Raw genomic sequence first — 41,781 nt, 5'->3', positions numbered from 1 at the left:
CGCGAATGCGGGGTGTCAGACGACCTCTTCGTTGACTGACCCAGCGCATTCGCGAGCAAGCCCGCTCCCACAGTTTTGATCCGGGGCGGATCAGAGTGCAGCGCTGTAGCGGCGGACGCCGTTTTCCACCGCCGGGATTTGTGCCGCGGTACTGCCGCTGGCCTGGAACAGGACAAGGTGTTCGGCGGCGACGCGAATCCCCACCTCCGCCCCCACCTGATGGTCGGCATGGCTCGGGAAGATCGATTCCAGCTGCGCACCGGTCGGCAGTTGCAGGCGATACAGGGTCGAGGCGCCAAGGAACGTCTTGCCGACGATCCGCGCTTTCAACCCGCTGTCCGGCGCATAAACGATGTCATCCGGACGCAGCAATACATCCACCGCACCGCCCACCGGCCAGGTGTAGGCGCGGTTGCCGCGCAGTTCGCCGAGTTCGGTCTGCACCGATTCCGGGCTGCCGAGCTGGCCGCGAATGAAATAGCCCTGACCGATGAAACTGGCAACAAACGGTGTCGCCGGTTCGTGGTAGAGGTTGTAGGGCGTGTCCCACTGCTCCAGACGACCTTCCTTGAACACGCCAACGTGATCGCTGACGGCGAAGGCTTCCTCCTGGTCGTGGGTCACCAGAATCGCACTGGTGCCACGGGCCTTGAGGATGTCGCGCACTTCGTGGCTGAGCTTGCGCCGCAGTTCGCCATCGAGGTTGGAGAATGGCTCGTCGAGCAGCAGCAATTGCGGCTCCGGCGCCAGTGCCCGGGCTAGGGCAACACGCTGTTGCTGGCCACCCGATAACTCGTGGGGAAAGCGCTTGCCTAGATTCTTCAGATTGACCAGTTCCAGCAGCTCCTCGGTGACGCGCTCCTTGTTCGGGTGCTTGCGGATGCCGAAGGCAATATTGTCCGCGACGCTCAGGTGCGGGAACAGCGCGTAATCCTGGAACACCATGCCGATTCGGCGTTTCTCCGGCGCCAGGGTGAAACCGGCGCTGGAAATGGTTTCACCTCCCAGGGTGATTTCACCTTCGTGCACCGGTTCGAAACCGGCAATCGCGCGCAGGGTGGTGGTCTTGCCGCAGCCGGACGAGCCGAGCAGGCAGCCGATGTCACCGGCGTTGAGGTGCAGATTGAGGTTCTGCACCACGCGTTGATCTTGATAGCCGCAAGCGAGGTTGCGCAGGTTCAGCAGTAATTCATGGCTCATGCGTGGTGATATGCCGGTTCGACGAGGAACTCGAGCAGGGCCTTCTGTGCGTGGAGACGGTTTTCTGCCTGATCCCAAGCGACGGAGCGCGGGTCATCAAGCAGGTCGAGGCTGATTTCTTCACCGCGGTGCGCCGGCAGGCAGTGCATGAACAGCACATCTTCGGCCGCCAGATCGAGCAGGGCGCGGGTCACCTGAAACGGAGCGAACAACTTCAGGCGCTTGGCAGTTTCCTCTTCCTGACCCATCGAAGTCCAGACATCGGTGCTCACCAGATGCGCACCGCGCACGGCATCCTGCGGATCACGGACGATGGTCACGCGATCGCCGGCGCGGGCGACAAATTCCGGATTAGGCTCGTAGCCCTGCGGGCAGGCAACGCGCAACTGGAAGTCGAACTGGATCGCCGCTTCTATATAGCTGTTGCACATGTTGTTGCCGTCGCCGATCCAGGCCACGGTCTTGCCCTGGATCGAGCCACGGTGCTCAAGGAAGGTCTGCATGTCGGCCAGCAACTGGCACGGGTGCAGGTCATCGGACAGGCCGTTGATCACCGGCACGCGCGAGTTGGCGGCGAATTCGGTCAGGGTGCTGTGGGCAAAGGTACGGATCATCACCGCGTCGAGCATGCTCGACATGACGATGGCGCAGTCGCCGATCGGCTCGCCACGGCCCAGCTGGGTGTCGCGTGGCGACAGGAAGATCGCCTGGCCACCGAGCTGGATCATGCCGGCCTCGAAGGAGATCCGGGTACGGGTCGAGGATTTCTCGAAGATCATCCCCAGGACACGGTTTTTCAGAGGCTCGAACAGTACGCCGCGGTTACGCAGGTCCTTGAGCTCAACGCCTCGACGGATCACGCTGACCAGCTCTTCGGGCGTGCAATCCATCAGGGAGAGAAAGTGCCTTGCGCTCATCATTGACTACCTTTTTGCTACAGACCGCAGATGCTCAAAGCCTTGTTTAACGGAACAACGGGCGAGACCTGCGGCGTAAGCCGCACGGGGCGACGAAATAGGGGAAGGCGCGATATTGACACTAAATGTCGCGTTTTTCCAATAGGCTACGGTTTTTGCGGGATTCGGGGAGCGCGCCGCAGGTTGCGGTCACGCATTTGAAGCCGGGTTCAGGACAGCAGCGATCCTCTTTGTACACTGGCCTCGCGTGGCTTGGCAATGCGGCGTGGCGGGGATCACGTCGACCAGGTCGGTTTACGAGCGTGGCGCCATGCCATCACTTGGTCGGATGCTCAGACTGAAACATTTGCTAAAGCAAAGTGCTGGGTTATAAATAAGTTTCGAGCGACGCAGGAAGCTTCCGCATGGAATCGAAAGAAAAACTGTTAATGGAACTGTTGGGCCACACAGCTCGCTCACTGACCCATCTCACCGCGTCGGTCACTTCGATGTCTTTCGAGCTGCTGCGCAGCGAGGACGAAGTGGTCAAGACCGCCGGCCGCCACATGATCGATCGCATGGCGACTATCAGTGCCGGGCTCGACGAGCACTGGCGGTTGATCGGCGAACTCACCGGCGTACATGTGGCCCACGAGCAGATCGAAACCATTCAGGAAATCCAGCTGCAGGCGCCGCCGCAGCTGCCGTCCAATTGAGTCTGACGGGCTATCGGCTCGCCTGATAGCCGTCGATTCACAAGACGAACATCGCTGGCGTCGCTCCCGTACACGGGCCATAGTTTTGTTCCCGCAGGCATGCCCATTGCCTGCCCAGAACAAGACAGAGACTGGCCATGACCAAGACTCTCCATCACCGTGCCTGCCACCTGTGCGAAGCCATCTGCGGCCTGACCATTGAGACCACCGAAACCGATGGCAACGTCGCGATCACCTCGATCAAGGGTGACGCGCTCGACACGTTCAGTCGCGGGCACATCTGCCCCAAGGCCGTAGCCCTGCAAGACATCCAGAACGATCCCGACCGCCTGCGCCAGCCGATGCGCCGGGTCGACAGCGAATGGCTGCCGATCGAGTGGGACGAGGCCTTTGCGCTGGTGGCCGAGCGTCTGGCGGCGATTCAAGAGCGTCACGGGCAGAATGCGGTGGCGGTCTACCAGGGCAACCCGAGCGTGCACAACTATGGGCTGATGACCCACAGCAACTACTTTCTCGGCCTGCTGAAGACGCGCAATCGCTTCTCGGCGACTTCGGTCGATCAGTTGCCGCATCACCTGAGCAGTTACCTGATGTACGGCCATGGCTTGCTGCTGCCGATCCCGGACATCGATCACACCGATTTCATGCTGATCCTCGGCGGCAACCCGCTGGCATCCAACGGCAGCATCATGACCGTGCCGGATGTCGAGAAACGCCTGAAGGCGATTCAGGCGCGTGGCGGCAAAGTGGTGGTGGTCGATCCCCGGCGCAGCGAAACGGCAGCTATCGCCGATCAGCACTTGTTCGTGCGGCCTGGTGGCGACGCGGCGCTTTTGTTCGGGGTGCTCAACACCTTGTTCAGCGAAGGTCTGACCCGTGACAGCCACTTGCCGGTTGATGGCCTTGATGAAGTGCGCGCAGCCGTCGCAACCTTCACTGCCGAAGCCATGAGCCCGCTGTGTGCGGTGCCGGCCGAGCAGATCCGCCAACTGGCACGGGATTTCGCGGCGGCACCGAGCGCGGTGTGCTACGGGCGCATGGGCGTTTCAACGCAGGCGTTCGGCACCCTGTGTCATTGGCTGGTGCAGTTGATCAATCTGGTCACCGGCAACCTCGACCGGGTGGGCGGAGCGTTGTGCACAGAGCCAGCGGTGGATCTGGTGGCATCGACCTCGGGCGGGCATTTCAACAAATGGCAAAGCCGGGTCTCCGGGCGACCCGAGTACGGTGGCGAGCTGCCGGTGTCGGCGCTGGCCGAAGAGATGCTCACCGAAGGCGAAGGGCAGATTCGCGCACTGATCACCGTGGCCGGCAATCCGGTATTGTCGACTCCGAACGGCCGGCAACTGGAGCAGGCGCTCGATGGTCTGGAGTTCATGCTCAGCATCGACCTGTACATTAACGAAACCACGCGCTACGCCGATCTGATTCTGCCGTCGACCTCGGCGCTGGAGAACGATCATTACGACACTACTTTCAATCTATTCGCGGTACGCAACGTCACCCGCTTCAACCGGGCGATTCTCGCCAAGCCCGAGGGCGCATTACACGACTGGGAGATCTTTGTCGGTCTAGCCAAGGCGTTTGCCGAGAAGACCGGCAAGGAGCTGAAACCGACGATGCCGCCGGCGAAGATGATCGACATGGGGCTGCGCATGGGCCTGTATGGCGATGCGTCCGAGCAAAAGCTGTCATTGGCGACATTGTTCGATCATCCGCACGGGATTGATCTTGGGGCGTTGAAGCCTAATCTGGCTGCACGCCTCAAGACGCCGAATCAACGGGTGCAGGCTGCGCCGCCGGAAATTCTCGCCGATCTCGCACGCTTTGCGGCCTTGCAGGCGCCGGCGGCCGATGAGCTGCTGATGATCGGCCGGCGCCATGTGCGCAGCAACAATTCGTGGATGCATAACTATCATCGTCTGGTGAAGGGCAAGCCACGGCATCAATTGCTGATGCACCCGGATGACCTCGCCAGCCGTGGGCTCAACGATGGTCAGTTAGTTCGCGTCAGCTCGCGGGTAGGGCAGATCGAGGTCGAGGTGCTCGGCAGTCTGGACATGATGAAGGGCGTGGTCAGCCTGCCGCACGGTTGGGGACATGCTCGGCCGGGCGTGCAAATGGCAATCGCCAGTGGGCAGCCGGGATCGAGTGCCAACGACCTGACCGATGAATGCCAGCTCGACGAGTTGTCGGGTAACGCCGCGCTCAATGGCGTGCCGGTGACGGTGGCAGCGGCCTGAACGAGACCGTCGGGGAGACCGAGCATGGCGCTCGGGATTCCGTTACAATGCGTCACCGTGCCGACCCATGAGTCGGAAAGTTCAGCCGAGGTGCTCCATGGATATCATCGAAACGATTAAAGAGCAGATTGCCAACAACACCATTCTGCTTTACATGAAAGGCTCGCCGAATGCCCCGCAGTGTGGCTTCTCCGCGAAAGCTGCGCAGGCTGTAATGGGCTGTGGCGAGAAGTTCGCCTACGTCGACATCCTGCAGAACCCGGAAATCCGCGCCAACCTGCCAAAGTACGCCAACTGGCCGACTTTCCCGCAACTGTGGGTCGGCGGTGAGCTGGTCGGCGGTAGCGACATCATGGCTGAAATGTTCGCCAACGGTGAGCTGCAGACTCTGGTCAAGGAAGCATCGGCCAAGGCTGCTGCGGCCAAGTCCGAAGCCTGATCCGGTTTTTGTGGGAGCGAGCAAGCTCGCTCCCACAGGGATCTGCATCTGATCCGGGATTTGCCAATAAAAAGCCCCGCATCTCGAAAGAGGGCGGGGCTTTTTAGTGTCGCGAATTCAGCGGGCGCTTATTTACTCTTCGCCCATCTGCGATTGCAGATAGTTCTCAAGACCGACTTTATCGATCAGGCCCAGTTGGGTTTCCAGCCAGTCGATATGCTCTTCTTCGGATTCGAGAATGTCTTCGAGCAGTTCACGGCTGCCAAAGTCGCCAACCGATTCGCAATGGGCGATGGCGGCTTTCAGATCGGCGTGGCCGGTCTTCTCGATACGCAGGTCACATTCCAGCATCTCCTGGGTGTGCTCGCCGATGTGCAGCTTGCCCAGATCCTGCACGTTCGGCAGGCCTTCGAGGAACAGAATGCGCTTGATCAGCTTGTCCGCGTGTTTCATCTCGTCGATGGATTCGTGGTACTCGTGCTTGCCCAGCTTGTTCAGGCCCCAATCTTCATACATGCGTGCATGCAGGAAGTACTGATTGATCGCGACCAGTTCATTGGCAAGGATCTTGTTGAGATGCTGGATGACTGTAATGTCGCCTTTCATGATGGGAGTCCTGCCCTGTATTAGCTGTATATAAGGCGGAGTTTGAGCTTGGTACTTATAAGTGTCAAACCTAAGTTATTGAATAATAAATGAAATTAAATCTGAATAAGAATGTTTGTGTTCCGCGTCTAACGCCTAAGCGCTTGATTTGCGGGCATAAAAAAACCGGACATATGCCCGGTTTTTTGAAATGGGGGGTAATTATGCCGCCGTAAATTCTACAGGGTAGGGGATCGCAGCCTGAGCGGTTTGCAGCTTGGTCAGGGTTTCGCGAACCACTTCCTTGGCAAGGCACGCACATTTGCCGCATTGGCTGGCGACGCCGGTGGCCTGGCGGACTTCTTTGTAGCTGCAGCAACCTTCATAGATCGCTTCGCGGATTTGTCCGTCGGTGACGCCAGTGCAGAGACAAACATACATAAGTGAGAACCGTCGCTGGTTGTGACTCAATTGCGATGGATCTTAATGTTAACGAGAATGATTGTCAAAGTGCTTTCTGAATGGTTTTCGATCGAAAGGCCGGTCACTGACGAACGGTGATTAATGGCGAATTGCCTGGCCCCGAAAATGCTGGTCCGTTATCCGCCTTGGGCAAAAAACCGTTAAGGACAGGCGAAAAACGCAGTGTATGATGGTCGGCCCTTGCGAAGAGGGTTCGTGTCACAGGGCTGTCGCCTCAAGGTGGCAGGCTGGCCCGGGCCCTGAACTTCAAGTTATTCACCAGGAGATATCCATGAGCGTACTCGTAGGCAAACAAGCCCCAGACTTCACCGTCCCGGCCGTACTCGGCAATGGCGAGATCGTTGACAGCTTCACCCTGTCCTCGGCCATCAAAGGCAAATACGGCCTGGTGTTCTTCTACCCACTGGACTTCACCTTCGTCTGCCCGTCCGAGCTGATCGCTCTGGACAACCGCATGGCCGACTTCAAGGCGCGCAACGTGGAAGTGGTTGCCGTGTCGATCGACTCGCACTTCACCCACAACGCCTGGCGCAACACTCCGGTCAACAATGGCGGCATCGGCCAGGTGAAATACACCATGGCTGCCGACATGAAGCACGAAATCGCCAAGGCCTACGACGTTGAGTCCGAAGGCGGCGTGGCTTTCCGTGGCGCGTTCCTGATCGACGACAAGGGCGTTGTTCGCTCGCAGATCATCAACGACCTGCCGCTGGGCCGTAACATGGAAGAGCTGATCCGTCTGGTCGACGCTCTGCAATTCCACGAAGAGCACGGCGAAGTCTGCCCTGCCAACTGGAAAAAAGGCGACAAAGGCATGAACGCTTCGCCAGAAGGCGTTGCGGCTTATCTGACCGAGAACGCTGCTGCCCTGTAAGGCGCAACGTCGCGGTACAAAAAAACCGGCCCATGTGGCCGGTTTTTTTATGCGCGGGAAATACCCGACGAGGATCAGTCGTCGAAGTCTTCCCAGCCGCCCATCTGTTTCCAGCGGTTGACGATGCCGCAGAACAGCTCGGCAGTCTTCTCGGTGTCGTAACGCGCCGAATGCGCTTCACGGCCGTCGAAGTCGATGTCCGCTGCCTGACAGGCTTTGGCCAGGACGGTTTGACCGTAAGCCAGACCGGCCAGCGTCGCGGTGTCGAAGCTGGAGAACGGGTGGAACGGATTGCGCTTCATGTCCAGACGCGCAACCGCAGCATTCAGGAAGCCGAGGTCGAAGCTGCTGTTGTGGCCGACCAAAATCGCGCGCTTGCAGCCGTTGGCCTTCAGCGCCTTGCGCACGCCGCGGAAGATGTCGGTCAGCGCGGTTTCTTCGCTGACGGCCATGCGCAGCGGGTGATCGAGCTTGATCCCGGTGAACTCCAGCGCCGCCGCTTCGATGTTGGCGCCTTCGAACGGCTCAACGCGGAAGAAGTAGGTGTGGTCCGGGTAAACGAAACCCTTTTCATCCATGGTGATGGTGGTCGCGGCAATCTCCAGCAGAGCGTCGGTGGCCGAATTGAAGCCACCTGTCTCTACGTCGACGACAACCGGCAGGTAACCGCGAAAACGCGCTGCCATTGGATGACGGGAACCGCCGCCGCCACCTTGACCGTCCAGTTCGTCGTCGAAATGGTCTTCACTCACGCGTGTTCCTCCAGCAGGCGCCAGCGCAGTTTTTCACCGGCGCGCAGCGGGATAACGTTCAGCTCGCCAAACGGCAGGCTGGTCGGGGCGGTCCACTCTTCGCGAACCAGGGTGATGCGATCGGTGTTGGTCGGTAGACCATAGAAGCGCGGACCGTTGAGGCTGGCGAACGCTTCGAGCTTGTCCAACGCGTTGCGCTGTTCGAACGCTTCGGCGTACAGCTCGATGGCGGCGTACGCGGTGTAGCAGCCGGCGCAGCCGCAGGCGGCTTCCTTGGCATGCTGGGCGTGCGGCGCCGAGTCGGTGCCGAGGAAGAACTTCGCGCTGCCGCTGGTGGCGGCGTCGAGCAGGGCTTCCTGATGGGTATTACGCTTGAGGATCGGAAGGCAATAGAAGTGCGGCCGAATCCCGCCCACCAGCATGTGGTTGCGGTTGTACAGCAGGTGATGCGCGGTGATGGTGGCGCCGACGTTGGCCGAAGCCTCGTTGACGAACTGCACCGCGTCGCCGGTGGTGATGTGTTCGAACACCACTTTGAGCGTCGGGAAACGCTCGACCACACGGCGCATGTGCTCATCGATGAAGATCTTTTCGCGGTCGAAGACGTCGACATCGCCACGGGTGACCTCGCCGTGGATCAGTAGCGGCATGCCGACTTCAGCCATGGCTTCCAGCGCCGGGAAGATCTTGTCGATGCTGGTCACGCCGGAATCGGAGTTGGTGGTGGCGCCGGCCGGGTACAGTTTGGCGGCGTGCACGAAACCGCTGGCCTTGGCCTCACGAATTTCTTCGGGCTGGGTGCGGTCGGTGAGGTACAGCACCATCAGCGGTTCGAAGCGACTGCCGGCCGGGCGGGCAGCGAGAATCCGCTGGCGATAGCCGTCGGCTTCAGCGGCGTTGCGCACCGGTGGTACCAGGTTGGGCATGATGATGGCGCGGCCAAAGGTGCGCGCAACATCGGCAACGGTATTGGTCAACACGGCACCATCGCGAAGATGAATGTGCCAGTCGTCGGGACGCAGCAGGGTCAGGCGGTCGGACATGAGGGGATTCCAGGCGGGTCAAACTGAGGGGAATGCTACCGGAAAAGACTCTTGCAGGCACCCGCTATCAAGTTTTGCAGGAACCTTCCGATATCCCGTAGGTATGCCGTAAACATAGTGTGAATCGGTCTTTGTGTTACAGAAGCCAATGGAGCCTCCCGTGCGCCAGCGATATTTAGCCTTGCTCAGTGTGTTTGCCAGCCTCCCCGCGATGGCGCTGACCTACCAGACGCGTCTGGAGAACATTGAGTGGACGGTCGAGGGCGACAAGTTCGAGTGCCGCCTGACCCAGCCGATCACCGATTTCGGCTCGGGCCAGTTCGTGCGCAAAGCCGGCGAGCAGGCGATATTCCGCCTCAATGCCTACAACGCCATGCTCGGCGGCGGTTCGGCGACGTTGCTTGCCGCGGCAGCGCCATGGCAGCCGGGGCGCAACGACATCAATCTGGGCAGCGTCAGGATCGGTACCGGCAACGTGCTGTTCAACAGTTCGCAATCCCAGGCCGGCGGGCTGATCAGCGGTTTGCTGGACGGTCGCAGTCCGGTGGTGCGCCGTGCGTCCGGCGATGGCCGGGTTTCGGAAGTGCGTCTGCTGCCGGTGAAGTTCAGCAAAGCGTTCAATGATTACCAGACGTGTGTGGCGAAGTTGCTGCCGCAGAATTTCGATCAGGTGAAGCAATCGCAGATCGGCTTCCCTGGCGAAGGCACCGATCTGGATGCCGCCGCCAAGGCCAGGCTGCAGGTGATGCTCGAGTTCATGAAGGCCGATCCGACGGTCAATCACATCGAACTGGATGGCTATTCCGACAACAGCGGCAACCGTCTGACCAACCGTGAGCTGTCGCGTCGTCGCGCGCTGGCGGTGGTCGACTTTTTCAAGGCCAACGGCATCGCCGAATCGCAGATCACCGTGCGTTTCCACGGCGAGCAATACCCGCTGGTGCCGAACAACAATGCGGCCAACCGGGCGAAGAATCGCCGGGTCAGCGTGAAGCTTGCACGAGTGGCGCCGACTACCGCGCCAGCACCGCAAGCCAGCACACCTGCCAACGCTGCGGCGACTTCCTGACCCGCCGGTCATCGTCGCGCTGTCGACAGATTCTGTCGCTTTGTCGTCTTAAGCTGTCGCGCCTCTGTAAATTATCGGATTTGAGCGGTAGACTCCTCGGCTTTCCGTAGAACCCCGTGGAGTGATGGCATGGCGGACGTAAACAAGGTCGTTCTGGCGTATTCCGGCGGCCTGGACACTTCGGTGATCCTCAAGTGGCTGCAGGATACTTATAACTGTGAAGTGGTGACCTTCACTGCTGACCTGGGTCAGGGCGAAGAGGTCGAGCCGGCTCGCGCCAAGGCTCAGGCCATGGGCGTCAAAGAAATCTACATCGACGACCTGCGCGAAGAATTCGTGCGTGATTTCGTGTTCCCGATGTTCCGCGCCAACACCGTTTACGAAGGCGAGTACCTGCTGGGTACTTCCATCGCACGTCCGCTGATCGCCAAACGCCTGATCGAAATCGCCAACGAAACCGGCGCCGACGCCATTTCCCATGGTGCCACCGGCAAGGGCAACGACCAGGTGCGTTTCGAACTGGGTGCCTACGCACTCAAGCCTGGCGTGAAAGTGATTGCCCCTTGGCGCGAGTGGGACCTGCTGTCGCGCGAGAAGCTGATGGACTACGCCGAGAAGCACGCGATCCCGATCGAGCGTCATGGCAAGAAGAAGTCCCCTTACTCGATGGACGCCAACCTGCTGCACATCTCCTATGAAGGCGGCGTGCTGGAAGACACCTGGACCGAGCACGAAGAAGACATGTGGCGCTGGACCGTCTCCCCGGAGAACGCTCCCGACACCCCGCAATACCTGGAACTGACCTACCGCAACGGCGACATCGTCGCGCTGGACGGCGTCGAAATGACTCCGGCCACCGTACTGGCAACGCTGAACAAGATCGGTGGCGCTCACGGTATCGGTCGTCTGGACATCGTTGAAAACCGTTACGTGGGCATGAAGTCCCGTGGCTGCTACGAAACCCCGGGCGGCACGATCCTGCTGCGCGCGCACCGCGCCATTGAATCGATCACCCTGGACCGCGAAGTCGCTCACCTCAAAGACGAGCTGATGCCGAAATACGCCAGCCTGATCTACACCGGTTACTGGTGGAGCCCGGAGCGTCTGATGCTGCAACAGATGATCGACGCTTCCCAGGTCAACGTGAACGGTGTGGTTCGCCTGAAACTGTACAAGGGCAACGTGATCGTTACCGGCCGCAAGTCCGACGACTCGCTGTTCGACGCCAACATCGCCACCTTCGAAGAAGACGGCGGCGCTTACAACCAGGCCGACGCGGCGGGCTTCATCAAGCTCAACGCGCTGCGCATGCGCATTGCTGCCAACAAAGGCCGCAAGCTGTTCTAAGCCTTGCAGGGCTGTAAAAATGGCGGCTTGTCTCAATGACAATGCCGCCATTTTCTTTTCTGTGTTTGTCTGACGTTAATCCAGAGCTTTGGTCATTGCCGCCAACTCCAGCATTTTCTTGAATGTCCACTTCAGGCATCTACTCTGCGCTCATGCTCCTCTCAAAACCGTGGTGCTTTGTGTGCTCACGTTGTAAGCAACGAGAAGTTTGGCGCCTCCGCTTTTTTTCGACTGTTTGATAAGGCTCGGGATAATTTGCTTGAGCAAAACGTCGCACGCAGAGTCGGTCAAAAATACCACTGCCTTGGCTGAGTGTTTGCCAAGATGCGGAAAGTGTTCTGCCAGTGCATTGAACGCCTGTGGGCTACTCAACCGACGTACGTCTATGGCGCACAATGTGCCGATGGATTTAGGCAACTGAATGTTGTGCTCAATCCACGGTCGCTCCGGGCAGGATTCGTCAGCGCTGCAAGGAGGGAGTTGCCTGAGGTCAACGCTATGTACAGACAACGTCCACTCCAATCCGTTGGCAGTTGATACTTCGCCTACCACAGACGCTCTTGCTGGAGGCGAACAGGAGTGGAGCTCGGGCTGTTTCAACTCCTCGAAACTTTTTAGAAAACTGTCGTCCTTATCGAAGTCCGAGGGCGCATAGAGCGAACGGTAGTTGAAGTTCAGCGTTAAAAAGAATAGCAATAGCAAGTAAAACGGAAAGCTGATCAGGAACCAGATGTAGACTTCTCTTTCGGCGTTATCAAGAAAGGGTAAGGAAATGGCAGCCGATGATTCGGAAATAAATGCAAATATCGCAATTACAGTCATGGGGTTGGTTATTTTTCTTCTGATTTTTATCATGGGATGTGCTCATTAATTATGTATTTCCAATACGTATGTTGAGTTGTTTTGTATGGGGTGTTGCAACTTTCTGGTCGAGATAATTTTTATATTAAATGATAACGCTTGGATAGAAGTATCTTGTTTCAGATGTTGATTTATCAAGGTGTTTTTGATTGGTTTTACGTTGTTTTTTTCAACTTATAAGCTGCCGGGGCTGGCGCTGTGTAGCGATGTGCAGTCAATGGATTATCGCGTTTTTTCAGCCGCTCGCTGAGCCGTCTGCCTCGAAAGTAGAGTTCGCGTGGCTTTCAGGACGTCATGTTTTTTGCGTCGATGTGAAGGCCAGAAGATACGTCATCCCATTTGAAAGTCGGCCGTATGGGTTTTTTTGTAGGAATAATCTTTATTTGCTGTAGGGAATGTCTTTTGCTGGGATTGCAATGAAACTCTCTTGTGCCATGTCAGAAGTGACTGGGCTATTGTGCGTGCTCTAAAAATTCGAACAGCGAAACTGGACTTGCCCATGAATAAAGTGCTGATCGTGGATGATCATCCCGTCATTCGTCTTGCTGTGCGTATGCTGATGGAGCGTCATGGCTACGAAGTCATTGCAGAAACGGATAATGGTGTGGATGCTTTGCAACTTGCGCGTGAACAGATGCCGGATATCGTTATTCTGGATATTGGAATACCGAAACTCGACGGTCTTGAAGTTATTGCGCGTCTGAACTCGACACCCATGCCGTTGAAAGTACTGGTGTTGACCTCCCAGGCACCGGGTCATTTTTCAATGCGCTGCATGCAGTCAGGTGCTGCGGGTTATGTATGTAAGCAACAGGATTTGACTGAGTTGCTCAGTGCGATCAAAGCGGTACTGTCCGGCTACAGCTATTTTCCAAACCAGGCCCTGCACACCGTGCGTACCAGTCTTGGTAATGCCAGTGAGGCCGATATGGTGGATCGCCTCTCCGGGCGGGAAATGATGGTGTTGCAGCAATTGGCGCGTGGCAAGACCAACAAGGAAATCGCCGACGGCATGTTTCTCAGCAACAAGACGGTCAGCACTTACAAGACCCGTCTGTTATTGAAGCTCAATGCCCGCTCGCTGGTGGACCTGATTGAATTGGCACAACGCAACGGACTGGTCTGATGATCAGAAATACCGATGGGGCATGGGCCGCTCAGTGTCGGATTCAGCAGAAAGTAAAAAGCCTCCGGTTCGGGAGGCTTTCAAGTGTCAGAGATCAAAATCGTAATCGGCCAACTGCTTTTGCAGTCGGCGCTCCTCAAGCAGGTTATCGATGGTGCGACGTTTACTCAGATTGGTCTTGGCGACCTCGACCACCGGTTCGGCGTCGTCGGTATCCACAACGGTAAAATCTTCATCTACGTCCAGTTGTTCTTTGCTGTCAGTCATAAGGTGAACTCCAGGCTAAGACTGCCTTTGGCGCCCCTTATATCGATATTCCTGCTGCGGGTAAAAAAGATTTTTTCAATCGAAGAATCAATTATTCCAATAGCCAATCAATCGTCCGAGGTTTTGTGTTTGTACTCACACAAATCTTCGATGCGGCAGCTGCCACAGCGTGGCTTGCGCGCCAGGCACACATAGCGACCGTGCAGAATCAGCCAGTGGTGGGAGTCCAGCAGGTAGTCTTTTGGCACAAACTTCATCAGCTTCTTTTCCACTTCAACCACATTTTTACCCGGGGCAATGCCGGTGCGGTTGCTCACGCGAAAAATGTGCGTGTCGACCGCCATGGTCAACTGGCGAAAAGCGGTATTGAGGACCACGTTGGCCGTCTTGCGACCGACGCCGGGCAGCGCTTCCAGTTCTTCACGCGTCTGCGGGACTTCGCCATTGTGCAACTCGACCAGCATGCGACAGGTCTCGATCACGTTTTTCGCTTTGCTGTTATAGAGGCCGATGGTCTTGATGTATTCGGACAGCCCTTCGACGCCCAGCGCGTGGATCGCCGCCGGGGTATTGGCCACCGGGAACAGTTTGGCCGTAGCCTTGTTGACGCCGACGTCGGTTGACTGCGCCGAAAGAATGACCGCGATCAACAACTCGAACGGTGAGGAATAGGCCAGCTCGGTCTTCGGCTCGGGATTGTCTTCATGAAGTCTGCGGAAAATTTCCAGACGTTTGGCGGCATTCATGGGTGATGTGTTTCCTTGGAGAGAGCGGTCGAGCGGGTCCAGGCCTGGCGGGCGGCGAGCAGTAGTCCGAGCACGATGAAGGCGCCGGGAACCAGGGTGAGCAAGTGCAGCCCTTGGTTGAACACAACCAGGCCTTGCCAGTGCTCGGCCAGGCCACGGCCGATGCAGCCCTGACCGAACAGTTCACGCAATGCAGCCAGCGCGAGAAGAAGCCCGCTCGACAGGCCAAAAAACTGCAGGCGCTGGGCAAGCGCCTGACGAAAGAATCCATTGTATTCCAGCACTACGCATTGCAAGGCGATCAGCCCGGCATAGATTCCGACTGACTGTTGCCACTGCAACGCCCAGCGCTGCGCGAGGATATTGGCGCAACTGGTCAGGGTGGCGGCCAGCAGCAGACTGGCCAGCATCAGGTTGTTGCCAGACAACCGCGAGCGCAGCGGGCCGATGCATGCGCCGTAAACCGCCACCACAACGCTCGACATCAACAGCATGCCCAGCGCGCCAGCCAATGTCGCGCTGGTGCCAAGCAGCAGCATCAGCATCAACGTGTTTGTCAGATTCGTTGGCCGGATCATGATCCGCTCCCCAGCAAGGTTGCGCGGTGCTCATCAAAGTAACGCAGGGCGTCATGAATGGCATTGACGGTGGCCCGGGAAGTGACGGTTGCCCCGGCCAGTTGATCGAACTGTCCCTGATCTTTTTTCAGCGCCCAGCCTGCGTCGTCAGGTGCGTTGCGTGTTTTACCGGTAAAAGTCGCCAGCCATTGGTTCGGCCAGTCGCCGATAAGTCCGCCGAGCGCCGGGGTTTCGTTGTGCCGCAGGGTTTTTACCCCCAGCAGTCTGCCGTTGGCATCGATGGCGATCAGCAGTTCGATAGCGCCGGCATAGCCCTCGGTCTGGGTGCGCAACAACACTGCCACTGGCTGACCGGATTTGCTTGCGCGGTAACCAGCCAGCAGCGTGCTGTGGCTCAACGTTGTATCAGTCAGCGCCAGCGGCTGCTCCAGCGGCTGATTGTCGTAAGCATCGGTCGCGAGTAGATCCAGCAACTTGCGGCTGTCGAGCAGGCGTTGCTCGCTGGCAATCTGCGGCGCACTGGCGCGCTGCACGACATAGGTCAGGCCGAGACCGGCACCGGCCAGCAGCACAAGCGCCACGAAAGCAGCTGCGCGGCTCATGATTGCACCTGCGTCTGGCGGGCAGCGGCAAAACGTTCCAGAGCCGGTACACACAGATTCATCAGCAACACGGCAAACGCGACACCGTCCGGGTAGCCACCCCAGGTGCGGATCAGGTAGGTCAGCAAGCCGACACCCACGCCGAACAGCAGTCGGGCCAGCGAACTTTTGGCGCCGGATACCGGTTCGGTAATGATGAAAAAGGCACCGAGCATGGTCGCGCCGCTCAGCAGATGAAACAGCGGCGAGCCGTGGGAATCCGAACCCGCACCGTTCCAGCAGAGCAGGCTGACGACAAACAGGCTGGCCAGCATGCCAACTGGCGCTTGCCAGGCAATCACCCGGCGCTGCAATAAAAACAGTCCACCGGCGAGAAACGCCAGATTGATCCACTCCACGTCGCGTCCACCGAAACGGCCGAATGCCGGGTTGGCAGCGAACAATTCATCCATGGTCAGACTTTTGTTGATGCGCAGGCTGTCTAGCGCGGTGGCCTGAACCCAGGCATCCGGGGCCTGACCCAGATTCAGGACCTGTGCAAAAGCGGCCTGCAGACTCATGCCATGCGCCGGCCAGTGGGTCATTGGCTCCGGGAACAGCAGCATCGCCAGGGCGAAACCGAGCATGGCCGGATTGAACGGATTCTTGCCGATGCCACCGTATAAATGTTTGCCGAACAGCAGGCCCGAAGCCACCGCCGTAACTGTCAGCCACCATGGGCAATAGGGTGGCAGGGCGGCGGCCAGCAGTGTCGCGCTGACCAGTGCGCTGCCATCGCTGAGCGTTGGTTGCAGTGGCTGTCGGCGCAGGCGGGCGACACCAGCCTCGATCAGCAGCGCGGTGCTCGCCGCCAGGATCAGGTTGATCAACACGCCCCAGCCGTAGAACCAGAACAACGCCAACAGCCCCGGCAGCGTGGCCAGCAGCACCCGCTTCATCGCCTGTTGCAGGCGATCATCCGGTGCCTCACGGGGCGACATGATCTTGCACCTGACGCTCGGCGGCCTGCAGGCGAGCGCGGGCCTTGTCGAGGACTTCGCCCGGCGTGTCGGCGCGGCGTTCGAGTTTGTTCAGGTCGGCGCGGGCGTAGGCCAGTTCGGTTTTCAACTGGCGGAGCTGATTGTCGATCGGGCGCTTTTCCACCCGCACCAGGTCAGGCGCAGGCTGCTCGCTCGCCGTCTCGGCGGCGTGAAGGGCTTGCTCGGCATCACGCAGTGCCTGTTCCAGCGTGGCAATTTGCTCGGCTGGCGCTTCGGCGGTCTGGGCCTTTTTCAATTCGGCGCGCCGCATGGCCAGCTGGATTTTCGCCCGTTTCAGGTCGGCGTCTTTCGCCGGAACCGGGGCCGCAGCGGCTGGAGCGGTGGCGGCGCTGCTTTCGAGTTTCGCCAACGCCTGTTCGGCGGCTTCAAACTGCTGTTGCAACACGATCAGTTGCGATTGCTGTTCGAAGGTCGGCGGATGGCCGAAGGCTTTCAGCGATTTGTGCAATTGCGCGCGGCTCATGGCGACATCGATCTTGGCTTTTTTCAATTCCGCGTCGGCGGTTGCGGCTTTCTGCGCGCGCACCCGTTCCAGAGCGGCCTGCACCGGATCGAGAGTAACCACCGCCGGTTGCGCTGCACGCTGCGCCCGGGCTTCGCGCTCAGCCTGTTTCTGCTGTTCCTCGCGTTGCAGGCGGGCGTTGCGGCGTTCAAACCGCTGGCGCGCATGATCGCGTTTGGCCGCGCGTGCGCGTTGTTCTTCAAGGCTGGAAGCCAGGCCACCGACCACCGGCAAGGTGCCGAGCGGCAGCGGATGCATTTCGATGCAGTCCACCGGGCACGGCGCCACGCACAGGTCGCAACCGGTGCATTCGTCGATCAGTACGGTGTGCATCAGTTTCGCCGCGCCGACGATGGCGTCGATCGGGCAGGCCTGGATGCACTTGGTGCAGCCGATGCACTCGGCCTCGCGGATGTACGCCACTTGTGGCGGTGCCGAGCCACGGCTGACGTCCAGTTCCAGCACCGGCACGTTCAACAGTTCAGCCAGGGCGGCGACGGTTTCGTCACCGCCGGGCGGGCACTTGTTGATCGGTTCGCCATCGACGATGCCTTGCGCATACGGCTTGCACCCGGGGTGGCCGCATTTGCCGCATTGGGTCTGCGGCAGGAGGGCATCGATGAGTTGAATCAGACTCATGTTTTGATCAGTCCACTGAATCCGAGAAAAATCACTGCGATCAGTCCGGCGCCGATCAGGTCGATCGGCAAGCCGCGAAAGGGCAGGGGAATGTCGTTGTCCGCCGTGCGTTCACGCAAGTCGCTGAACAGGCTCAGCACCAGCCAGAAACCCAGCCCGGCGCCGATGCTCAGCGCTGTTGCTTGCAGCAGGCCGCGATCATTTTGCGCGTTGATCAAGGCCAGCCCCAGTACGCCGGCATTACCCAGCAATAGCGGCCACAGTCCGTCGAACGGCCAGTCTGGCAGCGCACGAGCCAACAGCTTCAGCAGCGGCGCGATCAGCAGCACGCTGAGCGGCAAGAATACAAACAGCTGCAGTGCCTGCAATTGCAGCGGCACCAGTAGCCAGTGCCAGAGCACGTACCCGATGAAGCCGACGCTCAGCATCAGGCACGCCGTCGCCAACCCCAGCGCATGCACCTGGCGCCGACTGCCGGCCAGCAGCGGATCGACACCCAGCGGCCAGTGCAACACGAAGTTGTTGAGCAGGGCGGCACTGATCAGCGTAAGCGCAAGTTCGGTCATGGTTCTGCCGGCAGCAACGGGCGGGTGTCACTTAAGGTTAGGCATTATCCGGCACCCGCGATGGGTGGGCCAGATATGAAAAATCCCACAGGCCTGCAGAACATGCCTGTGGGATCGTTTCAGCGCTGGGTCTTACTTGATGCGTTGACCCGGCTTGGCGCCGCTGTCCGGGCTCAGCAGGTAGATTTCTTCACCGCCAGGGCCGGCGGCCATCACCATGCCTTCGGAAATACCGAACTTCATTTTCCGCGGCTTGAGGTTGGCGATCATCATGGTCAGGCGACCGTCGAGTTTCGACGGGTCCGGGTAAGCGCTCTTGATCCCGGAAAATACGTTGCGCTGCTCGTCACCGATGTCCAGCGTCAGGCGCAGCAGCTTGTCCGCACCTTCTACGTGTTCAGCCTTGACGATCAAAGCCACGCGCAGGTCGACAGCAGCAAAGGTGTCGAAGTCGATTTCCGGCGACAGCGGATCCTTGGCCAGTTCGCCGTTGCCCGCAGGCGCGGCAGCGCCGGTGTCGGTCTGGCTGGCGGTCAGGTCTTCTTTCGAGGCGTCGGTCATGGCTTGCACTTTCACCGGGTCGATGCGGGTCATCAACGGCTTGAATTCATTGAGCTGATGGTTGGCCAGCAGCGTGGTGTGGTCGTTCCAGGTCAGCGGGGCGACGTTGAGGAATGCCTCGGCGTCGGCGGCCAGCAGCGGCAGCACCGGTTTGAGGAAGATCACCAGCTGGCGGAACAGGTTGATGCCGGTGGCGCAGATCGCCTGGACTTCATCCTGCTTGCCTTCCTGCTTGTTCAACGACCATGGGGCCTTGTCGGCGATCCAGGCGTTGGCGCGGTCGGCCAGGGCCATGGTTTCACGCATGGCGCGGGCGAAGTCGCGCGCTTCATAGGCGTCGGCAATGCTTGGCGCCGCGGCGAGGAAGGCTTCGGTCAGCTCTGGCGCGGCATTGTTGTCGACCAGCAGGCCGCCGTTGCCCTTGTGGATGAAACCGGCGCAACGGCTGGCGATGTTGACCACTTTGCCGACCAGGTCGGAGTTGACCTTCTGCACGAAGTCTTCGAGGTTCAGGTCGAGGTCATCGACACCACGGCCCAATTTGGCCGCGTAGTAGTAACGCAGGTATTCCGGCGACAGGTGATCCAGGTAGGTACGCGCCTTGATGAACGTGCCACGGGACTTTGACATCTTCTGGCCGTTGACGGTCAGGTAGCCGTGCACGTTGATCCCGGTCGGCTTGCGGAAACCGGCGCCTTCGAGCATGGCAGGCCAGAACAGGGCGTGGAAGTTGACGATGTCCTTGCCGATGAAGTGGTACAGCTCGGCGGTCGAGTCCTTGCCCCAGAACGCGTCGAAGTCCAGCTCCGGCGTGCGGTTGCAGAGGTTCTTGAAACTGGCCATGTAGCCGATCGGCGCGTCCAGCCACACGTAGAAATACTTGCCCGGCTCGTCGGGGATCTCGAAACCGAAGTACGGCGCATCGCGGGAGATGTCCCACTGCTGCAGGCCGGCGTCCAGCCACTCGGCGATCTTGTTGGCCACGGCGTCCTGCAAGGTGCCGCTGCGGGTCCAGGTCTGCAGCATCTGCTGGAAGTCTGGCAGTTTGAAGAAGAAATGCTGGGAATCCTTGAGCACCGGAGTGGCGCCGGAGATCGCCGACTTCGGATCCTTCAGATCGGTTGGCGCGTAGGTCGCACCGCATTTTTCGCAGTTGTCGCCGTACTGGTCTTCGGTGCCGCATTTCGGGCAGGTGCCCTTGATGAAGCGGTCGGCCAGGAACATTTTCTTTTCCGGATCGAAATACTGGGTGATCGAGCGCTGGGCAATGTGCCCGGCGTCACGCAGCTTCAGATAGATCTGGCTCGACAGCTCACGGTTTTCTTCGGCGTGAGTGGAGTGGAAGTTGTCGAAGTCGACCAGGAACTCGGCAAAGTCGGCGCTGTGTTCAGCCTGCACGTTGGCGATCAGTTGTTCCGGGGTGATGCCTTCCTTTTCCGCGCGCAGCATGATCGCCGAACCGTGGGCGTCGTCGGCGCAGACATAGATGCATTGATTGCCGCGATGCTTCTGGAAGCGCACCCACATATCGGTCTGGATGTATTCCAGCATATGGCCAAGGTGAATCGAACCGTTGGCGTAGGGCAGGGCGCTGGTGACGAGGATCTTGCGTGGTTCGGACATGTGGGGCTTCGCTACTTGATGAAACGGAGGTCGGCCACTATAAAGCGCTGGCGCATATTTTTCACCCTGTGCCGCTGGGTACTTTGAGAGCATTTGTAGCGAGGGGATTCATCCCCGATGGGTGGCGAAGCCGCCCCCAAACCCGATATCAGGGCCTATCAGGTACACCGCGGGTGATGGTTCTGCGACTGCTGCGCAGCCGATCGGGGATAAATCCCCTCGCCACAGGTGCTGACTTGCTCAAGTAATCAGTTCGCCACAAATCTGCGTCCAGCGTACGATACCCGCCATCTTTTCCCAGTCTTGTTATCGGAGTTGCCCATGAGTGCCGTCACTCGCGCAGCGGTGGAAGCCGTCCTCAGCCAATACACCGACCCCTACCTGAACCAGGACCCGGTCAGCGCCGGTTGCGTGAAGCACATCGAGATCGATGGCGACCGCGTGAAGGTTCAGATGGAAATCGGCTACGCCGCCGGTCTGTTCAAGAGCGGCTGGGCACAGTTGCTGCAGCTGGCCATCGAAAACCTCGATGGGGTGACGATCGCCAAGGTCGAGGTCAACAGCGTGATCGCCGCGCACAAGGCCCAGGCGCAGATCCCGGGGCTGGCCAACGTCAAGAATGTGGTCGCCGTGGCTTCGGGCAAGGGCGGTGTGGGCAAGTCGACCACGGCGGCCAACCTCGCGCTGGCGCTGGCCCGCGAAGGCGCCAAGGTGGGGATTCTCGACGCCGACATCTATGGCCCGAGCCAGGGCATCATGTTCGGCATCCCCGAGCGCACCCGCCCCGAGGTCAAGGATCAGAAGTGGTTCGTGCCGCTCAAGGCCCACGGTGTCGAAGTCATGTCGATGGCGTTCCTGACCGACGACAACACGCCGATGGTCTGGCGCGGGCCGATGGTCTCCGGCGCACTGCTGCAACTGGTCACGCAAACCGCGTGGGGTGACCTGGATTATCTGGTGATCGACATGCCCCCAGGTACCGGCGACATCCAGTTGACCCTGGCGCAGAAAGTCCCGGTGGCCGGTGCGGTGATCGTCACTACTCCGCAGGATCTGGCGTTGCTGGACGCGCGCAAAGGCGTGGAAATGTTCCGCAAGGTCAACATTCCGGTGCTGGGCGTGGTGGAAAACATGGCGGTGCACATCTGCTCGAACTGCGGACATGCCGAACATCTGTTCGGTGAGGGCGGTGGCGAAAAGCTGGCGACCCAATATGGCGTCGAACTGCTGGCCTCGCTGCCGCTGTCGATGCTGATCCGCGAGCAGGCCGATGGCGGCAAGCCAACGGTGATCGCCGAGCCGGACAGCCAGATTGCCATGGTCTACCAGGAACTGGCTCGCCACGTCGGCGCGCGCATTGTGTTGCAGGAAGCGGCGACGCCGGCGATGCCTAACATCAGCATCAGCGACGATTGATCATCGGTAACGCTGAAAACCTGTAGGAGTGAGCCTGCTCGCGATAGCGGATTAACATTCAACGAACATGTTGAATGAATGACCGCAATCGCGAGCAGGCTCACTCCTACAGTTGGTTTTGTGGTGGGGACTTAGATCCGCAACCCGCCATCCATCTCCAGAATCCGCCCGGTGTAGTAGTCGTTCTCGAAGATGTACGCCGCCGAATGGGCGATCTCTTCCGGTTTGCCCATGCGCTTGAGCGGGATTCCCGAGGTCATCTTCTCCAACGCTTCCGGCTTCATGCCCAGGGTCATCTCGGTTTCGATGAAGCCCGGCGCAATGCCTGCCACGCGAATGCCGTAGCGCGCCAGTTCCTTGGCCCAGGTCACAGTGGCTGCGGCCACGCCAGCCTTGGCGGCAGAGTAGTTGGTCTGGCCGACGTTACCGGCTCGGGAGATCGAAGAAATATTGATGATCGCGCCGCTGTTCTTCAGCTCGACCATTTTCGCCGCCACTTCACGGGTGCACAGGAACACGCCGGTCAGGTTGACGTCGATTACCGCCTGCCACTGGGCCAGACTCATCTTGGTCATTTCGCCGTCCTTGACCTTGAGCAGCAGACCATCCCGCAGGATCCCGGCGTTGTTGATCAGGCCATGGATCGCGCCGAAATCTTCGGCAACCTGCGCGACCATGTGCTCAACCTGTTCTTCATTGGCCACGTTGCACAGATAGCTGCGCGCCTCGACGCCTTTGGCCTTGCAGGCTGCGACCGCGTCGTCGAGTTTTTCCTGATTGAGATCCACCAAGGCCAGCTTCGCGCCTTTGCCGGCGAAATACTCGGCCATGGAACGGCCCAAACCCTGGCAACCGCCGGTGATAATGATTATTTTGTCGTTGAGTTGCATTCGCATGCCCCGATAGCCGGTCTGAGTGGTTTTTGTTATTGGCGACGCTCGATCCGTACCGGTTATGGCCAGACTACACATGAGCATTGCCCGATGGCGTGACCGGGACCTATCCCCAGGCGCCTGTCCGTTTTTTCGACGGATTCTATTTAAGGAGTCATAAATTGAGCGTTGAAGCGGCCAAGAATGCCCGAGAATTGCTTCTCAAGGAATACCGTGGCGTATTGTCCACCCACTCCAAATCGATGCCCGGTTTCCCGTTTGGCTCGGTGGTGCCGTATTGCCTGGATGAGCAGGGTCGCCCGCTGATCCTGATCAGCCGCATCGCCCAGCACACCCACAACCTGCAGAAGGACCCGAAATGTTCGCTGCTGGTGGGCGAGCGCGAGGCCGACGACGTGCAGGCCGTTGGTCGCCTGACCTGTCTGGCCGAAGCGCAGAAGCTCGAAGACCCGGCTGCCATCGAAGCCGCCGCCGAACGTTACTACCGGTATTTCCCCGACTCGCAGAACTATCACAAGGCCCACGATTTTGATTTCTGGGTGCTCAACCCGGTGCGTCATCGCTACATCGGCGGTTTCGGCGCGATTCACTGGATCGATCAGCTGACCCTGGCCAACCCGTTTGCCGGCAAGGCGGAAATCAGCATGGTCGAGCACATGAACAGCGATCACGCCAAAGCCATCGCCCACTACGTGGAGCTCAGCGGGTTGCCGAAAACCGTACCGGCGCAACTGGCCGGAATCGACAGCGAAGGCATGCACTTGCGCATCGGTCAGGCACTGTATTGGCTGCCGTTTCCAGCGCTTTGTCATACGCCGATACAAGTGCGCGAAGCCTTGGTTTCTCTGGCTCACGCCGAGGTCTGGCCAAAAAATGCGGTGGCCGACGCTTGAATTCACGAAAGGGCGACGTCATCTAAGGCTTACTGCAAGGCATTTCTTGCGTTGAGGAATCTTTGATGCGCCCTTTTTTGTTGCTCTTTCTGCTGTTTCCGGTGCTGGAGCTGTTCGTATTCGTCAAAGTGGCAGGGGCGATCGGGTTTTTCCCGGCCCTGCTGCTGATCATTCTCGGCTCGATGTTTGGTGTGTTCGTACTGCGCGTCGCCGGTCTGGCCACGGCACTGCGTGCCCGTGAAAGCCTGAATCGCGGTGAGTTGCCCGCACAGACCATGCTTGAAGGCTTGATGCTCGCCTTGGCCGGTGGCCTGTTGATCCTGCCGGGCTTCATCAGCGACGTGGTCGGTCTGGTGATGCTGCTGCCGTTCACCCGTCGTCTGCTGGCCAATAAAATGCGTCAGCGCGCCGAAGAACAGGCGATCCGTCAGCGGGCCTTCGCCGACGACCTGCAACCCCGTGGCGGTCCTGCACCGCGCCAGCCTCTGGGCCGCGAGGGTGATGTGATCGAAGGCGAGTTCGAACATCGCGACAGCAAGTAACCCCTGCTTCGACACGGCACCTTCGGGTGCCGTTTGTTTATGCGCGGCATTCAAGGGGCAATTGATGAAAAATTTTCTGCCCCCGCCCTTGTAATAAGCTTATGCGCCCTTATGTATCGGTCACCGAAAGGTTTCCGGCATTCAAGCCGGACAGACTTCCGCGGTTTGCTCGACGAACCGCAACCGGCGCAGGCCGGATTTGTTAAACCCGCCGGGACTACACCGGCCGATGAAAACCACAATTAGGAGAGATCGACAATGAAGCTTCGTCCTCTGCATGACCGCGTCGTCATCCGTCGCAGCGAAGAAGAAAAGAAAACCGCTGGCGGTATCGTCCTGCCAGGTTCGGCTGCTGAAAAAGCCAACCACGGTGTGATTCTCGCTGTAGGCCCGGGCAAGGCTCTGGAAAACGGTGAAGTGCGTGCACTGTCCGTGAAGGAAGGCGACAAGGTTGTGTTCGGTCCTTACTCCGGCAGCAACACTGTGAAAGTCGACGGCGAAGACCTGCTGGTAATGAGCGAGAACGAAATCCTCGCTGTTATCGAAGGCTGATACCCCCCGTTCATTTTCCCGTTACTACAAAGTATTTAAGGAATATCGATCATGGCTGCTAAAGAAGTTAAGTTCGGCGATGCCGCTCGCTCCAAGATGCTCAAAGGCGTCAACGTTCTGGCTGACGCGGTAAAAGCGACCCTGGGCCCGAAAGGCCGTAACGTGATTCTCGAGAAGAGCTTCGGCGCTCCGACCATCACCAAGGACGGCGTTTCCGTCGCCAAGGAAATCGAACTCGAAGATCGCTTCGAAAACATGGGCGCGCAGCTGGTCAAAGACGTTGCCTCCCGTGCCAACGATGACGCTGGTGACGGTACTACCACTGCGACCGTTCTGGCTCAGTCGATCGTCAACGAAGGCCTGAAAGCCGTCGCTGCCGGCATGAACCCGATGGACCTGAAGCGCGGTATCGACAAAGCGACCATCGCGATCGTCAAAGAACTGAAAGCCCTGTCCAAGCCATGCGCTGACACCAAGGCCATCGCTCAGGTAGGTACCATCTCCGCCAACTCCGACAACTCCATCGGCGACATCATTGCCGAAGCCATGGAAAAAGTCGGTAAAGAAGGCGTGATCACCGTTGAAGAAGGCTCGGGCCTGGAAAACGAACTGTCGGTTGTAGAAGGCATGCAGTTCGACCGTGGCTACCTGTCCCCGTACTTCGTCAACAAGCCGGACACCATGGTTGCCGAGCTCGACGGCCCGCTGATCCTGCTGGTCGACAAAAAGATCTCGAACATCCGCGAAATGCTGCCAGTGCTGGAAGCCGTTGCCAAAGCCGGCCGTCCACTGCTGATCGTTGCCGAAGACGTTGAAGGCGAAGCCCTGGCGACTCTGGTCGTGAACAACATGCGTGGCATCGTCAAGGTTGCAGCCGTCAAGGCTCCAGGCTTCGGCGACCGTCGCAAGGCCATGCTGCAGGACATCGCCGTTCTGACCGGCGGTACCGTGATCTCCGAAGAGATCGGCCTGAGCCTGGAAAGCACCACCCTGGAGCACCTGGGTAACGCCAAGCGCGTGACCCTGTCCAAGGAAAACACCATCATCGTTGACGGTGCTGGCGTACAAGGCGACATCGAAGCCCGTATCGCTCAGATCCGCGCCCAGGTTGCCGAGACTTCCTCGGACTACGACCGTGAAAAACTGCAAGAGCGTCTGGCCAAGCTGTCCGGCGGCGTTGCAGTGATCAAGGTTGGCGCTGGTTCCGAAGTTGAAATGAAAGAGAAGAAGGCCCGCGTTGAAGACGCCCTGCACGCAACCCGTGCAGCCGTTGAAGAAGGCGTGGTACCTGGCGGTGGCGTTGCGCTGATCCGTGCTCTGGAAGCCCTGACCGAACTGACCGGCGACAACGCTGACCAGAACGTCGGTATCGCTGTGCTGCGTCGCGCTGTTGAAGCGCCGCTGCGCCAGATCGCTGCCAACTCCGGCGACGAGCCAAGCGTAGTCGTCAACGAAGTGAAGAACGGCAAAGGTAACTTCGGTTACAACGCTGCTTCGGGCGAATACGGCGACATGATCGAAATGGGCATCCTGGACCCAACCAAGGTAACCCGTTCCGCTCTGCAAGCTGCAGCCTCGATCGGCGGTCTGATCCTGACCACCGAAGCAGCTGTTGCTGATGCACCGAAGAAAGAAGGTGCAGCTGGCGGCGGTATGCCAGACATGGGCGGCATGGGTGGCATGGGCGGCATGATGTAAGCCAGCCTTACCCCTGTAACGAAAAACCCCGCCTGCGATGAGCAGGCGGGGTTTTTTATTGCCTTCGATTTGTTGTTGGCGCTATACCGAGGTGGGGCCATCGCTGGCAAGCCAGCTCCCACAGGTTTAGCGCAATCCTTGTGGGAGCTGGCTTGCCAGCGATGGCGTCAGAGCAGTCGACACAAAGCTTGACTGACCTGACCTGAACCACCGTCGGTTACTGCTCGCTGACCTGGACAGTGCTGTCCTTCGCCGGCTTCCAGCTCAACAACTGCTGTTTGAAGCCATAACTGGCCGCCTGGTAATACGCAATGGCCCGGCTGACCAGCGGATCGTCGCTGCTGACCCGCGACTCGCGGCTTTCGGTCAGCGCATCGTCATGCCGGCGCAAGCCCTGGCGCGGGCTGAGGATCGCCAGATCCTTGCCGTCGAACAGGCCCAGGTGCTGGTAGTTGCCGACCACCACGCGCGGTGGCAGCGGGTTGTCCTGCAACAGGTTGCGACCGAAGAACGTCGAGGTGTAATCCAGGTTGAGCAAGCCCAGCAGTGTCGGCGCCAGGTCGATCTGACTGGCCAGTTGCGCGCTCTCGCGAGCTTCGATCATTTTCGGCGCGTAGATGAACAGCGGGATCTGGTAGTTGGCGATCGGCAAGTCTTCTTTACCGGCGCTGCCCGCGGTGTGGTCGGCGACGAAGATGAAGATGGTGTTGTCGAACCACGGTTTCTGCCGCGCCTGCTCCAGGAACTGACCAATCGCGTAGTCGGTGTACTTCACCGCGCCATCACGACCGTTGCCGGACTTGATGTCGATCCGGTTGTCGGGGTAGGTGTAAGGGCGATGGTTGGAGGTGGTCATCAGTTGCAGCAGAAACGGCTGCTGTTTGGCGTAGTCGGCATCCGCCAGTTTCAGGGTCTGGCGGTACAGATCTTCGTCGGCCATGCCCCAGGCGTTCTTGAAGTGGATCTCGGCTTCATCGACGCTGCTCTGATCGACCACACGATAGCCGTTGCCGCTGAAGAACGCGTTCATGTTGTCGAAGTAGCCGCGTCCGCCGTAGACGAACACGCTGTCGTAACCCACCGCGCTCAACTGCTGGCCAAGGCTGGCGAAACCGCTTTCACGGCCGATGCGCTTGACGATCGAGCGGCCTGGCGTCGGCGGGATGGCCAGGGTGATCGCTTCCAGACCGCGGTCGGTGCGGGTGCCGGTGGCGTAGAAGTTGTTGAAGTACAGACTCTGCTTGCGCAAGGCGTCGAGGTTTGGCGTCAGGTTGCGACCGTCGCCATTGCTGCCCAGGTACTTGGCGCTCAGGCTTTCGATGGTCACCAGCACAATGTTCGGCTTGCGCGGGGTGCCCGGGTTGTCGATCACCCGGCGAATGTCCTGTGGATCCTTGCCGATGAAGCGCGCGTCGCTTTCGCTCAGCTCGGCGCGGATCTGGCTGGCGACTTTTTCTGCCGGCAGGCTCTTGTAGAACTGGGTGTAGTCGAGTTCATTGTTACGGAACGCGGCGAAGAACTGATACGGGCCGTTGCTGGCCAGTTCGTTCTGGTAGGCGTTGCCGCCCTGGGCACGTGGGGCGTCCTGGCTGAGCAGTTGCAGGCTCAGACCCGCGACGATCAACAGGCCCAAGGCACTGAGCAGACGCCCGCGCAGCGCTGGCAGCGGGGCATTCATGGCAGCATTGAACGGCTTGCCCAAGGCAAAGCTGATAACCACGGCCAGTACCGCGAGGAGGCTCAGCAGTTTGCCGATCGGGTACGACTCGAGGACGTTGTTCAGCACTTCGTCGGAATACACCAGGTAATCGACGGCGATGAAGTTGAAGCGCACGCCGAACTCGTCCCAGAACAGCCATTCAGCCACCGCCACGAACAGCATGGCGAACAGGCTGATGGTCAGCAGGGCGCGCAGGAACCCGCGATGTCCACGACGCCGCCACAGGCCCGGCGGGCAGAGCAGCAGGTACAAGCCCATCGGCAATGCCGCATAGGCCAGGAAACCCAGGTCGTAGAGCGCGCCGATGCCGAACACCGACAGGGCGAAGCCGCCGGCCTCATCCAGGTGAGTCAGCAGCAGTACCGCTCGAGTCAGAAGAAAGATGACCAGCCAGGCGCCGGTGATGAGCAGCAGAAAGCGCATGGGCGCAGTCTTGAAAGGGTCCATTGTCTCGTTTTCCTTATATCAATGGCGCGCGAGTGTCACGGCGCCACTGTAATCAGGTTGTGAATCCATAGTGAAAACTTTGTTAAATATTTAATTTGGTTAGGCAAATGGATCGGCGTGCCTGCCGGCCCTAGCCCTGAAACGGCGTTGGCCTTAAGCTGCGCGGGCCATGACGGCCGTAACTGTGTACGGAGGAGATGCCAATGCGAATTCTATTGGTCGAAGACAACCGCGATATCCTGGCCAACCTGGCCGATTACCTGGGGCTCAAAGGCTATACCGTCGATTGCGCCCAGGACGGCTTGTCGGGCCTGCATCTGGCTGCCACCGAGCATTACGACCTGATCGTGCTCGATATCATGCTGCCGGGGATCGACGGCTACACCCTGTGCAAGCGCCTGCGTGAAGACGCCCGACGCGATACGCCGGTGATCATGCTCACCGCCCGCGATCAACTGGACGACCGCCTGCAGGGCTTCAAGTCCGGGGCTGATGATTACCTGGTCAAACCGTTTGCCCTGTCGGAACTGGCGGCACGCATCGAAGCCGTGATGCGTCGCACCCAGGGCGGCGGCCGTCGCGCGCTGCAGGTCGGTGACCTGACCTACGACCTCGACACGCTGGAAGTGACCCGCGAGGGCAAGCTGCTCAAGCTCAACCCGGTCGGGCTGAAGCTGCTGGCAGTCTTGATGCAGAAGAGTCCGCACGTCCTGCGTCGGGAAATTCTCGAAGAAGCGCTGTGGGGCGATGACTGCCCGGACAGCGACAGCCTGCGCAGCCACGTCCACCAATTGCGTCAGGTGATCGACAAGCCATTCGCCAAGCCGTTGCTGCAAACCGTGCACGGCGTGGGTTACCGCCTGGCCGAGGGGCGTGATGGAGTTTAAGCAAAGCCTTTCCCAGCGGATCATCATCGCCTTTGCGCTGATGAGTGCGCTGGTGGCCGGGGCCTTCGCCATGGGCATCGTGGCGACCGTGCACCTGGTGGAGGAGAAACTGATTTCGGCGGGGCTGGGCGGCGACCTGCAACGTCTGCTGCTGATGGACAACGTCTCGGACTGGAGCCATCGCCCGGAACCGGACCAGTTGTTCTATTTCAGCGGCGGACCGGGTGATTTCGAGCTGCCCAAGGATCTGCGTCACCTCGATGCGGGGTTCCACGAAGTGTTCCGCGAGCAGCTGTCGTATCACGCGATGGTCGAGATCGTCGACGGTCGCCGCTACGTGCTGCTGCAGGATCAAAGCGATTTCGAAGAGCGTGAACGCGTGCTGTTTGCCGTGGTGCTGGTGGGCTTTGTGCTCAGTCTGGCGCTGGCCGTATTCCTCGGCTGGGTGCTGGCGCGCAAGGTCATGGCGCCGGTGGTGCGCCTGGCACGGCAAGTACGGCATCGCGATCAGTTGCTCGGTCTGGCGCCGCCACTGGCGCCGGACTATGCGGCTGACGAAGTCGGCGAACTGGCGGTGGCGTTCGATGCAACGCTTGGTCGTCTGCGTCAGGCGCTGACCCGCGAGCGGCTGTTCACCAGTGACGTCAGCCACGAACTGCGCACGCCGTTAATGGTGCTGGCCAGTTCCTGCGAACTGCTGCTGGAAAATCCGGGGCTGGATCAACGCGGTCGTGCCCAGGTCGAGCGCATCGCCCGCGCCAGCGAAGAAATGCGTGAACTGGTGCAGACCTTCCTGATGCTCGCCCGCGCCCAGCGTGAAGACGCCGGTTCAGCGCCGCAGCAGAACATCAGTCAGGTGGCCGATGGCTTGTTGAGTATCTGGCGTGAACCGATCGAATCGAAAGGGCTGCGGCTGATGTTCGAGCCGGGCAATCCGCCGGACACTCGCTTCAACGCGACTCTGCTCAGCGCGGTCATGGGCAATTTGTTGCGCAACGCCTGCCACTACACCGAGCAGGGCTTCATCCGCCTGACGCTCAACGACAACGGCTTCGTCGTCGAAGACTCGGGCGTCGGCATTCCCGAGGAAAAACGTGAGGCCATGTTCCAGCCCTTCGTGCGCGGCAATGAGAAGCGCGGCGAAGGCCTGGGTCTGGGTTTGTCGCTGGTGCAGCGGATCTGTGAAAACCAGGGCTGGGAGGTGACGTTGAGCACCATGCAGCCCAATGGCTGCCGCTTTGAGGTGACGCTGGGCCGTGCTGACGGTCGCTGATGGCCCCGCGCTATTGCTTTCTCCCTGTAAAACCCTGTAATAGTTTGCCGGTTTACCTGACGTAATTTTCACAAAGGGACGACCTGACGCTGACATGCCACTACCTATGGTAGGGGCATCAGTTATTCAGGAGTCCTGAAAATGAGCAGACCGATCAAGCTCGATTTTTCCGAAAAGTATGATGACCAGCATGCACAAAAATATTTGCGCAAGCATCAGGACGGTCTCGGTCGTCGGTTGTCACATTGGCGGGACGAGCAACTGGCCCGCAAGGCGTTGACGCTGGCGGGCGAGCCGGGGCTGGTTCTGGATCTGCCGTGTGGTGCAGGGCGTTTCTGGCCGTTGCTGGCGGAAAAACCCAATCGGGTGATCATTGGCGCGGACAATTCCGAGTCTATGATCAAGACTGCGATGCAGGCGCAGCCGGCTGATGTGGTGAAACGGGTACAACCTTTGCACACGTCAGCGTTCGACATTGCCTTGCCGGATAACGCCGTCGACAGCATTTTCTGCATGCGTTTGCTGCATCACATCGGTGAAGCCGAACATCGGCGGACGATTTTGCGCGAATTCGAGCGTGTCACCCGTGACAGCGTAATCATTTCGTTGTGGGTGGACGGTAATTTCAAGGCCTGGAAACGCAAACGCGCTGAACAGCGGCGCGGGCAGGAAGGTTACCAAAACCGGTTTGTGTTACCGGCTGTGACAGTAGAAAAAGAGTTCGAAGAGGCAGGTTTTCGCATTCAGGAACAACTGGACTTCATTCCGCTCTATGCCATGTGGCGGGTTTACGTATTACGCAAGAGGTAACAGGATGGCGGTGCAAATAGCAGCAGAAACGGAAGTCGCTCCCCAAGATCGCTTCGACTACTACTGGAACCAGCGCGGTGAATGGGTGGAAGAACCCAACGTGCGCCGTGGCGGGGAAAGTGGTGTGCAACGAGTCGTGGGCCGTGACGGCCAGTTACTGTATGCCAAGCGCCAGACCGGACATATCTATCGCAGTTGGCTGCATCCCTTCGGCCGGCCGACAGTCTTGCGAGAGCTGGATGCCCTGACCGGTGTCAGCCGCCTCGGCGTACGCGTCCCGCAAATCGTCTTCTGCGGTGCGCAGCCCGATCCGCAACACAAGTGGCGTGCGCTGCTGGTGACCAAGTCGCTGGACGGTTTCGACGAACTCGAGAAGTGGGAAGCCGCCGGTGGCCGTGCCCAATATGGCGAAGCGGTTTACGAGCGCGTCCTCAAAGACCTGGCCGAAAACCTCGCGCGCATGCACAAGGGCCGTTGGCAGCACAGCTGTATCTACATCAAACACGTTTTTGTACGGGTGACCGGCGAAGGTGATTCGGCTCAGGTCGAAGTGGCATTGATCGATCTGGAGAAATGCCGTCAGCGTCTGACCGCTTATCGCGCGGCCTCCCATGACATGAAGCAATTGCGTCGCCATTCGTCGTTCAGCGACACGGACTGGAAAAAACTCGTCTACTTTTATGAGACGGCGTTTGGCAGCGCTATCAAAGGTTTATAGCGATGAAACTCGAAATTGCACGAGGTTTGTTTTTGGTTGGAGCCTTGGCAGTTGCTTCATTGGCGGTGGCGGCCTGGGAGCAGCCCCGCATGCAGGTGATCGGTGCTACCACAGGCGATGCTCACTGCGCAGTACCACGGGTGGCGAAAGCCTCCGTGGCCACTAAACCTGACCATGATCTGTTGTTGTTCATGTTCGGACTTTCTCAAGGGATGAGGCCACAGAGTTGAACCGATTGAAGCCAAAATGAAAGGCCTCGCAGATGCGAGGCCTTTTTTATTGCGCGTGTTCCAGGGATCACACCATTCCCCTGTGGGATCGGCGATGGATGGCAGGTTTGTGGCTGGCCGCGATCAAGGGTGGGAGTGGGCTTGCTCACGAAGGGGCCGGCACATTCAGCATTGCTGTTGACTGACCTGGCGCTTTCGCGAGCAAGCCCGCTCCCACAGGGGACTGTGGTGGATGAAGGATTGGGGGGGCTTGCCGCGATCAAGGGTGGGAGTGGGCTTGCTCACGAAGGGGCCGGCACATTCAGCATTGCTGTTGACTGACCCGACGCTTTCGCGAGCAAGCCCGCTCCCACAGGGGACTGTGGTGGATGAAGGATTGGGGGGCTTGCCGCGATCAAGGGTGGGAGTGGGCTTGCTCACGAAGAGGCCGGCACATTCAGCATGGCTGTTGACTGACCTGACGCTTTCGCGAGCAAGCCCGCTGCCACAGGGGACTGTGGTGGATGAAGGATTGGGGGGGCTGGCCGCGATCAAGGGTGGGAGTGGGCTTGCTCACGAAGGGGCCGGCACATTCAGCATTGCTGTTGACTGACCTGACGCTTTCGCGAGCAAGCCCGCTCCCACAAGGGTAAATCGCTGTTATTTCGGATCGGGTTTCGCCAATAGGGTGTAGATGCACGGCAGCACAAACAGGGTAAACAGGGTGCCGATCGACATCCCCGTTGCAATCACGGTGCCGATATCAAACCGGCTCACGGCGCCCGCACCGGTCGCCAGAATCAACGGCACCATGCCGAACACCATCGCCGCCGTGGTCATCAACACCGGGCGCAAGCGGATTGCCGCCGCTTCCTCGACCGCTTCGCGCGCGGTCAGGCCCTTGTCCTTGCGCAGCTGGTTGGCGAACTCGACGATCAGGATCCCGTGCTTGCTGATCAGCCCGATCAGGGTCACCAGTCCGACCTGGGTGTAGATGTTCATGCTCGACCAGCCAAGGAACAGCGGAATCAACGCACCACAGATCGACAGCGGCACCGTCACCAGAATCACCAGCGGATCACGGAAGCTCTCGAACTGCGCCGCCAGCACCAGGAAAATGATCGCCAGCGCCAGGGCGAAGGTTACCCACAGAGCGCTGCCTTCCTGCACGTACTGGCGCGAGGCGCCGCCATAGTCGAAGGCAAACCCGGCAGGCGCTTCTTCCCGGGCGATCTGCAGCACGGTGTCGATGGCCTCGCCCATGCTGACCAACGGGAATCCGGAAATCTTCGCCGCGTTGAGTTGCTGGAACTGGTTGAGCTGGCGCGGTCGCGCCCGGTCGCTGACCTTGATCAGCGTCGACAGCGGCAGCAGCTCGCCCTGGGTGTTCTTCACGTAGTAGTTGTTCAGCCAGCCAGGGTTTTCGCGGTACGGTCGTTCGACCTGGGCAATCACTTTGTAACTGCGGCCTTCGATGGTGAAACGGTTGATTTCCGCCTCACCCAGCAGCGTCGCCAGGGTGCCGCCCAGATCCTGCATCGACACGCCCATCTGCGCGGCTTTGGCACGGTCGATATCGACGACCACTTCCGGCTTGTCGAACGCCAGATCGAGGTCGACGAAGGCGAACTTGCCCGACTCCATCGCACGTTTCTTGATCCGGTCGGCCACTTGCAGCAGCAATTCGTAGTCGTTGGCGGTATTGACCACGAATTCGAACGGCAAACCTTCACCGGTGCCAGGCAGGGAGGGCAGGTTGAAGCCGAAAATCTGCAGGCCGGGGATACTCGCCAGTTTGCCTTGGACCTCGGGCAGGATCTGCATCTGCGTGCGGCTGCGCTCGTTCCATGGCTTGAGCAGGAAGCCGCCGATGCCCGCTTGCACACCGTTGTAGCCGTTGATCTGAAACGAGGAGTAGTACTCCGGAAACTCCTTGAAGATCTTGATGAATTCGTCGGTGTAAGTGCTCAGGTAATCGAGGTTGGTCGGCTGGGGGGCCGTGGCCATCATGAAGATGATGCCCTGATCCTCGTCCGGCGCCAGTTCCGACTTGGTGAACTTGAGAAACACCGGGATCAGGCACAACACGATCACCGCGAACACCAGCACCACCGGCCGCGTATTCAGTGTGCCGTGGAGCATGCTCTGGTAGCGGCGTTTGAGGCTGTCGAAAATGCGGTCGAGGCGGTGTGCCAGGCCACTGGGGTTTTCTTCGTGGCGTAACAGCAGGGCGCACATCATCGGCGACAGGGTCAGGGCGACGATCCCGGAGATCACCACGGCGCCGGCCAGGGTCAGGGCGAACTCCTTGAACAAGGCCCCGGTCAGCCCGGTGAGGAAGCCGATCGGCGCATACACCGCCGCCAGGGTGATGGTCATCGACACCACCGGCATGGCGATTTCCCGCGCACCTTCCAGCGCGGCCTCCAGCGGCGTCTTGCCTTCCTCGATATGCCGGTGGATGTTCTCCACCACCACAATCGCGTCATCCACCACCAGACCGATGGCCAGCACCATCGCCAGCAGGGTCAGCAGGTTGATCGAGTAGCCCATCATCTGCATGAAGAACATCACGCCGATCATCGACAGCGGGATGGTCACCACCGGGATCACCACCGAGCGCAACGCGCCGAGGAACAGGAACACCACCACAATCACGATCAGCACCGCTTCGAACAGGGTTTTCACCACTTCGTCGATCGAGGCCTGGATGAACTGGGTGGCGTCGTAGGCAATCTCGCTCTTGAGGTTGGGCGGCAATTGCGCTTCCAGCTCCGGCATCAGCTTGCGCACTTCCCGGATCACGTCCAGCGGGTTGGCGCCCGGCGTGGCCTTGATGCCGATGTACACCGACGGCGTGCCGCCGAACGAGCTGATCGAGTCGTAGTTTTCCGCGCCCATCTCGACCCGCGCGACATCGCTGAGCAGCACGCGGCTGTCGCCACTGACCTTGAGCGGAATCGCCGCGAAGGCTTCGGCGGATTTCAGTTCGGTGTTGGCGTTGATGCTGGTGACCACGTACTCGCCCTTCACCTCGCCAGCGGCGGAGAGGAAGTTGTACTGGCGCACGGCGTTGGTCACGTCGCTGGCGCTGAGGCCGAAACCGGCGAGCTTCACCGGGTCGAGCCACAGGCGCATGGCGAATACCTGATTACCGAGAATCTCCGCCTCGGCCATGCCCGGCAGGGTCGCCAGTTTCGGCTGGATCACCCGCGACAGGTAGTCGGTGATCTGCGGGTTGCTCAAGTCCTTGCTGAAGAAACTGATGTACATCAGCGCCGAGGCGTCGGCCGATTCCTTGCTCAGCACCGGGTCTTCGGCGTCCTGCGGCAGTTTGTTCTTCACCTCATTGGCCTTGGCCAGCAGTTCGGTGAACAGACGGTCGGTGTTGGAACCGATGCGCGCGTAGATCGAGATCACCGAGAAGTTCTGGCGGCTGACCGAGGTCATGTAGTCGATGCCTTCGGCGCTCGCCAGGCTCTGTTGCATCGGTTGAGTGATGTAGCCCTGAATGGTCTCGGCGTTGGCCCCGGGGTAGGCAGTGGTCACCGTGATCAGGGCGTTTTCCATTTGCGGGTACTGGCGCAGCGGCAGCTTGCTCCAGGCCTGGAAACCCAGCAGCACAATCAGCAGGCTGACCACGGTGGCGAGCACCGGGCGGCGGATGAACGGATCGGTAAAAGCCATGGGGATTCCTTGATCAGTCGGCGCGAGGCGGACTGTTCTGCTCGCCGAGGGTCTTGTCGTCGCTGATGACAATGTGTGCGCCGTTGTCCAGTTTGATCTGGCCGGCAGTCACCACTTGTTCGCCGCTCTGCACGCCCTTGTTGATCATCACCAGGCCATCGCGGCGCTCACCGGTCTCGATGAAGCGACGTTCGGCGATCAGTACCGGTTGGCCCTTGTCGTCTTTTTCGACGCTCCCGTCCTCGGCCTTTTTCTGCCCGACCACGTACAGCGAGTTGCCGTAGAGGGTGTAGGTGATCGCGCTTTCCGGCACCACGATGTGTTTCTGCGGATCGGGCAGCAACACGTTGAGGCTGGCGAACATCCCCGGCAGCAATTTGCCGTCGGGGTTGGCCAGGGTCGCGCGCACCAGAATATTGCGTGTGGTGCTCTCGACAATCGGGTTGATCGCGCTGATGGCGCCGGGGAAGTTCTGCCCGGGATAGGCCGCGACACCAATCTGCACCGGTTGCCCGATGGCCAGTTTTGGCACCGATTGCTCGGGCACATAGAAGTCGGCGTAGAGGCTGCTCAGATCCTGCAGGGTGGCGATTTTGGTGCCGCTGGCGAGGTAGTCGCCGACATCCACCTGACGGATGCCGATGGTGCCGCTGAATGGCGCGAGGATGCGTTTTTTCGCCAGCGAAGCGTTGAGCTGATTGACCGTGGCCTTGTTCTTTTGCAACACGGCGGAGAGACGGTCGTACTCGCCTTTGGAGATCGCGCGGCTGTCGACCAGTTGGCTGCCGCGACCGAAATCCAGTTGCGCCAGTCCCAGGTCAGCCTTGGCGGTTTCCAGCAGGGCGGTCTCGACCGCGCTGTCGAGCTGCAGCAGCGGTTGCCCGGCCTTGACCTTCTGTCCGGATTCGAATTTGAGTTCGGTGACGGTGCCGGCGACTTCCAGACTCAGCTCGACGCCTTGCAAGGCCTTCAGCGAGCCGACGGTGGGCAAACGCATCTGCCACGGCTGTTCGCTGGCGCGGGCCACCGCGACACTGATCGGCGGTTTTGGTTTGGAGAAGCCCTGGATCATGGTGTAGATCGAAAAGGCTTTGTACCCGCCCAATACCAGGACGACCAGCAAGACAACACCCAACATGATCAGCATGCGGCGACGCAGCATATTTCCAGTTCCTTGGATAAATCAGGTGAGACAGGCGGGCACATTACTCCGAGTCAGGTGGGGATTCCAACTGGCAGTTATTACAGGGGAGGACGGAGTGAGGAAGTCTAAACACTGAACCTGTGGTGAGGGGATTTATCCCCGATGGGTGGCGAAGCCGCCCCAAAACCTGAAACCGCGGTCTGTCAATTGAACCGTGTGCGATGGTTTTGCGACTGCTGCGCAGCCGATCGGAGATAAATCCCCTCGCCACAGGTTATGAGTCGTACTCAGAACAGGTGGGTTATGCGATCAAATGCAGATGGTTATCCCAGAGCCCCGCCGGCAATTCCAGCGGCTTGGCCAGCAGCTCATCCTGGCGGCAATCGTAGTAGCGGCAACGGCCCTGACCCGAGGTCACGACGAAGCCGTCCTGCACCGCACCAACACCGGCGCAATCGGGCAGCGGCGCGTCGAGACGCACTTCGCCGCTGTCCAGGTCCCAGATGAAGAAGCGATTGCCACGCGGCGCGGTCAGCGCCACCAACCGCAGATCGCTGTGCACTGCGACGCTGGCGGTGTAATGACCCATCGACTGCAACTGATGCTCTGGCACCGGGAATGCCACGAAGGGCTGGCCCGGACGCTTGATCGCCAACAGCTCGGAGCGCTCATGCGAGGCGCCCATGAACTGCTGGCCGGCGACGATGGTGCCGTCGCTGGCAATGCCCAAGTGACGCACGCTGTTCATCTGCTGGGAAAGGGTTTCCTTGCTCAGCAGGGTGCCATCGCGCTGCATCAGCACCAGGCTCGGTTCCATGGCGTTGAGGTTCATGTCGACGCGGCTTTCGGCCTCGGTGCGGATCCCGCCGTTGGCCACCACCAGGGTTTCGCCATCGGGCATCCACGACACCTGATGCGGGCCGAGGCCATGGGTGGAAATCTCGCCGCTGTGCACCAGCCGCTCGCCTTCGAACTTGTACACCCCGAGCAGGCCACGCCCCGGATCCGTGGTGTCGTTCTCGGTGGCGTACAGGTATTCGCCGTCCTTGTGCACCACGGCGTGGCCGTAGAAATGCCGGTTCGGCTGAGAAGTCACGGTTTGCAGCAACGTCCCGTCGCGCAGATCGATCAGGTAGCTCTCGGTGCCCGGGCGGCGGGCGACGAACAGCGCGATCGGCAGCGTCGGGTGGTTGATGATGTCGTGGCAGCGCTGGCCGACCTCGGTGGCGAACACCCGCGTACCGTCCAGCCGATAACCGACGGCGTAATGCTTGCCGTCGGTGTCATCGCGCGCCGAGAGCAACAGCGGGCTCTGATCCTTGCGCTTGAACAGCGTCCAGCCGCCCAGTGTCACTGCTCCCAGCAGCAAACTACCTAAAGTCAGAGCCTGGCGTCGCAGCATGGCACTTGCCCTCATCAGTCACCGTCGTTGGCGTTGAAGCCCAGTTGGATGCCCAGCGCCTTGGCCAGTTCGCCTTCGTGCAGGCGATGGACGACGTTGAGGCTGTCGTAGAGATCGTTGAGTTGTTGACGACCGGCGTCGTCCTGGAGCATTTCGGTCAGCGAGCGCTGGCTGCTGTCGAACAGTTTCAGCGACGCGGCGTAAGCGGCGTCGATCTTGTCCGCCAACGGTTTCTGCTCGGCCGGCAGCAGACCGCGCAGGCCTTTGTTGTCGACGCCTTCCCAGACGGTTTTGGCTGCAGCGAGGCTGGCTTCCAGCGCGGTCAGCGACGACTGGCTGCGCCACGCATCAGCCTGGAACGGTTGCGGCACGCCTTTGCTCTGACGGCCCATTGGTGTGCCGAGTTTTTTCTTCAGGGTGTCGAGGGCGGTGACCTGCACACGCAGCAGATCGGCGATCGCTTCGTGGGAGTCGGCGTAGCGCTGGTTGGGGAACTTGCTCATTTGCGCGAGCATGCCGTCGGTGTTGTTCCAGCTCTGCAGAATCTCTTCGGCCAGTTGCTTCTGGCGCTCGCCGATGGCGATCAACAGTGGGCAGTACTTGGCTTTCTGCTCGGCGTTGGCGACGTCCGGTTTTTCATCGAACAGGATGTATTCGTAAGCCGACAGGCCCTGCACCACCACGCTGGATTTGGCCAGAGCGGCGGCGTCGATCTGCGGCTGGGCGACCACCAGTTGCTCGACCTGACGACCAACGAGGTTTTTCTTGTCCGGCCAGAACTGCACCTGCCACGAACGGTTGCCCTCGGCCAATGGGCCGATCAGCAGCGGTTGCAGCTCGGCCCAGGCTTTCTGCGCGTGCAGGAAGTCGGCGCGAGCGGTTTCCAGGGTTTCCTTGCCCTGACAGTAGGCGAGGGCGCTCACGGCCAGTTGCTTGTCGGCTTCGACCCAACGGGTGTAAGTCGGCAGGATCACCGATTTGGCGATGGCTGCCGACGTGACCGCTTGCGGGTCCTGCGGCGAGCAGGCGCCGAGGGCGAGTGCGGCAAGGCTGGTGAACAACAACTTGGGACGGAACATGTCGGGCTCCCGATTCTTTTAAGTGTTTAAAGTGAGTTCAAGAACGCCAGCAGCGCAGCACGCTGCTCGGCGTTGAAAGACAAAACCTGTTGCTGCGCCTGCTGCGCTTCGCCGCCATGCCAGAGCACGGCTTCGAGCAGGTTGCGGGCGCGGCCGTCATGCAGAAACTGAGTGTGACCACTGACCGCTTGCGTCAGGCCGATCCCCCACAACGGCGGGGTGCGCCAGTCGCGGCCGGAGGCCTTGAATTCAGTGCGGTTGTCGGCCAGACCGTCGCCCATGTCGTGCAGCAGCAGGTCGCTGTACGGGCGAATCACTTGATTGGCCAGTTCAGGTTCGGCGGCGTTGGCGGCGGTGGTGTATTTCGGTGTGTGGCAGGACTGGCAGCCAGCCTGGAAGAACAGGTTTTTGCCGGCCAGCACTTGTTGGTCGTTGACGCCACGACGTGCCGGCACTGCGAGGTTGCGTGTGTAGAACAGCACCAGACGCAGGATGTTGTCGCTGACTTCCGGCTCGCCGTCCGGGCCATTGCCATTCGGCGCCTGCTTGCACGCGGTTTGCGCGTCGGTGCAGTCATCGAAGGGTCTCAGGCTGGTGGTCAGGCCCATGTCCCCGGAAAACGCGTGGACATTCTGCTGATTGAGATTCGGTTGTCCGGCTTTCCAGCCAAAACGGCCGGCCACGGTTTTCTGTAACTCATCGTCCCAGACCCGATTTACGCGACCCTTAATGCCGTTGTTCTCTTTGGCCTGCGCGGCGGCGTTGGCGAGGATCGCTTCTTCGGGAATGGCTTCGAGCAGGCCGAGGCCGATCATCGGCGGTGCGACGCGGGCCGAGAAACGCGTGTCCGGGTGCATCGGGCCGTAGCCCAACTGAGTGAATTGCAGAACCGGTTTGCGCAGCTCGACTTCGGTGCCGTCCTTGAAACGGATCGGCACCGGGGTGTACTCGACGCGCACCTTGCCTTCCGGGGTGACCCCGGGCACGGCCATGTCCTGGAACTGGCCGCCGTAGACCGGCTCGGGCACCACGCCGACTTGCTCGATGACTTTGGCATAGGCCGGCGAATCGGGAATCGACAGACGCACCAGCATCGACACCGCGTTCGCCGCATCCGGCGTTGGCGGATGTCCACGACCATCCTTGATGTGGCAGTTCTGGCAGGCGTTGGTGTTGAACAGCGGGCCGAGGCCATCGCGGGCGGTGGTGGTCGACGGGGCGATCACCCACGGACTGCGGAAAAAGCTGTTGCCGACACTGAAGTCGACCCGGCGCGACGGCGGCAGATTGGCCGAGGGCAGGGAGAAAGCGTTCTGATCGGTCTTGCGCACGGTCGCCGCCCCGCCCGAACGCGCTTCACCCGGCTCAGCCTTGGTAAAACGCGGGGCGTCATCGCAGGCACTCAGGCCCAGGGCCAGAAACAGTGCGGACAAGCGAAGCGGCAGCGAGGGCATCAGACATCCTGCGGACGGGCGAAAACAAAGGCGCAAAGTCTAACAGGGCGAGTGAGTTTGAATAAGAGGAATTATCGTTTGCTTGATATGGCGCAGTGATTTGGAGAAACGCAGTCCGCCTGTGGGAGCGGGCTTGCTCGCGAAAGCGGTGTGTCAGTCAATTCATCTGTGTCTGACCCAGCGCTTTCGCGAGCAAGCC

The 41,781-nt window shown here is 59.9% G+C and carries 39 protein-coding genes; 17 read left to right on the top strand and 22 right to left on the bottom strand.

Annotated elements, in window-relative coordinates:
- Positions 1 to 90: 90 nt before the first annotated feature.
- Together QMX91_RS08800 and argF are read right to left on the bottom strand one after the other, a co-directional pair.
- Complete coding sequence (locus QMX91_RS08800) at positions 91 to 1,200, bottom strand: ABC transporter ATP-binding protein (RefSeq protein ID WP_096795147.1); 1,110 nt, start codon at positions 1,198 to 1,200, stop codon at positions 91 to 93.
- A complete protein-coding gene (gene argF / locus QMX91_RS08795; RefSeq protein WP_047296204.1) occupies positions 1,197 to 2,117 on the bottom strand; it encodes an ornithine carbamoyltransferase in 921 nt (306 codons plus the stop codon). Before argF ends, QMX91_RS08800 begins: the two co-directional genes overlap by 4 nt.
- A gap of 404 nt (positions 2,118 to 2,521) precedes the next feature.
- On the opposite strand from argF, the gene QMX91_RS08790 reads away from it, so the two are divergent.
- The 3 genes from QMX91_RS08790 (at position 2,522) to grxD (ending at position 5,494) form a co-directional block, all read left to right on the top strand.
- Positions 2,522 to 2,812, top strand: a complete 291-nt coding sequence (locus tag QMX91_RS08790; protein WP_102354941.1) for a hypothetical protein — start codon at positions 2,522 to 2,524, stop codon at positions 2,810 to 2,812.
- Between the two features lie 137 nt (positions 2,813 to 2,949).
- Complete coding sequence (locus QMX91_RS08785) at positions 2,950 to 5,055, top strand: molybdopterin oxidoreductase family protein (RefSeq protein WP_135296464.1); 2,106 nt, start codon at positions 2,950 to 2,952, stop codon at positions 5,053 to 5,055.
- Between the two features lie 97 nt (positions 5,056 to 5,152).
- Positions 5,153 to 5,494 (top strand): Grx4 family monothiol glutaredoxin, encoded by a 342-nt coding sequence (gene grxD, locus QMX91_RS08780; RefSeq protein ID WP_003227729.1) that lies wholly within the window; start codon positions 5,153 to 5,155, stop codon positions 5,492 to 5,494.
- A gap of 132 nt (positions 5,495 to 5,626) precedes the next feature.
- Here the strand turns inward: grxD and bfr are convergent, their stop codons facing one another.
- Together bfr and QMX91_RS08770 are read right to left on the bottom strand one after the other, a co-directional pair.
- Positions 5,627 to 6,100, bottom strand: coding sequence for a bacterioferritin (bfr, locus tag QMX91_RS08775; protein WP_003227727.1), 474 nt, complete (start codon positions 6,098 to 6,100; stop codon positions 5,627 to 5,629).
- A gap of 201 nt (positions 6,101 to 6,301) precedes the next feature.
- A complete protein-coding gene (locus tag QMX91_RS08770; protein ID WP_003227725.1) occupies positions 6,302 to 6,520 on the bottom strand; it encodes a bacterioferritin-associated ferredoxin in 219 nt (72 codons plus the stop codon).
- Between the two features lie 313 nt (positions 6,521 to 6,833).
- Here QMX91_RS08770 and QMX91_RS08765 point away from each other — a divergent pair, with 313 nt between their 5' ends.
- The gene (locus QMX91_RS08765; protein ID WP_007963972.1) at positions 6,834 to 7,436 is read left to right on the top strand and encodes a peroxiredoxin; all 603 of its coding nucleotides are present in this window, start codon (positions 6,834 to 6,836) and stop codon (positions 7,434 to 7,436) included.
- Positions 7,437 to 7,510: 74 nt separating this feature from the next.
- On the opposite strand, the gene rnt is transcribed toward QMX91_RS08765, so the two are convergent.
- Together rnt and pyrC are read right to left on the bottom strand one after the other, a co-directional pair.
- Complete coding sequence (rnt, locus tag QMX91_RS08760; protein ID WP_135296463.1) at positions 7,511 to 8,188, bottom strand: ribonuclease T; 678 nt, start codon at positions 8,186 to 8,188, stop codon at positions 7,511 to 7,513.
- Positions 8,185 to 9,231 (bottom strand): dihydroorotase, encoded by a 1,047-nt coding sequence (pyrC, locus tag QMX91_RS08755; protein ID WP_095136952.1) that lies wholly within the window; start codon positions 9,229 to 9,231, stop codon positions 8,185 to 8,187. The genes rnt and pyrC overlap by 4 nt, the downstream gene beginning before the upstream one ends.
- A 160-nt stretch (positions 9,232 to 9,391) precedes the next feature.
- Between pyrC and QMX91_RS08750 the strand changes: the two genes are divergently transcribed.
- Both QMX91_RS08750 and QMX91_RS08745 read left to right on the top strand, forming a co-directional pair.
- Positions 9,392 to 10,300: an OmpA family protein gene (locus QMX91_RS08750; protein WP_098965368.1), complete on the top strand. Its 909-nt coding sequence runs from the start codon at positions 9,392 to 9,394 to the stop codon at positions 10,298 to 10,300.
- Between the two features lie 129 nt (positions 10,301 to 10,429).
- The gene (locus tag QMX91_RS08745; protein WP_282412563.1) at positions 10,430 to 11,647 is read left to right on the top strand and encodes an argininosuccinate synthase; all 1,218 of its coding nucleotides are present in this window, start codon (positions 10,430 to 10,432) and stop codon (positions 11,645 to 11,647) included.
- Positions 11,648 to 11,797: 150 nt separating this feature from the next.
- On the opposite strand, the gene QMX91_RS08740 is transcribed toward QMX91_RS08745, so the two are convergent.
- Positions 11,798 to 12,502: a hypothetical protein gene (locus QMX91_RS08740; protein WP_210558479.1), complete on the bottom strand. Its 705-nt coding sequence runs from the start codon at positions 12,500 to 12,502 to the stop codon at positions 11,798 to 11,800.
- A gap of 505 nt (positions 12,503 to 13,007) precedes the next feature.
- On the opposite strand from QMX91_RS08740, the gene QMX91_RS08735 reads away from it, so the two are divergent.
- A complete protein-coding gene (locus QMX91_RS08735) occupies positions 13,008 to 13,634 on the top strand; it encodes a response regulator transcription factor (protein ID WP_003227711.1) in 627 nt (208 codons plus the stop codon).
- A gap of 87 nt (positions 13,635 to 13,721) precedes the next feature.
- Here the strand turns inward: QMX91_RS08735 and QMX91_RS08730 are convergent, their stop codons facing one another.
- The 8 genes from QMX91_RS08730 to metG form a co-directional block, all read right to left on the bottom strand.
- Complete coding sequence (locus QMX91_RS08730) at positions 13,722 to 13,901, bottom strand: hypothetical protein (RefSeq protein ID WP_027612063.1); 180 nt, start codon at positions 13,899 to 13,901, stop codon at positions 13,722 to 13,724.
- A 107-nt stretch (positions 13,902 to 14,008) separates the two neighbouring features.
- The gene (nth, locus tag QMX91_RS08725) at positions 14,009 to 14,647 is read right to left on the bottom strand and encodes an endonuclease III (RefSeq protein ID WP_003227707.1); all 639 of its coding nucleotides are present in this window, start codon (positions 14,645 to 14,647) and stop codon (positions 14,009 to 14,011) included.
- Positions 14,644 to 15,225, bottom strand: a complete 582-nt coding sequence (locus QMX91_RS08720; RefSeq protein ID WP_134787227.1) for an Rnf-Nqr domain containing protein — start codon at positions 15,223 to 15,225, stop codon at positions 14,644 to 14,646. The genes nth and QMX91_RS08720 overlap by 4 nt, the downstream gene beginning before the upstream one ends.
- Complete coding sequence (locus QMX91_RS08715) at positions 15,222 to 15,827, bottom strand: RnfABCDGE type electron transport complex subunit G (RefSeq protein ID WP_282412562.1); 606 nt, start codon at positions 15,825 to 15,827, stop codon at positions 15,222 to 15,224. The genes QMX91_RS08720 and QMX91_RS08715 overlap by 4 nt, the downstream gene beginning before the upstream one ends.
- On the bottom strand, positions 15,824 to 16,807 hold the full coding sequence (locus QMX91_RS08710) for an RnfABCDGE type electron transport complex subunit D (protein WP_282412561.1): 984 nt from the start codon (positions 16,805 to 16,807) through the stop codon (positions 15,824 to 15,826). The genes QMX91_RS08715 and QMX91_RS08710 overlap by 4 nt, the downstream gene beginning before the upstream one ends.
- Positions 16,794 to 18,008, bottom strand: a complete 1,215-nt coding sequence (gene rsxB, locus QMX91_RS08705; protein WP_282412560.1) for an electron transport complex subunit RsxB — start codon at positions 18,006 to 18,008, stop codon at positions 16,794 to 16,796. The genes QMX91_RS08710 and rsxB overlap by 14 nt, the downstream gene beginning before the upstream one ends.
- On the bottom strand, positions 18,005 to 18,574 hold the full coding sequence (locus QMX91_RS08700; RefSeq protein WP_103367379.1) for an Rnf-Nqr domain containing protein: 570 nt from the start codon (positions 18,572 to 18,574) through the stop codon (positions 18,005 to 18,007). Before QMX91_RS08700 ends, rsxB begins: the two co-directional genes overlap by 4 nt.
- Before the next feature lie 132 nt (positions 18,575 to 18,706).
- Entirely contained in the window at positions 18,707 to 20,758 is a 2,052-nt protein-coding gene (metG, locus tag QMX91_RS08695; RefSeq protein WP_115988997.1) for a methionine--tRNA ligase, read from the bottom strand.
- Positions 20,759 to 21,079: 321 nt separating this feature from the next.
- Between metG and apbC the strand changes: the two genes are divergently transcribed.
- Positions 21,080 to 22,174: an iron-sulfur cluster carrier protein ApbC gene (gene apbC, locus QMX91_RS08690; RefSeq protein WP_098965355.1), complete on the top strand. Its 1,095-nt coding sequence runs from the start codon at positions 21,080 to 21,082 to the stop codon at positions 22,172 to 22,174.
- A gap of 131 nt (positions 22,175 to 22,305) precedes the next feature.
- Here apbC and QMX91_RS08685 read toward each other — a convergent pair whose 3' ends face one another.
- Positions 22,306 to 23,064, bottom strand: a complete 759-nt coding sequence (locus QMX91_RS08685) for an SDR family oxidoreductase (RefSeq protein ID WP_098965353.1) — start codon at positions 23,062 to 23,064, stop codon at positions 22,306 to 22,308.
- Positions 23,065 to 23,228: 164 nt separating this feature from the next.
- Between QMX91_RS08685 and QMX91_RS08680 the strand changes: the two genes are divergently transcribed.
- The 4 genes from QMX91_RS08680 (at position 23,229) to groL (ending at position 26,752) form a co-directional block, all read left to right on the top strand.
- Positions 23,229 to 23,960: a HugZ family protein gene (locus tag QMX91_RS08680; RefSeq protein ID WP_134787222.1), complete on the top strand. Its 732-nt coding sequence runs from the start codon at positions 23,229 to 23,231 to the stop codon at positions 23,958 to 23,960.
- Between the two features lie 65 nt (positions 23,961 to 24,025).
- Positions 24,026 to 24,502 (top strand): FxsA family protein, encoded by a 477-nt coding sequence (locus QMX91_RS08675; protein ID WP_096795133.1) that lies wholly within the window; start codon positions 24,026 to 24,028, stop codon positions 24,500 to 24,502.
- Between the two features lie 258 nt (positions 24,503 to 24,760).
- Complete coding sequence (locus tag QMX91_RS08670) at positions 24,761 to 25,054, top strand: co-chaperone GroES (RefSeq protein WP_007916610.1); 294 nt, start codon at positions 24,761 to 24,763, stop codon at positions 25,052 to 25,054.
- A 51-nt stretch (positions 25,055 to 25,105) separates the two neighbouring features.
- Entirely contained in the window at positions 25,106 to 26,752 is a 1,647-nt protein-coding gene (gene groL, locus QMX91_RS08665) for a chaperonin GroEL (protein WP_039765873.1), read from the top strand.
- 217 nt (positions 26,753 to 26,969) lie between these two features.
- Here groL and QMX91_RS08660 read toward each other — a convergent pair whose 3' ends face one another.
- Complete coding sequence (locus QMX91_RS08660) at positions 26,970 to 28,919, bottom strand: LTA synthase family protein (protein ID WP_210558466.1); 1,950 nt, start codon at positions 28,917 to 28,919, stop codon at positions 26,970 to 26,972.
- 203 nt (positions 28,920 to 29,122) lie between these two features.
- Between QMX91_RS08660 and colR the strand changes: the two genes are divergently transcribed.
- The 5 genes from colR (at position 29,123) to QMX91_RS08635 (ending at position 32,837) form a co-directional block, all read left to right on the top strand.
- Positions 29,123 to 29,806: a two-component system response regulator ColR gene (gene colR, locus QMX91_RS08655; RefSeq protein ID WP_007964011.1), complete on the top strand. Its 684-nt coding sequence runs from the start codon at positions 29,123 to 29,125 to the stop codon at positions 29,804 to 29,806.
- Positions 29,796 to 31,079, top strand: a complete 1,284-nt coding sequence (locus QMX91_RS08650; RefSeq protein ID WP_098965347.1) for a HAMP domain-containing sensor histidine kinase — start codon at positions 29,796 to 29,798, stop codon at positions 31,077 to 31,079. Before colR ends, QMX91_RS08650 begins: the two co-directional genes overlap by 11 nt.
- Before the next feature lie 141 nt (positions 31,080 to 31,220).
- The gene (locus QMX91_RS08645) at positions 31,221 to 31,889 is read left to right on the top strand and encodes a class I SAM-dependent methyltransferase (RefSeq protein WP_098965345.1); all 669 of its coding nucleotides are present in this window, start codon (positions 31,221 to 31,223) and stop codon (positions 31,887 to 31,889) included.
- 4 nt (positions 31,890 to 31,893) lie between these two features.
- On the top strand, positions 31,894 to 32,607 hold the full coding sequence (locus QMX91_RS08640) for a lipopolysaccharide kinase InaA family protein (protein WP_096795130.1): 714 nt from the start codon (positions 31,894 to 31,896) through the stop codon (positions 32,605 to 32,607).
- A 2-nt stretch (positions 32,608 to 32,609) separates the two neighbouring features.
- The gene (locus QMX91_RS08635; protein WP_025111684.1) at positions 32,610 to 32,837 is read left to right on the top strand and encodes a hypothetical protein; all 228 of its coding nucleotides are present in this window, start codon (positions 32,610 to 32,612) and stop codon (positions 32,835 to 32,837) included.
- Positions 32,838 to 33,476: 639 nt separating this feature from the next.
- Here the strand turns inward: QMX91_RS08635 and QMX91_RS08630 are convergent.
- The 5 genes from QMX91_RS08630 to QMX91_RS08610 form a co-directional block, all read right to left on the bottom strand.
- Positions 33,477 to 36,503, bottom strand: a complete 3,027-nt coding sequence (locus QMX91_RS08630) for a multidrug efflux RND transporter permease subunit (protein ID WP_225136153.1) — start codon at positions 36,501 to 36,503, stop codon at positions 33,477 to 33,479.
- 13 nt (positions 36,504 to 36,516) lie between these two features.
- Entirely contained in the window at positions 36,517 to 37,665 is a 1,149-nt protein-coding gene (locus tag QMX91_RS08625; protein WP_098965341.1) for an efflux RND transporter periplasmic adaptor subunit, read from the bottom strand.
- A 283-nt stretch (positions 37,666 to 37,948) separates the two neighbouring features.
- Positions 37,949 to 39,049, bottom strand: coding sequence for a DUF1513 domain-containing protein (locus tag QMX91_RS08620; RefSeq protein ID WP_282412559.1), 1,101 nt, complete (start codon positions 39,047 to 39,049; stop codon positions 37,949 to 37,951).
- A gap of 14 nt (positions 39,050 to 39,063) precedes the next feature.
- Positions 39,064 to 40,128, bottom strand: a complete 1,065-nt coding sequence (locus tag QMX91_RS08615) for an imelysin family protein (RefSeq protein ID WP_096795126.1) — start codon at positions 40,126 to 40,128, stop codon at positions 39,064 to 39,066.
- Positions 40,129 to 40,154: 26 nt separating this feature from the next.
- Positions 40,155 to 41,582, bottom strand: a complete 1,428-nt coding sequence (locus QMX91_RS08610) for a di-heme oxidoredictase family protein (RefSeq protein ID WP_223007760.1) — start codon at positions 41,580 to 41,582, stop codon at positions 40,155 to 40,157.
- Between the last annotated feature and the right edge of the window lie 199 nt (positions 41,583 to 41,781).

The sequence above is a fragment of the Pseudomonas sp. PS01299 genome, from assembly GCF_029960145.1.
GTDB classification, from domain to species: Bacteria; Pseudomonadota; Gammaproteobacteria; order Pseudomonadales; family Pseudomonadaceae; genus Aquipseudomonas; species Aquipseudomonas putida_A.
Note: the sequence above shows the minus strand (reverse complement) of the source record. Positions and strands in the feature narration are given on the sequence as shown.

Bases quoted from the DNA above. Each gene is read 5' to 3' on its own strand.
- QMX91_RS08800 (WP_096795147.1), bottom strand. From the start codon at position 1,200: ATGAGCCATGAATTACTGCTGAACCTGCGCAACCTCGCTTGCGGCTAT.
- argF (WP_047296204.1), bottom strand. From the start codon at position 2,117: ATGAGCGCAAGGCACTTTCTCTCCCTGATGGATTGCACGCCCGAAGAG.
- QMX91_RS08790 (WP_102354941.1), top strand. From the start codon at position 2,522: ATGGAATCGAAAGAAAAACTGTTAATGGAACTGTTGGGCCACACAGCT.
- QMX91_RS08785 (WP_135296464.1), top strand. From the start codon at position 2,950: ATGACCAAGACTCTCCATCACCGTGCCTGCCACCTGTGCGAAGCCATC.
- grxD (WP_003227729.1), top strand. From the start codon at position 5,153: ATGGATATCATCGAAACGATTAAAGAGCAGATTGCCAACAACACCATT.
- bfr (WP_003227727.1), bottom strand. From the start codon at position 6,100: ATGAAAGGCGACATTACAGTCATCCAGCATCTCAACAAGATCCTTGCC.
- QMX91_RS08770 (WP_003227725.1), bottom strand. From the start codon at position 6,520: ATGTATGTTTGTCTCTGCACTGGCGTCACCGACGGACAAATCCGCGAA.
- QMX91_RS08765 (WP_007963972.1), top strand. From the start codon at position 6,834: ATGAGCGTACTCGTAGGCAAACAAGCCCCAGACTTCACCGTCCCGGCC.
- pyrC (WP_095136952.1), bottom strand. From the start codon at position 9,231: ATGTCCGACCGCCTGACCCTGCTGCGTCCCGACGACTGGCACATTCAT.
- QMX91_RS08745 (WP_282412563.1), top strand. From the start codon at position 10,430: ATGGCGGACGTAAACAAGGTCGTTCTGGCGTATTCCGGCGGCCTGGAC.
- QMX91_RS08740 (WP_210558479.1), bottom strand. From the start codon at position 12,502: ATGATAAAAATCAGAAGAAAAATAACCAACCCCATGACTGTAATTGCG.
- QMX91_RS08735 (WP_003227711.1), top strand. From the start codon at position 13,008: ATGAATAAAGTGCTGATCGTGGATGATCATCCCGTCATTCGTCTTGCT.
- QMX91_RS08730 (WP_027612063.1), bottom strand. From the start codon at position 13,901: ATGACTGACAGCAAAGAACAACTGGACGTAGATGAAGATTTTACCGTT.
- nth (WP_003227707.1), bottom strand. From the start codon at position 14,647: ATGAATGCCGCCAAACGTCTGGAAATTTTCCGCAGACTTCATGAAGAC.
- QMX91_RS08720 (WP_134787227.1), bottom strand. From the start codon at position 15,225: ATGATCCGGCCAACGAATCTGACAAACACGTTGATGCTGATGCTGCTG.
- QMX91_RS08715 (WP_282412562.1), bottom strand. From the start codon at position 15,827: ATGAGCCGCGCAGCTGCTTTCGTGGCGCTTGTGCTGCTGGCCGGTGCC.
- QMX91_RS08710 (WP_282412561.1), bottom strand. From the start codon at position 16,807: ATGTCGCCCCGTGAGGCACCGGATGATCGCCTGCAACAGGCGATGAAG.
- rsxB (WP_282412560.1), bottom strand. From the start codon at position 18,008: ATGAGTCTGATTCAACTCATCGATGCCCTCCTGCCGCAGACCCAATGC.
- QMX91_RS08700 (WP_103367379.1), bottom strand. From the start codon at position 18,574: ATGACCGAACTTGCGCTTACGCTGATCAGTGCCGCCCTGCTCAACAAC.
- metG (WP_115988997.1), bottom strand. From the start codon at position 20,758: ATGTCCGAACCACGCAAGATCCTCGTCACCAGCGCCCTGCCCTACGCC.
- apbC (WP_098965355.1), top strand. From the start codon at position 21,080: ATGAGTGCCGTCACTCGCGCAGCGGTGGAAGCCGTCCTCAGCCAATAC.
- QMX91_RS08685 (WP_098965353.1), bottom strand. From the start codon at position 23,064: ATGCAACTCAACGACAAAATAATCATTATCACCGGCGGTTGCCAGGGT.
- QMX91_RS08675 (WP_096795133.1), top strand. From the start codon at position 24,026: ATGCGCCCTTTTTTGTTGCTCTTTCTGCTGTTTCCGGTGCTGGAGCTG.
- QMX91_RS08670 (WP_007916610.1), top strand. From the start codon at position 24,761: ATGAAGCTTCGTCCTCTGCATGACCGCGTCGTCATCCGTCGCAGCGAA.
- groL (WP_039765873.1), top strand. From the start codon at position 25,106: ATGGCTGCTAAAGAAGTTAAGTTCGGCGATGCCGCTCGCTCCAAGATG.
- QMX91_RS08660 (WP_210558466.1), bottom strand. From the start codon at position 28,919: ATGGACCCTTTCAAGACTGCGCCCATGCGCTTTCTGCTGCTCATCACC.
- colR (WP_007964011.1), top strand. From the start codon at position 29,123: ATGCGAATTCTATTGGTCGAAGACAACCGCGATATCCTGGCCAACCTG.
- QMX91_RS08650 (WP_098965347.1), top strand. From the start codon at position 29,796: ATGGAGTTTAAGCAAAGCCTTTCCCAGCGGATCATCATCGCCTTTGCG.
- QMX91_RS08645 (WP_098965345.1), top strand. From the start codon at position 31,221: ATGAGCAGACCGATCAAGCTCGATTTTTCCGAAAAGTATGATGACCAG.
- QMX91_RS08640 (WP_096795130.1), top strand. From the start codon at position 31,894: ATGGCGGTGCAAATAGCAGCAGAAACGGAAGTCGCTCCCCAAGATCGC.
- QMX91_RS08635 (WP_025111684.1), top strand. From the start codon at position 32,610: ATGAAACTCGAAATTGCACGAGGTTTGTTTTTGGTTGGAGCCTTGGCA.
- QMX91_RS08630 (WP_225136153.1), bottom strand. From the start codon at position 36,503: ATGGCTTTTACCGATCCGTTCATCCGCCGCCCGGTGCTCGCCACCGTG.
- QMX91_RS08625 (WP_098965341.1), bottom strand. From the start codon at position 37,665: ATGCTGCGTCGCCGCATGCTGATCATGTTGGGTGTTGTCTTGCTGGTC.
- QMX91_RS08620 (WP_282412559.1), bottom strand. From the start codon at position 39,049: ATGCTGCGACGCCAGGCTCTGACTTTAGGTAGTTTGCTGCTGGGAGCA.
- QMX91_RS08615 (WP_096795126.1), bottom strand. From the start codon at position 40,128: ATGTTCCGTCCCAAGTTGTTGTTCACCAGCCTTGCCGCACTCGCCCTC.
- QMX91_RS08610 (WP_223007760.1), bottom strand. From the start codon at position 41,582: ATGCCCTCGCTGCCGCTTCGCTTGTCCGCACTGTTTCTGGCCCTGGGC.